This is a genomic window from Thalassobacillus devorans (assembly GCF_011761345.1).
Taxonomy (GTDB): domain Bacteria; phylum Bacillota; class Bacilli; order Bacillales; family Halobacillaceae; genus Thalassobacillus; species Thalassobacillus devorans.
In genome coordinates this window covers 55,304-112,974 of sequence record NZ_JAASRY010000007.1, presented here as the reverse complement: position 1 = coordinate 112,974, position 57,671 = coordinate 55,304, and the positions used below count along the sequence as shown (strand labels likewise).

The 57,671-nt window shown below is 44.2% G+C and carries 47 protein-coding genes, 1 tRNA gene, 1 pseudogene and 1 riboswitch (1 of these 50 cut by a window edge); of the genes and pseudogenes, 32 read left to right on the top strand and 17 right to left on the bottom strand.

Annotated elements, in window-relative coordinates; genetic code table 11:
- A protein-coding gene (locus tag FHS45_RS18400; protein ID WP_062439456.1) for a cysteine hydrolase family protein crosses the window boundary here: on the top strand, positions 1-246 show its 3' end. It extends 315 nt beyond the left edge of the window; the window shows 246 of its 561 coding nt (coding positions 316-561); its start codon lies off the left edge, out of view; its stop codon occupies positions 244-246.
- A 33-nt stretch (positions 247-279) separates the two neighbouring features.
- Here FHS45_RS18400 and FHS45_RS18395 read toward each other — a convergent pair whose 3' ends face one another.
- Positions 280-438 (bottom strand): hypothetical protein, encoded by a 159-nt coding sequence (locus FHS45_RS18395; RefSeq protein WP_157620135.1) that lies wholly within the window; start codon positions 436-438, stop codon positions 280-282.
- A 278-nt stretch (positions 439-716) separates the two neighbouring features.
- On the opposite strand from FHS45_RS18395, the gene FHS45_RS18390 reads away from it, so the two are divergent.
- The 5 genes and pseudogenes from FHS45_RS18390 (at position 717) to FHS45_RS18370 (ending at position 5,075) form a co-directional block, all read left to right on the top strand.
- Positions 717-950 carry a DUF3006 family protein gene (locus FHS45_RS18390; RefSeq protein WP_208416534.1) on the top strand — a complete coding sequence of 78 codons (234 nt, stop codon included), beginning with the start codon at positions 717-719 and terminating at the stop codon, positions 948-950.
- Positions 951-1,067: 117 nt separating this feature from the next.
- Positions 1,068-1,219: pseudogene (locus FHS45_RS18385) on the top strand (MBL fold metallo-hydrolase); the annotation flags it as partial.
- 282 nt (positions 1,220-1,501) lie between these two features.
- On the top strand, positions 1,502-3,661 hold the full coding sequence (locus FHS45_RS18380; protein WP_062439448.1) for an ATP-dependent helicase: 2,160 nt from the start codon (positions 1,502-1,504) through the stop codon (positions 3,659-3,661).
- Between the two features lie 72 nt (positions 3,662-3,733).
- Complete coding sequence (locus tag FHS45_RS18375; RefSeq protein WP_062439444.1) at positions 3,734-4,723, top strand: sodium:calcium antiporter; 990 nt, start codon at positions 3,734-3,736, stop codon at positions 4,721-4,723.
- A 115-nt stretch (positions 4,724-4,838) separates the two neighbouring features.
- The gene (locus tag FHS45_RS18370) at positions 4,839-5,075 is read left to right on the top strand and encodes a hypothetical protein (RefSeq protein WP_062439441.1); all 237 of its coding nucleotides are present in this window, start codon (positions 4,839-4,841) and stop codon (positions 5,073-5,075) included.
- 37 nt (positions 5,076-5,112) lie between these two features.
- On the opposite strand, the gene mgtE is transcribed toward FHS45_RS18370, so the two are convergent.
- Together mgtE and ftsW are read right to left on the bottom strand one after the other, a co-directional pair.
- The gene (gene mgtE / locus FHS45_RS18365; protein WP_062440607.1) at positions 5,113-6,441 is read right to left on the bottom strand and encodes a magnesium transporter; all 1,329 of its coding nucleotides are present in this window, start codon (positions 6,439-6,441) and stop codon (positions 5,113-5,115) included.
- Between the two features lie 61 nt (positions 6,442-6,502).
- Entirely contained in the window at positions 6,503-7,690 is a 1,188-nt protein-coding gene (gene ftsW / locus FHS45_RS18360; RefSeq protein WP_082411894.1) for a putative lipid II flippase FtsW, read from the bottom strand.
- Positions 7,691-7,830: 140 nt separating this feature from the next.
- On the opposite strand from ftsW, the gene FHS45_RS18355 reads away from it, so the two are divergent.
- Complete coding sequence (locus FHS45_RS18355) at positions 7,831-9,000, top strand: FtsW/RodA/SpoVE family cell cycle protein (protein WP_062439437.1); 1,170 nt, start codon at positions 7,831-7,833, stop codon at positions 8,998-9,000.
- Positions 9,001-9,104: 104 nt separating this feature from the next.
- Here FHS45_RS18355 and FHS45_RS18350 read toward each other — a convergent pair whose 3' ends face one another.
- From FHS45_RS18350 to FHS45_RS18340, 3 genes are read right to left on the bottom strand one after another with little or no spacing between them, the layout of a single operon-like run.
- Positions 9,105-9,881, bottom strand: coding sequence for an ABC transporter permease (locus FHS45_RS18350; protein ID WP_229717949.1), 777 nt, complete (start codon positions 9,879-9,881; stop codon positions 9,105-9,107).
- On the bottom strand, positions 9,878-10,786 hold the full coding sequence (locus tag FHS45_RS18345) for an ABC transporter ATP-binding protein (RefSeq protein WP_062439432.1): 909 nt from the start codon (positions 10,784-10,786) through the stop codon (positions 9,878-9,880). Before FHS45_RS18345 ends, FHS45_RS18350 begins: the two co-directional genes overlap by 4 nt.
- The gene (locus FHS45_RS18340; RefSeq protein WP_062439427.1) at positions 10,786-10,989 is read right to left on the bottom strand and encodes a PLD nuclease N-terminal domain-containing protein; all 204 of its coding nucleotides are present in this window, start codon (positions 10,987-10,989) and stop codon (positions 10,786-10,788) included. Before FHS45_RS18340 ends, FHS45_RS18345 begins: the two co-directional genes overlap by 1 nt.
- A gap of 569 nt (positions 10,990-11,558) precedes the next feature.
- Between FHS45_RS18340 and trpE the strand changes: the two genes are divergently transcribed.
- The 7 genes from trpE to FHS45_RS18305 are packed head-to-tail and all read left to right on the top strand — an operon-like array spanning position 11,559 to position 18,087.
- On the top strand, positions 11,559-13,067 hold the full coding sequence (gene trpE, locus FHS45_RS18335) for an anthranilate synthase component I (protein ID WP_062439423.1): 1,509 nt from the start codon (positions 11,559-11,561) through the stop codon (positions 13,065-13,067).
- A complete protein-coding gene (gene trpD, locus FHS45_RS18330; RefSeq protein WP_062439420.1) occupies positions 13,064-14,083 on the top strand; it encodes an anthranilate phosphoribosyltransferase in 1,020 nt (339 codons plus the stop codon). The genes trpE and trpD overlap by 4 nt, the downstream gene beginning before the upstream one ends.
- The gene (gene trpC, locus FHS45_RS18325) at positions 14,076-14,837 is read left to right on the top strand and encodes an indole-3-glycerol phosphate synthase TrpC (protein WP_062439417.1); all 762 of its coding nucleotides are present in this window, start codon (positions 14,076-14,078) and stop codon (positions 14,835-14,837) included. The genes trpD and trpC overlap by 8 nt, the downstream gene beginning before the upstream one ends.
- Positions 14,834-15,511, top strand: coding sequence for a phosphoribosylanthranilate isomerase (locus tag FHS45_RS18320; RefSeq protein WP_062439414.1), 678 nt, complete (start codon positions 14,834-14,836; stop codon positions 15,509-15,511). The genes trpC and FHS45_RS18320 overlap by 4 nt, the downstream gene beginning before the upstream one ends.
- Entirely contained in the window at positions 15,471-16,664 is a 1,194-nt protein-coding gene (trpB, locus tag FHS45_RS18315) for a tryptophan synthase subunit beta (protein ID WP_062439411.1), read from the top strand. The genes FHS45_RS18320 and trpB overlap by 41 nt, the downstream gene beginning before the upstream one ends.
- A gap of 1 nt (position 16,665) precedes the next feature.
- Positions 16,666-17,469, top strand: coding sequence for a tryptophan synthase subunit alpha (trpA, locus tag FHS45_RS18310; protein WP_062439407.1), 804 nt, complete (start codon positions 16,666-16,668; stop codon positions 17,467-17,469).
- 33 nt (positions 17,470-17,502) lie between these two features.
- Positions 17,503-18,087, top strand: coding sequence for an anthranilate synthase component II (locus FHS45_RS18305; protein ID WP_062439403.1), 585 nt, complete (start codon positions 17,503-17,505; stop codon positions 18,085-18,087).
- Positions 18,088-18,299: 212 nt separating this feature from the next.
- Here the strand turns inward: FHS45_RS18305 and FHS45_RS18300 are convergent, their stop codons facing one another.
- On the bottom strand, positions 18,300-18,641 hold the full coding sequence (locus tag FHS45_RS18300; protein WP_062439400.1) for a YflT domain-containing protein: 342 nt from the start codon (positions 18,639-18,641) through the stop codon (positions 18,300-18,302).
- Positions 18,642-18,776: 135 nt separating this feature from the next.
- Here FHS45_RS18300 and FHS45_RS18295 point away from each other — a divergent pair, with 135 nt between their 5' ends.
- The 5 genes from FHS45_RS18295 to FHS45_RS18275 all read left to right on the top strand — a co-directional run bounded on the left by FHS45_RS18295 (position 18,777) and on the right by FHS45_RS18275 (position 26,596).
- A complete protein-coding gene (locus FHS45_RS18295) occupies positions 18,777-20,624 on the top strand; it encodes a GAF domain-containing sensor histidine kinase (RefSeq protein WP_062439397.1) in 1,848 nt (615 codons plus the stop codon).
- Entirely contained in the window at positions 20,599-21,246 is a 648-nt protein-coding gene (locus FHS45_RS18290) for a response regulator (RefSeq protein ID WP_062439392.1), read from the top strand. The genes FHS45_RS18295 and FHS45_RS18290 overlap by 26 nt, the downstream gene beginning before the upstream one ends.
- A gap of 190 nt (positions 21,247-21,436) precedes the next feature.
- Positions 21,437-23,911: a S8 family serine peptidase gene (locus tag FHS45_RS18285; protein WP_062439391.1), complete on the top strand. Its 2,475-nt coding sequence runs from the start codon at positions 21,437-21,439 to the stop codon at positions 23,909-23,911.
- A gap of 29 nt (positions 23,912-23,940) precedes the next feature.
- Complete coding sequence (locus tag FHS45_RS18280; protein WP_062439390.1) at positions 23,941-26,409, top strand: S8 family serine peptidase; 2,469 nt, start codon at positions 23,941-23,943, stop codon at positions 26,407-26,409.
- A gap of 114 nt (positions 26,410-26,523) precedes the next feature.
- A tRNA-Ala gene (locus FHS45_RS18275) sits at positions 26,524-26,596 on the top strand.
- A gap of 161 nt (positions 26,597-26,757) precedes the next feature.
- On the opposite strand, the gene FHS45_RS18270 is transcribed toward FHS45_RS18275, so the two are convergent.
- Entirely contained in the window at positions 26,758-27,246 is a 489-nt protein-coding gene (locus FHS45_RS18270; protein ID WP_062439389.1) for a hypothetical protein, read from the bottom strand.
- Between the two features lie 305 nt (positions 27,247-27,551).
- Between FHS45_RS18270 and FHS45_RS18265 the strand changes: the two genes are divergently transcribed.
- The 5 genes from FHS45_RS18265 (at position 27,552) to lpdA (ending at position 34,318) form a co-directional block, all read left to right on the top strand.
- The gene (locus FHS45_RS18265; RefSeq protein WP_062439388.1) at positions 27,552-29,360 is read left to right on the top strand and encodes a sigma-54-dependent Fis family transcriptional regulator; all 1,809 of its coding nucleotides are present in this window, start codon (positions 27,552-27,554) and stop codon (positions 29,358-29,360) included.
- Between the two features lie 196 nt (positions 29,361-29,556).
- Positions 29,557-30,567 carry a thiamine pyrophosphate-dependent dehydrogenase E1 component subunit alpha gene (locus tag FHS45_RS18260; RefSeq protein WP_062439385.1) on the top strand — a complete coding sequence of 337 codons (1,011 nt, stop codon included), beginning with the start codon at positions 29,557-29,559 and terminating at the stop codon, positions 30,565-30,567.
- A 3-nt stretch (positions 30,568-30,570) separates the two neighbouring features.
- Positions 30,571-31,605, top strand: a complete 1,035-nt coding sequence (locus FHS45_RS18255) for an alpha-ketoacid dehydrogenase subunit beta (protein ID WP_062439383.1) — start codon at positions 30,571-30,573, stop codon at positions 31,603-31,605.
- 38 nt (positions 31,606-31,643) lie between these two features.
- Positions 31,644-32,912 (top strand): dihydrolipoamide acetyltransferase family protein, encoded by a 1,269-nt coding sequence (locus tag FHS45_RS18250; RefSeq protein WP_062439379.1) that lies wholly within the window; start codon positions 31,644-31,646, stop codon positions 32,910-32,912.
- A 17-nt stretch (positions 32,913-32,929) separates the two neighbouring features.
- Positions 32,930-34,318, top strand: a complete 1,389-nt coding sequence (gene lpdA / locus FHS45_RS18245) for a dihydrolipoyl dehydrogenase (protein WP_062439376.1) — start codon at positions 32,930-32,932, stop codon at positions 34,316-34,318.
- A 143-nt stretch (positions 34,319-34,461) separates the two neighbouring features.
- On the opposite strand, the gene FHS45_RS18240 is transcribed toward lpdA, so the two are convergent.
- Entirely contained in the window at positions 34,462-35,373 is a 912-nt protein-coding gene (locus FHS45_RS18240; protein WP_062439373.1) for a LysR family transcriptional regulator, read from the bottom strand.
- Positions 35,374-35,617: 244 nt separating this feature from the next.
- Here FHS45_RS18240 and FHS45_RS18235 point away from each other — a divergent pair, with 244 nt between their 5' ends.
- The 6 genes from FHS45_RS18235 (at position 35,618) to FHS45_RS18210 (ending at position 44,796) form a co-directional block, all read left to right on the top strand.
- The gene (locus FHS45_RS18235; protein ID WP_062439369.1) at positions 35,618-37,795 is read left to right on the top strand and encodes a malate synthase G; all 2,178 of its coding nucleotides are present in this window, start codon (positions 35,618-35,620) and stop codon (positions 37,793-37,795) included.
- 74 nt (positions 37,796-37,869) lie between these two features.
- A complete protein-coding gene (locus FHS45_RS18230) occupies positions 37,870-39,168 on the top strand; it encodes an FAD-binding oxidoreductase (RefSeq protein ID WP_062439365.1) in 1,299 nt (432 codons plus the stop codon).
- A complete protein-coding gene (locus tag FHS45_RS18225; RefSeq protein WP_062439360.1) occupies positions 39,169-40,545 on the top strand; it encodes a heterodisulfide reductase-related iron-sulfur binding cluster in 1,377 nt (458 codons plus the stop codon).
- Between the two features lie 60 nt (positions 40,546-40,605).
- Positions 40,606-42,018, top strand: a complete 1,413-nt coding sequence (locus FHS45_RS18220) for an FAD-binding oxidoreductase (RefSeq protein WP_062440602.1) — start codon at positions 40,606-40,608, stop codon at positions 42,016-42,018.
- Positions 42,019-42,045: 27 nt separating this feature from the next.
- The gene (locus FHS45_RS18215; RefSeq protein WP_062439356.1) at positions 42,046-42,822 is read left to right on the top strand and encodes a fumarylacetoacetate hydrolase family protein; all 777 of its coding nucleotides are present in this window, start codon (positions 42,046-42,048) and stop codon (positions 42,820-42,822) included.
- Positions 42,823-43,005: 183 nt separating this feature from the next.
- Positions 43,006-44,796, top strand: a complete 1,791-nt coding sequence (locus FHS45_RS18210; protein WP_062439352.1) for an L-lactate permease — start codon at positions 43,006-43,008, stop codon at positions 44,794-44,796.
- Between the two features lie 29 nt (positions 44,797-44,825).
- Here FHS45_RS18210 and FHS45_RS18205 read toward each other — a convergent pair whose 3' ends face one another.
- From FHS45_RS18205 to FHS45_RS18190, 4 genes are all read right to left on the bottom strand, one after another.
- Entirely contained in the window at positions 44,826-45,008 is a 183-nt protein-coding gene (locus FHS45_RS18205) for a hypothetical protein (protein WP_062439348.1), read from the bottom strand.
- 68 nt (positions 45,009-45,076) lie between these two features.
- Positions 45,077-46,879 (bottom strand): cation:proton antiporter, encoded by a 1,803-nt coding sequence (locus FHS45_RS18200; RefSeq protein WP_062439345.1) that lies wholly within the window; start codon positions 46,877-46,879, stop codon positions 45,077-45,079.
- Between the two features lie 129 nt (positions 46,880-47,008).
- Positions 47,009-48,142: a zinc-dependent alcohol dehydrogenase gene (locus FHS45_RS18195; protein ID WP_062439342.1), complete on the bottom strand. Its 1,134-nt coding sequence runs from the start codon at positions 48,140-48,142 to the stop codon at positions 47,009-47,011.
- Positions 48,143-48,400: 258 nt separating this feature from the next.
- Positions 48,401-49,342, bottom strand: coding sequence for an MBL fold metallo-hydrolase (locus tag FHS45_RS18190; protein WP_062440598.1), 942 nt, complete (start codon positions 49,340-49,342; stop codon positions 48,401-48,403).
- A gap of 221 nt (positions 49,343-49,563) precedes the next feature.
- Between FHS45_RS18190 and dacB the strand changes: the two genes are divergently transcribed.
- Both dacB and FHS45_RS18180 read left to right on the top strand, forming a co-directional pair.
- Positions 49,564-51,063 carry a D-alanyl-D-alanine carboxypeptidase/D-alanyl-D-alanine endopeptidase gene (dacB, locus tag FHS45_RS18185; RefSeq protein WP_082411892.1) on the top strand — a complete coding sequence of 500 codons (1,500 nt, stop codon included), beginning with the start codon at positions 49,564-49,566 and terminating at the stop codon, positions 51,061-51,063.
- A 175-nt stretch (positions 51,064-51,238) separates the two neighbouring features.
- Positions 51,239-51,355, top strand: a riboswitch (SAM riboswitch).
- A gap of 178 nt (positions 51,356-51,533) precedes the next feature.
- Positions 51,534-53,150, top strand: a complete 1,617-nt coding sequence (locus tag FHS45_RS18180; protein ID WP_062439338.1) for a sodium:solute symporter family protein — start codon at positions 51,534-51,536, stop codon at positions 53,148-53,150.
- Positions 53,151-53,192: 42 nt separating this feature from the next.
- Here the strand turns inward: FHS45_RS18180 and FHS45_RS18175 are convergent, their stop codons facing one another.
- The 4 genes from FHS45_RS18175 to FHS45_RS18160 form a co-directional block, all read right to left on the bottom strand.
- On the bottom strand, positions 53,193-54,632 hold the full coding sequence (locus tag FHS45_RS18175; protein ID WP_062439335.1) for a sodium/proline symporter: 1,440 nt from the start codon (positions 54,630-54,632) through the stop codon (positions 53,193-53,195).
- Positions 54,633-54,661: 29 nt separating this feature from the next.
- Positions 54,662-55,621 (bottom strand): ornithine cyclodeaminase family protein, encoded by a 960-nt coding sequence (locus tag FHS45_RS18170; RefSeq protein ID WP_062439331.1) that lies wholly within the window; start codon positions 55,619-55,621, stop codon positions 54,662-54,664.
- Positions 55,622-55,644: 23 nt separating this feature from the next.
- Positions 55,645-56,811 carry an NAD(P)/FAD-dependent oxidoreductase gene (locus FHS45_RS18165; RefSeq protein WP_062439327.1) on the bottom strand — a complete coding sequence of 389 codons (1,167 nt, stop codon included), beginning with the start codon at positions 56,809-56,811 and terminating at the stop codon, positions 55,645-55,647.
- 105 nt (positions 56,812-56,916) lie between these two features.
- Positions 56,917-57,492: a phospholipase D-like domain-containing protein gene (locus FHS45_RS18160; protein ID WP_062439324.1), complete on the bottom strand. Its 576-nt coding sequence runs from the start codon at positions 57,490-57,492 to the stop codon at positions 56,917-56,919.
- Between the last annotated feature and the right edge of the window lie 179 nt (positions 57,493-57,671).

Below are 57,671 nucleotides of genomic sequence, written 5' to 3'. Positions count from 1 at the left end.
GATATCCTCCTGACACAAATGGGAGTAGATCGGCTCATCCTGACAGGATTAACAGGAGATATGTGTGTATTGTTTACAGCTAACGGTGCCTACATGCGCGAGTATGACCTTTATATCCCTGAGGATCTGGTTGCGTCGGAAGATAAAAATGATAACAGTAATGCATTACAGATTATGAAGCGGTCATTATTTGCTGATATTACGCCAAGTGTTGAGTTCAATTTTGAAAAAGTCATCAACCAGTAAAAAATCCGTCTGTCATCAATGACAGGCGGATTTTTATTTTTTGTTATAGGTGGCAATACTCTGGATAACCAAATGTTCGGTTTGATTATCGTCCTTGATTTCAATTTCGCCTTCTTCTCCCGTGTCCGTATAGCCAATGACTCCGAAGCTGATCATGAAAATGACCAATAAGGCTAATAAAAACGTGCGCACTGTTGTTCCTCCTTCATAATGTCTATGTATATTCTATAATAAAACAGGGAATAAGACGACATTTATATTACGTTTTCTTTACAGAATGTAACAAATAAGTCTTTAGTCATAATCTATTTTGATTAATCTGAGTCCATACCCGTCATAAAACCCAATTAATTCGACAAAATCCATGAAATACCTGTTTTTAATTTTCTGACAAGGGTAGTGTTAACTAAGAGAAGAAATGATCCAGGCTAATATCTCCAACTAAACTACGAAGAGAGGGAGACATCCTAATGATTAATCAATACACCTTGGACCGTTTTGAAGGGCTGTACGCTGTACTTGTTGATAAAGGCAACGAGCATAATGAAATGATGGTGTTAAAAGAAAGACTGATTGCTTTTGCGAAAGAAGGAGATACATTAGCCATAGAATTTGACAGTATCGGTAATTTAAGGCATGTAGAAATTATTAAGTCCAGTAATGAGGAAGCGGATATTCCAGAAAAAGAGTTGGAAGGAATGTAAATGGCACTCATAATTATATTATTTTCAAGCACACCAATTGGGGGGGCTTTTTTTTACCGATATGCCAATGGCAATAATAACTCAGCATATTAGAAGAAAGGTTATAAATAATAATGGGAATTACGTAGCGCGGTGACAGACAACTTGCTACCACAGCCAAACAGCTACCAGTATATCCGTGAAACAAATATGGGAAAACAAAAATCAGAAACAAAAGAGCTCAGCGGAAAATGGAGATTGGTCCAAACCGTTGCGCGGTTCGGGAGTAGCATAGAAACCAGCCAACCTTCGGAGGCGGCTGGTTTCTATTTTTGTTGGGTTTATGAGACAAAATGGCTAAAAGAGAGAAAACATAAGGTTAAAGGAGAATTCATGAAAAGAAGAGAGATAATTTCAGGGACAAAAGAGACAATTTTAAAAATATGAGAGACAAATTTTAGAAAAAGAGAGAATTTTCATCCATAATTGAGACGATAGCTCCGAGGACAAGTGTCTGCTCCTGCAATTATGATATAATACAAACAAACGTTCTTGAAAAAGGTGGGAGAGGCATGGATGATTTACTGCAAGGATTGAATGAAGCGCAGCAGCAGGCCGTTACCTCTACTGAAGGATACATACGAGTCATCGCCGGGGCAGGATCAGGAAAAACAAAAGCGTTGACACACCGTTATGGCTTCATTGTTAATGCGTTAGGGATCGAGCCTTCCAACATGCTGTGTGTGACGTTCACCAATAAGGCGGCCCATGAAATGCGGAGACGGGTCAAACAATTGATTGGCGGAGAGCGGGATACCGGGTTTATCACCACATACCATGGGTTTTGTGTACGTGTGCTAAGGGAGGACATCCATCGGCTTTTCTATCCGAAAAATTTTGTCATTCTGGATGTGGAAGATCAAAAAACAATACTCCGGGAGATTTTCGAAGACTTGGGTTTGAAGCTGAATGATAAAATATTCAAGCGGCTGCTTGATAAGATAGGCATGCTGAAAGGAAACACCCATTATGTTCAGCAAATGGTTCAGCGGGGAGAGATGCCGGCAGAAGAGGCGGGGGATGACCTGGATGGTCGGATTATCCAAATGTATTTGAAAAAACAAAAACGGGTATTCGGCCTGGACTTTGATGACTTGATTAATTTTACATTTGTGTTATTCAGTCAATATTCCGAGGTATTGGAAAAGTGGCAGGACCGGTTGTTTTATATTCAAGTAGATGAATTTCAAGATAGTAATGCCAAACAATTCGAACTCGTGCGGATGCTGGCGGAAAAGCATGGGAACTTGTTCGTTGTTGGTGACCCGGATCAGACGATCTACGAATGGCGGGGGGCCGATCCCAAATATATTGTCGACTTCCAGGAGTACTTTCCTTCAGCTGAAACGGTTTACCTGAACCGGAACTATCGGTCGACGCCCGAAATATTATCGGTAGGCAATTCGCTGATCAAGCATAACTACTTCCGTGTCGATAAGGAAATGGTAACCGATAATGCAGGTGGCTTGAAGGTTATCCATTATCATGGCAAGGACGAGCAGGAAGAGGCGGCCTGGGTAGTGGATAAAATTAAAGAGCTGATTGACAAGAAGCAGGCCAGTTATAACAGCATCGCCATTTTATATCGTGCCAATTATTTATCCCGTTTCATCGAACAAACGCTTATCAAAGAAAGTATAGAGTATACCATTTTTGGCGGCTTCAAGTTTTTTGATCGGATGGAGGTCAAAGATGCCCTTGCTCATCTTAGGATGGTAGCATTTGAAGATGATTTGTCTTTTTCAAGAATCATCAATGTACCGAAACGTCAAATCGGAAAGAAGCGGATGCAGTTTCTCAGGGAACGGGCGGAAGCTGAAGACTTATCCTTATATGATGCATTGAAAAAATATGCTGATCATCCCCGGTTACACCGGACAGGAGCGCAATCTTTCATCGAAGCGATCGAATCGTTAAAAGTAAAAAGAAAAACATTGAACATCTCTGAGCTATTGCAGGAAGCTCTTCAGCAGACAGGCTACGAAGCTTATATCCGGGAAGACGGGGATCAGGACCGACTGGATAATCTCACCGAACTTCTTCATTCCATCGTGCAGTATGAACAGACACTGGGTGAAGATATTGAGCTGGAAGAATATTTGCAGATGCTGACTCTTTATACGGAACATGACCGTGAAGCACAAGCGGAAACTGTCAAAATGATGACCATCCATACGGCCAAGGGTCTGGAGTTCCCATATGTCTTTTTTATCGGAATGACTGAAGGAATCATCCCAAATGTCCGGACCTTAAGAGAACGGAAAGAGCGTGGCCTGGAAGAAGAACGGCGGCTTGCCTATGTAGCTATGACCCGGGCAGAGAAGGAACTGTATCTGACGGAATCAGAAGGTTTTCAGAGCGGCGGCCTGCAAAAGTATCCCTCCCGGTTTATTTTTGAAATCGAAGAAGCAGCATACCAGCGCATCGGTTTATTGGATGAAGAGTTGATCAAAGAAGCGAAGCGGTATATTCAGGCATATGCTCATCCTGACCAGGCATCAGTCAATGGCTTTCATAAAGGATCACGCGTCAGGCACCCTGTGTTTGGTGAAGGTAAAATCGAAAGTGTTGATGAGAAGAAAAATACGTATCTCATATTCTTTGATAAGCTGAAAGCGCCACGGCCAATCAGCAGGAATTTTAAGAATCTCGAATTTATGGATGATCAGTAAAGCGACAGTAATCATATGGTTGATATTTTGCGTACTGGGTATATACCCGTAGAATAAAAACGGAGGGTCATCATGATTTATGTCATTTTTATAATTGCAGCTGTCGCTACCATCTATTTAAGTGTTAAAATTTCCAACTACGTGGATGTCATTGATAAAAAATCAACATTGAAAGCAGCCTTTTTAGGGGTGCTGCTTGGTGGCGCCACTTCATTACCGGAGGTTACTACCAGTGTCACCTCTGTCATCATTGATAACCCGGATATTGCAGTCGGGAATGTAATGGGAAGCAACATGTTCAACTTATTGATACTGGCTGTCATGGATGCGATTTTCAGAAGGAAACGTATCTTTAACCATGCAACCAACGAAAACTTTTATACCATGGGATTATTTATGCTGCTGTCACTAACGGTAGTCGTCTCAATCCTTATCCCGATTCCTTTTTCTTTTTTCGGCATCGGATGGGAATCCATTGCCATGGTAGTTATGTATGTCATAGGCGCGAAGATCATTTCAAAAGCAGGGGACGGGCAGGAGGAATCTGAATCTGAGGGACAAGTGGAAGTTTATGGGGCCTATAAACATGTCACCTTGAAGCGTGCAGTCATCGGATTTATCATATCTGCCATTTTAGTATTGGCAGCGGGTTCAGCTTTGACTATCTCAGCAGATAAAATTGCAGTCATTACCGGGCTGGGCTCAAGTTTTGTCGGTACTTTTCTTGTCGCTGCTTCCACGTCATTACCTGAAGCGGTTTCTGTATTTGTAGCTTTGAAATTAAGGAATTATCCTTTAGCGATTGGTTCCATCCTGGGGAGCAACTTGTTTAATCTGATGATTTTGGTAGGAACCGATGTCTTGTACTGGCAAGAAGCCATCCTCCAAACAGTCAGCAATACCCATGCTATTACGACCCTGAGTGCGATGGCATTAGGGCTGTTAGCGATTTATCCAATCATCCGTGTCCAGGTGAAAAATAAACTAACGTATGTCCTTCCATCTTTATTGATGGTTATCACCTACTTCATTTCGAGTTATCTTATTTATGTAAATTCCTAAAAGCTAGAGAGGATTTTATAGAGCGAATAAAAGAGGGGAGTTTTTTTAGGGATTTTTATGGGTAAGGATGTAGTAAGTCTCAATATAAATTATTAAAGATGGAGGTTTGTTAAACATGGCAGAGTGCAATATTGATCATGGTCAAGACGATGTGAAGAAAAAACTGATTAGTCAGGAAGAATTCTTACCTGATGAACTTGCAGTGAAAATGCATATCTATTTAAAGGATATTCGTTCTCAAGAAGAGCTTAATGATATTTTCCATCTCTTGAAAAAATACGATACAGCTTCTGAAGAAGAACGTGAGGAAAGAAACGAAAAATTGAGAAAGTATGTAGCTGAAATCGAATAAATAATAAAAGGTCTGTCCCTAACAAGGGCAGACCTTTTTACATCATAAACTCGATTAGAAGTCTTGCTAGACTAAAGTAAATAAATAAGGATAGAATGTCATTGATAGTCGTAATCAGTGGTCCGGAAGCAACCGCCGGGTCGACATTGAATTTATGAAGCAGGAGCGGGATACTTGTTCCAGTCAAGGTACCGATAATAATGGTCAGCACCAATGATAACCCTACGACAGCCCCTAAAGCAATATTTCCTTGCCAAATATAGGCTACCACTAAAATAAGTGCACCACATATCAACCCCATGATGATTCCGACGAGCATTTCTCTTAATAGCAGCCTGGCGACTGTCTTTTTGTCAAGGTCATGGGAAACCAACCCCCGGACGACAATTGCTAATGATTGAGTCCCTGTGTTCCCAGTCATACCTGCAATCAATGGCATGAAGAAGGCAAGTGCAACCACAGCATCCAATGTCTCTTCAAAGGTACTGATGATACTCCCTGAGACCAGGCCAATGAATAATAATAAAATCAGCCATGGCAGTCGGCGGTAGGAAGCGGTCAATGAGTTGGTTTCGAAGGTAATATCTTTACCGGAAGCAGACAACTTTTCGATGTCTTCATTAGCTTCCTGGATGACGACATCAATGACATCGTCAACCGTGATAATCCCTTTCAGGTGGTTTTCGTCGTCTACAACCGGGACGGCAAGGAAGTCATAACGCTCGATTACCTGCGCTACTTCCTCCTGGTCCATTTCTGTCGGTACGGAAATAACCCGATGGGAAATCAAATCCTCCATCGTTTCATTCATATCCGCCAGAATCAAATCACGGTAAGAGACGACGCCAACCAGCTTTTTGTCCTCATCAATGACATACAGGTAATTGATGGTTTCGGCTATAGTGGCAAAAGTTTTCAATTTGTCGACTGTATCGCGTACGCTTGCGGATTTAGAAATCCATACAAAGCGGTTCGTCATCAGCCTTCCCGCTGTTTCCGGTGGATAGTGCATAATGTTCTGCACGTGCATGGATTCCTGGTCTTGCATGCGCGAAAGGTAATATTCTACCCGTTCTTTAGGAAATTGATCAAGCATATAAGCAAGATCGTCATTATCCATTTTGTTCAACACAGCAACAGATTTACTAGTACTCAATTGGTTGAGCATTTTCAGCTGATCTGGTTGTTCCAGTTCCTGGATCAGCTTTACCAGCTGTACTTCGTCCACAAGAGACAAAAATTTAGTTTTAAGCTTTTCAGGTAGTTGGAGATAGATTTGCCGTAAGTCATAAGGCTGGATATCATCCAGTGTTTCCATTAATTGTGGCTGATTGTTTTCTTTGACTAAATCTAAGATCTCTAACATTAGTTCACTGTCATACTCAATTTTTGCAGTCAACGTGTTCCCCCCTTTTACAACAGGTACGTCATCCGTTCCATACCGGACTGTGGTACGTCTTTTCACCTTTTACCCTGTTTGGAGGGGTAGTATTCCCAGCTTTCTTATACTTTAAGCGGTAATTTTGCTGCAAAGAAATGTTCATCATAATACCGAGGGAGATAAAGGTGATGACCATGGAAGTCCCTCCATAACTAATCAATGGCAGGGTGATCCCTGTAATTGGGAGCATCCCTGTTACTGCTCCAAGGTTGATCATCGCCTGAGAAATGATTTGAAAGGTGAACCCTAAGGCCAATAACCTCCCGAACGGATTTTCCGTTTTTTGAAATATATGGAATCCTTTAAACAAAAGCAACAAGTATAGGATCATAGTCATGGCTACCCCAAGGAACCCCAACTCCTCAGCTACGATCGCCATGATGAAATCCGTATGTGCTTCCGGCAAGTATCCAAGTTTTTGAACACTATTAGCAAGTCCGGTTCCGGTGACACCGCCAGTTCCAATTGACAGGTAGGAATTGACCAGTTGAAATCCACTTCCATCAGGATCAGCGAAAGGATTGACGAAGGAGGTCAGCCGCTCCAGCCTGTATGAAGCAGAAAATGCCAAAACAGCGACCCCTGCAGCAGCAGTACCTGCCAATGACCAAAAATGTACCTGTCTTATTCCTGATACAGACAATATCATTCCACAAGCAAGCAGAATTGACGTGCCAGTTCCGAGATCAGGCTGTATTAATATCAGTCCGAATCCTGCCCCAAGTATAATTAATGGAGGGAGTACCCCTTTTGTGAAGCTTTCTATATCTTTTTGTTTATTGGTATATACTTTGCTGAAATAAACGATGAACGCTATTTTTGCCAGTTCTGATGGCTGGAAAATCAACGGACCGGCTCCCAGCCATCGCTGCGAATAGTTTCTTTCAATACCGACACCAGGAATCAGGACTGCTATCAGCAAAAGGAATGTCAAAAAGACGATTGGTATGATCCATCGTCCATATAATTGGTAGGGGAAGATGCTGACGAAAAAAAATAACGTAAGCCCAATGATCAGCCACATCAATTGTTTAGTGAAAAAATACTGAGGGTTTCCATGTTTGATTTCTGCAAAGGCAAAACTGGAACTATAGACCATTAACAGTCCGAATATACTCAAGAGCAGTATGATGGCAAGCAGTCCGAAATCATAGCTCCGCAAAATCTGTTTCATATTGGGCCTCCTTGTGTGATTTTCATTGTTGAATCTAGTATAAATATGTTTCATCATCCCGGATATTGTATTAGAATCTATATGTATGGAAAACAGTTTTTTCTCTTCCATCATTTTGATAAACCTTGAGGATGATTTGAATGACATTTGAAGAGCGCTTTGACTGGCGCCTGTTTTTTATTATGTTAGCCTTGTTTACCATCAGTTGTGTCGCCATATATAGCGCAATACAGACGAATCAGTATTCTGATAACTATGTATTGAGACAGATCATGTGGTACATACTTGGCAGTTTTATCATAGCTGGAATGATGATGATCGAGCCGATTCAGTATAAAGGGTTGAGCTGGTATGTATATGGAGCCGGCATGTTGGTGCTGTTAGCTCTTGTCGTGGCGCCGGCAAGCATAGCCCCGGTAATCAATGGTCAAAAAAGCTGGTTCCTCCTGCCGGGGATAGGTTCCATTCAGCCCTCGGAGTTTATGAAAATATTTACGATTCTTGTTTTAAGCAGAGTAATCGTCAACCATAATAAGGAGAATCAATTCAAGACTACTAAGACTGATTTCGTTCTCCTGATGAAAATTATGGGGGTCACATTCGCTCCGATCATGCTTATTATGCAGCAGCCGGACTTCGGGACTGCGCTCGTTTATCTAGGAATCATGTCAGGCTTGATTATTGTTGCGGGTGTCACCTGGAAGCTGATTCTTCCGATTTATGGATTGATTGGCGCAGTGGGAGGGACGGTGTTTTATCTCGTCATCCAGGCTCCTGATGTACTGCGAAAGTATTTGGGAATCCAGGAGTATCAATTTGGAAGAATCTATGCCTGGCTCGAGCCGTATAAATACCAGTCCGGAGAAGGATATCATCTCATAAAGTCTTTACAGGCTATTGGGTCTGGCATGCTAACCGGTAAAGGATTCGGCGGGGGAGAAGTGTATATCCCTGAAAGTCATACCGACTTTATTTTTAGTGTGATTGGCGAAGAGTTCGGATTTGTCGGCGCCTGTCTGGTGATTCTGGTTTTCTTTTTATTGATTTACCATTTGATCCAGCTGGCTATTCGGGCAAATTATTCCTACAGTGCCTATGTTTGTGTTGGCGTTGTCAGTATGATTACTTTCCACGTGTTCCAAAATATTGGGATGACCGTTCAGCTTCTTCCAATCACAGGTATTCCGCTCCCATTCATCAGTTATGGCGGCAGCTCGCTGCTCGCGAACCTCATGGCAATCGGGCTCGCTTTTGCTGTCCATTACCATCAGCGTGAATTCATGTTTGGCGACAACAATTTACAAGATTAAAGAAGAAAGGGAGAGTGCGGGAGTTTGCACCCTCCCTTTTGTTAAATTTTGGAGGGCTCCGGGGTGTTTACGTAAACACCCCGGAGCCCTCCAAATACTGGGAATCAGGCCATTTCTTTCGTGCGGAAAGTGTAGATGGCTGCTGCCAGTAAGCCAATGCTAATTCCGATCGTGATTAGGGCAGTAGCCCAAAGGTCTCCAGATATGGTTCCTTCGCTTAACATCATTCTAATATAAGGGCTCAGTTTAGCAGGGCTCCAATCCAGAATATGATCCAGTACGGTCGTCATTATACTGGTAAGGATGACTAGCACTATTGTCATAAACCCGACCAGTCCAGGAACTTTGAATAAGCTATTCATGAATACAGAGATACTGATGACAAACAACAGCCATAACCCATAGAAAAACCATGTGGCTAAAAGGTTTGAAAAGGAAATGTTACCAAACAGTAAATTGACATAATACCAGCTTGCCAATAACCCGGCAAACAAAGAGACCAGCACCAGCACACTGGTAGCCGCCCATTTTGCAGATACATACGTGCTGTATTTCACCGGTTTCACCAGTACCAGTTCTGCGACACCGCTTTTTCTTTCGCCTGCTATAAGTCCCATCGACATTAAGGCAATCACCAGTACGCCAAGCTGACTGAACTGGGCCAGGCTCATCATCAGGACATCATGAGGCGGAGGTGTCGGTATTTCAAAAGATGCTCCCTCAGGTAGGCCGCCAACGGATTCAATGATCTGTGGAAGATAATAAGTCGACAATGGATCAGATAACCCCAGCAGGATAAAGACAAGAGGCACCCAGATCCATTTGAAATTCCGGCCCGATTCAAGCATTTCACGTTTAAAAACAGTCAAGAACTGCATCATGAATCCACCACCTTCATGAATAAATCTTCCAATGAGGCCCGTCCTACTTCAAACCGTTCCAGCGGCCAGCGTTCCGCTTGAATCAATTGCAGAAGCTCGTCTCTTGCCTGTTTTGTGTCCGTTACGAAAATGTGATGAACCCCTCTGGCGACCTCTGTACGAATGACGGATGGAAGAGCTGTAATTAAATCTTCATCAGGTATAAAACCTTCCTGTAAGACCACATTGATTTTATCTACACGGTGTTTTTCCCTTACCTTTTCCATTGGTCCTGACTCGACTATTTCACCATTATGCATCATCAGGAGCTCGTCGCTGACTTCTTCTGCGTCATTTAATATATGAGTAGAAAAAAGCAAGGTGGTTTCCTGCTTCAACTCTTCCATCAAAGTAAGTACTTCCCTGCGCCCAATCGGATCAAGCGCAGATACTGGCTCATCCAGCATCAACAACTTCGGCTGGTGAATCATAGCCTGGGCGATGCCGAGCCGCTGCTTCATACCACCAGAATACTTTCCTATCCGCTTATTTTTTGCATCAGCAATGCCGACACGGGCAAGTAATTCGTCCGCCCGTGAAGCCGCTGTTTTCTTATCAAGGTTGGCAAGCCTGGCTACATATACTAGAAACTCTTTGCCTGACATCCAGGAATGGAATACGGGGTGCTGGGGCAGGTAGCCGATGTGATAGCGGATATCCGTCTGGTAATCCAGTCCTTCAAAAGAAATACTTCCTCCGTTTGAGCGGATTAAACCGGACAACATCCGTAACGTCGTCGTTTTGCCCGCTCCATTGGGACCAAGTAATGCGACACATGTTCCCTTGTTGATTGAAAAATCGATTCCACGGATAACAGGGCTGCCATCATAATTCTTCTTTAAATTTTTGACTGTCAGCAGCGCCATTACTCTTGTCTCCTTCCGATCACAAAATACAAGATCGGTCCTATCATATTAAGAAGCAGGATGATGAACAGCCACATGATTTTTGGACCGTTTGTCCGCTCGATCCGGAACCAGTCAATCAGCGCCACCACTTGTAAAATCAGCTGGATGACAATCAACGGTGCGATAAGTGCCCAGTTGACACTTTCAAATAACTCTGCCATATGGATCCCCCCTAAAATTCCTATACATCTAATCTTACGTATGATTATAGGAAAAAGCTTCAAATTTTTATAGAAATATTGATAAAAAAATACCCCAGCATTCCCAACTACAGCTTATCCCAAAAAAATGACCGAAAAGTCGAAGACTTGGTTTCGAGATAATTGTGAGAGTTTAGGGGCGTTGGGTGAGCGGTGAGATCCCGCAAGGCGAAGCCTGAGGAAGCTCACCACATGCCCACGGAAAGCGATCCGTTTCCCCAGTCACCATAATTACAATCAAAAAGTCTCGAAACTGAGTCTTCAGCATTTGAGAGCTTTAACAGAATGTATATTTAAATTGTCAGAACTTTTGGTTGACATACAGCGTAGTATTCTATAAACTAACAAACAAGTTAGAGTTGAGAGATGAGAATGAGTGAGCTGAGTTGAGGTAATTGGATGAGTTGAGCCGAGCGAGTAGAGGGACATCAGGGAGAGCCTGAACCGTTGCCTGTACCGAACCTTCTTTTATCATCCACTTTTCACCCTCAAACTCTCATTCTCCATAACATTTATGGAGAGGTGAGGACATGACCACACGCGAAGCTTTTCTAAAAGCTGCACGCACATATCAGACAATCCCTGTAACGGAATCATTTTATACGGATACTTTGACTCCGATTCATATGTTCCAGGCATTGAAAGACGAAGCTGTCTATATGCTGGAAAGTCAGGATCCAGAATCCCCTTGGTCCAATTTTTCCTTCATCGGTATTGAACCTATGCTGGAAGTCGAACAGGATGGGGAGATATTTCATATTAAAGATTTACAAAAAGCACAGGTGATGGAAGCTCCTGATTTAAAGGAAGCCTTCGATCGCTCATTGGAGTATCTGAAGGTGAAGGAACCAGAGGTCGCTGTCCCGTTTCGTGGTGGCGCTGTCGGTTATATCGCTTATGATGCTATTTCGGATATAGAGCCTGTTCCCGAGGCGATCGAGGACGATATCCCGATTTCGAATTATCACCTCCTGTTTTGTCAGACGCTGATTGCTTATAACCATAAAACGAAAGAAGCCACAATTATGCAGTTTGCCCGGCTGGAAGATGATGATAAACCAGAGGATAAATTCCTTCAGGCGAGAAACCGTATCAAAGAACTAAGTGATCAGCTGATGACCAACGGGTTTGTACATGACCTGATGCTGACGAACGATGAGGAATCTCACGAAGAAATCCAATTGAAAAGCAACTATTCGCATGAATCATTTCTTGAAGATGTAGAAAAAGTGAAAAATTATATCCATGCAGGAGATATTTTTCAAGCGGTCCTTTCCCAACGGTTCGAAGCTGAAACCACACTTGGTGGGTTTCAGCTGTACCGGGTATTAAGGAAAGTAAATCCATCCCCTTATATGTTTTATTTGAAATTCGGTGAGTTAGAAGTGATCGGCAGTTCCCCGGAGCGATTGTTAGAAGTCCGGGACGGGGAATTAGAAATTCACCCGATTGCCGGAACTAGAAAGCGGGGGATGACTGAGGAAGAAGATGAAGCCCTGGCTAATGAACTCCTTGCAGATGAAAAAGAACGGGCCGAGCACCGGATGCTTGTCGATCTAGCACGGAATGATATAGGAAGAGTAGCGGAATACGGTTCCGTGAAGGTGCCGGAGTTCATGGTCATCGGACGTTTTTCCAAGGTGATGCATATCATCAGTAAAGTGACCGGAAAGCTTCGCAGCGGTATCCATCCGATAGAGGCTTTGTACTCAGCATTCCCGGCCGGGACATTATCCGGTGCGCCGAAAGTCCGGGCGATGCAGATATTAAGGGAGCTGGAACCAACGCCAAGGCACCTTTATGGAGGAGGTATTCTTTACCTTGGGTATGACGGGAACATCGATTCCTGCATCACTATAAGGACAATGACCCTTTATAAAGGAAAAGCTTATATCCAGGCGGGGGCAGGAGTTGTAGCAGACTCGGACCCACAAAGCGAATATGAGGAAACATTAAATAAAGCTAGTGCATTAAAGAAGACAATCGAATTAGCTGAGAAAACATTTGAGAAGAGCAGAGAAGGAGTGGAGCAGAGATGAAAGAATTATTGAAACGTGTCGTTGAAGGAGAAAAGCTTGGTGAACAGGACGCCTTTGATTTGATGAACCAGATCATGCAGGGGAAAGTCTCTACAGGGCAATTGATGAGTGTATTGAGCGTGCTGCGTTATCGTGGGGAAACAATCGAGGAGATGACGGGCTTTGCCAGAGCGATGCGAAGCAATATGCTGAAAATGGATCTCGAAGATGACGCGGTCATTGATACTTGCGGGACTGGCGGGGATGGCAGTTCGACATTCAACATTTCCACTGCCGTCGCGATTGTCCTGGCTGCGATGGGTGTAAAGGTTGCAAAGCATGGCAACCGCAAAGTTTCCTCTAAAAGTGGCAGCGCCGATGTGCTTGAGTTATTAGGAATGCCGTTAGAGGTCACCCCGGAGGAAGGCAAGCGAGCGCTGAACGAAAAGCGGATGACGTTTTTATATGCACCAACTTACCATCAGGCGATGAAACACGCCGTACCAGCAAGACAGGAACTTGGATTCCGGACTGTATTCAACTTGCTTGGACCGATATCCAATCCCGCGCAGACGAAACGTCAGCTGATTGGTATCTATGATACGAATTACGGAGAAAAACTGGCAGGTACGTTAAAGGCACTTGGGTCCAAACACGTACTATTGGTGACTGGCCGTGACGGCCTGGACGAAATAACCATTACCGGGGAAACGGATATCGTGGAATTGAAAGATGGAGAGATTACGAGGTTTACAGTGAGCCCGGAAGAGGTTGGGCTATCAAGAGGCAAGCTGGAGGATATCCAAATTTCCCATCCGACAGAAAGTGCCGCTATCATTGAAGATATCGTCTATAACAATGCGAATGACAGCGCCCGGGATATCGTACTGATGAACGCGGCAGCTGGATTATATATTGCCGGGCAGGCGGATAGCATCCAGGCAGGGGTAGCGCAGGTGAAAAAAGCGCTTGAGGAAGATGTTGTAAGGGAATACTTTGAAGCAATCACACATACAAAGGAGCAGAAATATGCTTGATACAATTCTCGCCATCAAACAACAAGAGATAGAAAAAATCTTATTACCAGATGAACAGAAGACGACACGCCGTTCCTTGCGTGATGCGTTAAGAAATTCCCCTCACCTTGCCGGTTTGATTGCAGAAGTGAAGAAGGCATCGCCATCGAAAGGAATTATCCGTGATGATTTCAATCCCGTCGTCATCGCACGGGAATATGAGAAAGCGGGAGCACAGGCGGTATCTGTATTGACTGATCAGCATTTCTTCCAGGGGCACCGTGACTTTTTAAATGACATTAAAAAGGTAGTGGAGCTGCCGGTATTGCGTAAAGATTTCATCATCGATCCTATCCAGGTCGAAGAAAGCGACCGTATCGGAGCGGATGCGATTCTCTTGATCGGAGAAGCATTGGAACCAAAGCAGCTTCATGAGCTCTATGAGCAAGCCGAGTCACTCGGGATGGAAGCACTTGTGGAAGTTCATTCAGGCGAGACGATGGAAGGAATTTTAGAAGTTTTCACACCGAAAATTATCGGTATCAATAACAGGAATCTTAAAACCTTTGAAACTACATTGCAACAGACGAAGAAAATTGCCCCAATGGTTCCAGAAGAGAGTCTGCTAGTTTCGGAAAGCGGCATCTTCACCTATGAGGATATCGAACAGGTCGTATCGGCAGGAGCGGAAGGCATCCTGGTTGGTGAAGCGTTGATGCGTCAGGATAACCTCAATCAAGCGGTGACCCGTTTGATGGGAGGCGTCCGCTCATGACCGAACCGTTAGTGAAACTATGCGGGAACCGCTCGAAGCAGGACTTAGCCTATAGTGCAGACTCGCAGGCGACTCATCTTGGTTTCATCTTTGTACAAGGGACGAAACGATATGTCCGTCCTGAGCTTGTCGGACGCTGGCTTTATGAAATCAAGCCGCATCAAAAACTGGTTGGGGTTTTTGTCGAACCGACACTAGAAGAGCTGGAAATAGTTTTACACTATGTCCCACTCGACATCATCCAGTTACATGGAAATGAAACGGTTTCTGAAGTTCTGCAAATCAAAGAACATTTTGCTGTACCGGTTTATAAAGTCATCCACCACGCTGATTTTGGCGTAGATTATATGCACTTATTCAAAGGAGCTGTCGATGGCTTTGTAGTAGATTCCAAAGTGAAAGGTGCCTACGGTGGAACCGGCGTGCGGTTTGATTGGAAAGCCATCCCGTCATATATGAAAGAAGCAGAGCACCAGGGAGTTCCGTGTCTGATTGCCGGTGGTATTACAGATGAAAACGCAGCAGAAGTATTAAACTACCACCCGGGAGGAATCGACCTTTCCAGTGGGACTGAAACGGACAATAAAAAAGATCGAAATAAAATTCAAGCGCTGATGAGAGAGGTGGAAAACTATGGAACAAGTATATCCGGATCAACAAGGGCGGTACGGTGATTTTGGCGGAAAATATGTACCGGAAACCTTGATGGCTCCCTTACAGGAGCTCGAAGAGGCGCTTGATGAAGCGATGGCTGACAGAGAGTTTATCGCAGAATATCACGGTGTTTTAGAAAAGTATGCAGGAAGACCGACGGCACTCACTTACGCGGATAAAGTGACCGAGATACTTGGTGGAGCCAAGATTTATTTAAAGCGGGAGGATTTACTCCATACTGGAGCCCATAAACTCAATAACGCCATTGGTCAGGCATTGCTTGCGAAAAGGATGGGTAAACAAAAAATCATTGCTGAAACGGGAGCAGGACAACACGGTGTAGCGTCTGCGACGGTCGCTGCTAAATTCGGATTGGAATGTAAAGTGTTCATGGGGGAAGAAGATATCCGCCGCCAGGAACCGAATGTTTTCCGGATGAAAATGCTTGGAGCAGAAGTGATTCCTGTCTCCAGCGGACGAGGTACCTTGAAGGATGCAACCAACGAGGCGATACGTTACTGGGTTGCCAACTGTGAAGATACCTTTTATTTGATTGGCTCTGTCGTTGGGCCGCACCCTTACCCACGGATGGTCCGAGATTTCCAGCGGATTATCGGTGACGAATCCAAGCGTCAGTTTCTTGAAGGGGAGCCAACATTGCCGGATTATATTTATGCGTGTGTCGGCGGCGGGAGCAACGCCATCGGCATGTTCCACCCTTTCCTGGAAGATGATGTCGAGCTTGTCGGCGTCGAAGCGGCTGGGAAAGGCGTAGATACGGAAGAGCATGCCGCCACATTGACGAAGGGTGATCGCGGGGTTATTCATGGTTCGTTGACGTTCCTGTTGCAGGATGAACACGGACAAATTACCGAGCCTTACTCGATTTCGGCAGGACTCGACTACCCAGGCATCGGCCCGGAGCATGCGTACTTATTTGACTCCAAACAGGTACGCTATGAAGCGGTTACCGATGAGGAAGCGATGGACGCATTGAAGCTGCTGACCGAGACGGAAGGCATCATTCCTGCTGTGGAAAGCGCCCATGCTTTAGCCCAGGCTTTTAAAGAAGCAAAGGACATGTCAGCAGATAAAACGATTCTCATCAATCTATCGGGACGTGGAGATAAAGACCTGGCTACGATTATGAATCATTTCAAGGGGGAGGAATAACATGCTGACACAAACTTCATTCCAAGGGAAATTGAACAAGACAGAAGACTTGTTCATCCCATTCATTGAAGCAGGAGATCCTACCCCTGAGGTGACGATTGACCTCGCCTTGAAACTCCAGGAGGCTGGTGCTGATATTTTGGAATTAGGAATTCCTTATTCCGATCCACTGGCCGATGGGCCGACGATCCAGCGGGCTGCAAAACGTGCCCTGGACAATGGCATGTCTTTGCAGCAGGCAATCGAATTGATACCTGACATGCGTGCAAATGGGCTGGAGATCCCGGTTGTCGTATTCACGTATTATAATCCAGTCCTCCGTATTGGAGAAGAAAAGTTTTTCAAACTATTGGAGGAACATGGAGCAGAAGGAGTATTGATTCCAGACTTGCCGCATGAAGAAAGCGAGTCTGTCAGAGAACTGGCGTTAAAACACGATATTGAATATATTTCATTAGTTGCTCCTAACTCAGAGGAACGGATTCAAAAGATAGCATCTGAAGCGCGCGGATTCCTTTATTGCGTATCAACGCTTGGGGTTACCGGTGGCGAAAATCAGTTGTCGTCAGAAGTCACTGACTTTATCCAAAAAGTGAAGGAGCACAGCCCTGTTCCCGTTGCAGTTGGCTTTGGCATTTCGACGAATGAAGATGTCCAAATGATCCGGCAGCATGCGGATGGTGTCATTATCGGGAGCAAAATCATTCGGCTGGTGGAAGCAGAAGTAGAAAATTTAAAAGATGATAGCAAACGCCATGAAGCCTTGAACCGTTTTTATGAGAATGTACGTGAACTAGTTGAGTAGCAGAGGAGGAAGAGCAGAGAGGAGCTGAGCAATATGATTTATATGATTGACCATTATGATTCCTTTACCTATAACATTGTGCAATATCTCGGCGAGCTTGGGGAAGAAATTCTTGTACGTCGTAATGATAAGGTAAGCCTGGAAGAGATAAAAAATCTTCAGCCTGATTTGATTTTTCTTTCACCGGGACCATGTTCACCGAGCGATGCCCCTATGACATTAGAAGTCATCAATGAGTTTAAAGGTGAATTTCCCATTTTCGGTGTCTGCCTTGGGCATCAGGCCATCGCCCAGGCATTCGGCGCGGAAGTGGTACAGACGGAAAAGTTGATGCATGGCAAATCATCCTACATTCATCACGAGGAAAAAGGAATTTACGAGGGGCTGATATCCCCGATGGAAGCCATGCGCTACCATTCTTTGATTGTCGATATGGAAAGTCTGCCAAAAACCTTTGATTTAACTGCTGTAACAGTAGACGGAGAAATCATGGGTATCCGGCATAAAGAGTATCCGATCGAAGGCGTCCAATTTCATCCGGAATCGATAGGGACACTAGAAGGGAAGCAATTGATGCAAAATATGCTGAACCAGTATATCAAAGTTCCTGTTAAATAACCTTTTCTTTATAACTAAAGTACTAATGGTTTACTCCATTTAGCTAATAGCTACTTTTATGATTGTTTGTAATAATAGAAACAAGTTATCGCTCATTGGAGCGAGTAACAACGGATTGGTCAGTGAATGTTCATTCGACCAGTCCGTTTTTCTTTGGGTAAACTACAAGTGGAAAGGTGCCCGCAAAATAAAAAAGACCTGGAATTCAGGTCTTAGAATTTAACATCCTCCTCATTTGTTACAACTAATAAAGTTTTTCCTTTTTCTAATTCTTTATGAAGATCCTTGGCCTTAGATTGTTCAAAACCAATTTCTTTCATCTTAGAAATTAATTTGTCATCTTTTCCGCGGAAGACATTTTTTGTGGCTGTTCCAAGACCCGTTTCACTAACACCAATCTTATTAGCATCAGTTTGTCTCTTAGTTCTTCTGACATGATCATTGTCATGTGAAAGAATGTAGATATTATCCTCATCTACCCCATGACTTTTAATCCTGTCGATAGATTCACCCATTTGTTCGTCATCACTAAAAATTTGATAGTTTGGTTGCATTAGTATCGCCTCCTTAGAGTAATCGTTTCCCTGCATGAAAACGGCCTAAACGGCTGTAACACGCTTTTAATAATTTGCTATACATCCATAAATCAGCTAATATTTTATTGACAGAATATTATAAAAGGTGATCGCATGAAGAAACTGACCCCAAACCAAAAAGAATATAATGCAAAAATTTACATGACCCTTATTTCGATATTCGGTTGGCTGCTGATTTTAAGAAGCCTTTTTGATCTTCACCTTATCGATAATGGGCATATTCTATTATTGCTTGGTGTATTTTTATGGTTGGCTGAGTTTTATCCGATCCCCGTATGGAGGGGCAATTCGTCCTTGCATTTCCCTATTATATATGTCATGTATTTGGTGTTTGGACTGGCATATACACTGACAATATTCGCTAGTATCGTCTTTATGATTTACCTGATCCGCCGATACCCACTGCGCATCGTCTTTTTTAACCCCTCCCAATTGATTTTAAGCTTTTATCTTGCCATTCAATTGACAGAACTATTTATGCCAGCATTTCCTACCCATTTCACTAGTGGAGTTCTTCATTTTGGAATTATAGTTATTTACTATTACTTTTTTAACAATCTATTTGTCGATATTGTTCTACTGCTGCGTCCTCAGGTATATACGTTGTCAGCATGGAAACAAAAAATGGCCACTGAATTTATGAGTGCTAGTATTTCTTTAACTTATGGCATCATTTTTTATCTGGTTGGTACTCAAAACCGAGGGGAGATTGATATATTTTCATATTTTTTCTTTTTTTCTCCATTAGTAGGGCTTGCCTTGCTCAGTTCGATGATCGCTCGACTTAAAAAAGAAAAAAGTCGCCTTCATTCCCTGTTCTCCATATCTACAAAGTTGAATCATATGCTTCCTTCTGATAAGTGGATGGGTAACCTGGCTGATAATTTGAAAGAGTTTATTGATTCGGATGTGGCTATTTTATGGATAAGAGAAAACGGAGAGTGGAAACGAAGCTTTGAGGATGGAAGAGTACAGAAGGATGTCCGTCTCCCGAAAGAGACAAAAGAAAAATTCCTCACCATCAATGATCCAGTTCTCTATCATAATGCAAAAAGGGATTCGGGTGTGGCGGGAAAGTGTTTTTCACAAGAGCTTCATGCACTATTATATACTCCTTTACTTTTGGAGGAGGAAATGGTGGGAATGTTCGTTGTAGCCAGGAGCAGGACGAAGAGCTTTACGAAAGATGATGTCACCTCGCTTTCAACGATTGCTAACCAACTGGCGGTTGTGATTAAGACAAGGAATCTATTTCAGGAGCAGGAGCGGCTGTTGATTGTTGAAGAAAGAAACCGGATCGCCCGTGATATTCATGACGGTGTGGCACAAACTCTTGCTGGAGCTTTAATGAAATTAGAAACGGCAGATAAGAAGTTTGATACAAATAAAGATGATACACGAGCATTATTAGATGAAAGCATCCAGAAAATGAGACATTCTCTAAAAGAGCTTAGGGATTCGATATATGCTTTACGCCCTTACCCGACTGCCCGTGTCGGGCTATCCTCGGCAATCATGCAGAAGATTGAAGCTGTTGATGACGATCAGGAATTAGAAATAAATTTTGAAATCAGAGGGGACGAACAGGAGCTGACTCCATTTGTAGAAAAGGTCATGTTCGATATCTTCAAGGAGAGCCTGCAAAACAGCATCAAGCATGGACAAAGCAGCAAGATCGATGTGCTGCTCAGTTATCAGAAAGAACATGTGCTTATAAGAGTAAAAGATAATGGGGTCGGTTTTTCCCTTTATCAAGCAATCATCAAGGCGCAGAACAGCCCCCATTTCGGGATTTTGAATATGAATGAAGCGGCTGAAAAAATTAATGCTTCCATTCAGATTGATAGTAAAGAAGGAGAAGGGACAGAAATTACACTACTTGTTCCAAAAATGGAAGTGGGAGGAGAGGAATCGAATGATAAAAGTTATGCTGGTGGATGATCATGCTGTCTTGAGGGATGGGTTGAAAAATATTTTAGGGATGGCAGATGATATTAAGGTAGTCGGAGAAGCAGTTTCTGGTATACAAGCACTGGAAATCGTTGAAGAAACTGCTCCCGATGTGATTCTAATGGATATCAATATTCCTGACTTGAATGGGATTGAAGTCACCCGGATGATAAAAAAGGATTTCCCGCAAATCAAGGTACTGGTGTTGACGATGTACAATCATGATGAGTATTTTATGTCAGCCATTAAGGAAGGAGCGGAGGGTTATCTATTGAAGGACTCTCCATCCGAACAAGTGATTGAAGCAATTCATAATGTGTTTAACGGTGAATCTGTGGTTCACCCATCAATGACTAAAAAACTGTTTGCCATTCACCAGCAAAAAGGGGAAAGTAATAACGATAGTCAGCTGACAGAACGCGAAAAAGAAGTCCTTTTATGTCTGGTAGAAGGCTTAAGTAACAAAGAGATAGGAAAACGTCTGTTTATAAGTGATAAGACTGTGAAAATCCACGTCAGTAAAATTTTCAAGAAACTTAATGTGAAAAGTCGTTCGCAAGTTGTCATTTATGCGGTACAGAATCAATTGGTACCATTACCACCTGGCACCTAAGCTCTTCTTGGAAGGGCTATTTTTTTTGCCTCCTAAATGGTAAGCATTTCTTTGATAGTACCAAAGTAGTAAATAGATTTAGTACTTTGGAAGAACTTTTTTTACAACTCTTAGTGAATAGTTGCTGGAATCGTAAAATGGGATAATTAAATTAATATTTCAATTATTCTAAATTAAGGGGAGGGTGTATATGAGAGTCAAATTACTAAGCACAACAATGGTATTGGCTTTGGGCCTGCTGATAGGAATATTATCCAATACCAGCAGCGGTTCAGCAGCAATTTCAGGACCTATCATCGATGATATTCTATTGGAGGAATTAGCAAATCAGGAGGGTACTGTTGAAGCAATCATCACATTTGAAGGGGAGAATGCTTTAACAGATGCACAACTTAATTTATTGGAGGATGCCGGTATAACAAAAGGGATAATATTTGAAAGTCTGCCTATGACCGGAGCTTTAGTTACCAAAGATCAGATAGAACAATTGAAGTCGGAGAGTGAAATTCGTTCTATTTATTTCAATCAAAAAGTGGAATATGAAAATGGTGATGCCACAGCACTAACCGGTGTTGACCGCGTCCGTACTTCCGATTCCTTCCGTGAAAATAATGGCGGCCTTCCTGTATCAGGAAGCGGCGTGGGTGTTGTCATCAATGACAGTGGGGTGGATGGTACACATAAAGATCATGAATATCCGAATCATCTGGTGCAGAATGTTGATGCATCGTTAAACCTCCATGCCGTGAGTGAATTCCTGCCAATTACCTACCTTGAAGACGTTCCGAATACAGATACAGATTCCGGGCATGGGACCCATGTCGCTGGCATTGTCGGAGGCAACGGTGAAATGTCAGGCGGTAAATATGAAGGAGTGGCTCCTGGTGCTGATTTAATCGGATATGGTTCTGGTGCTGCAGTAACGATTCTGGATACGATAGGCGGCTTTGATTATGCGTTGACCCACCAACAGGAATATGACATACGTGTTATTACGAATTCCTGGGGGAGCACAAGTGACGCAGGAACTGAGTTTGACCCTCATGATCCGATAAACGTTGCGACTAAAAGATTGTACGACCGTGGAATTGTAACTGTATTTTCAGCGGGAAACTCAGGACCTGGAGAAGCCACAATATCAGGAAATTACAAGAAAGCACCATGGGTCATTACAGTTGCAGCTGGAACAAAGGATGGAAAGCTGACGGACTTTTCTTCCCGAGGGGTTAAAGAAAAAAGCAGTGAAGTCGTCGTCGATGGAGAAACATGGACATGGGAAGATCGACCGACTATTACGGCACCTGGCGAAGGGATAATTTCTACAAGAGTTGTTTCACCTTTATCCTCACTTGGAGCCGCAGATGATGTGGAAAACATCGATCCTTCCCATCTCCCGTATTATACGACTATGAGTGGAACGTCAATGGCAGCTCCTCATATCGCTGGTATCATCGCTTTACTATTAGAGGCTGACCCAACGTTATCCCCATTGGAAGTAAAACAGGTAATTCAGGATACAGCAACCAATATGCCAGGTTATGAACCTTGGGAAGTCGGTGCGGGCTATGTCAATGCTTATGCAGTAGTAGATGCGGCATTTTCCGACAAAAGTTATGGGAGCACGGTTAATATGAATCGCACTTTCCATGCTGAGGTTAACACCACTGTAGATTATGACCCATTTACGATTGAGTATGACCCACTAAACCTGTCCGATAACTCCTATGTTTTTGAAGTGGAGGAAAGAGCGGATGAGGTCACTGCTCGCATCAATGCCAAGGGATTATTAGAAGAAACGGGGAATACAGTGAATTTGCTTTTGGAAGCTCCCGATGGAACAACTTACAGCTCAGGGGTTTCCGTACTATTTCCGCTTTACACGGACCGCACAGTTCAGGTAACTGACCCGATCCCTGGTACTTGGAAGGTCAGGTTAGAAGGATTGCAAGGGACACTTTCCCTCCCAGAAAAGATAAAAGGGGAATTAGCTATTAAATCAGCTGCAGGCTACTCAGGATTAAATGATATCAATGGACATTCTGGAGAAGCGGCTATAAAAATGGCAGTCAGTGAACGATTGATCGACAGCTTTAATGACAATACTTACAAGCCGGACCAGCCATTAGAACGTATCGAATTAGCTAAGTTTCTAGTGATGGGGGCAGGAGTAGTACAGTCGCTCCCAGCAGAGGGAGATTTCAACTTCCGGGATGTAAAAGCAGATAATCAACCATTCGCAGAAGCAGTGACAGCAACAGGGGCTGCATTGCTGGATAAACTGCAGGTTTATAACGGGGTAATGCTCCCAGGTGACAATGGAAAGTTCTCAGGAAAGCAAGCAGTCAGCCGTGCTGAACTGGCTTATTCTCTAGTCCAAAGCCTCGGCCTCCAGGAAGAAGCTGAGCAAAGGGAAGAAGGGCCTTTGACAGTCATGTATAACGGAGAGCGGATTCCAGTGGTAGATGAAGCGGATGTACCCGCAGAGTTGAAAGGCTATGTCCAGTTGGCACTTGATTTGAATATGTTAAATGCTTATTTTTCTGTCAACCAAGGAGACTATGACTTAGAGCCGGCAGTTGAAGCAGCTTTCAAGCCGGATGAGACTGTTACAAGAGCTGACTATGCGGTGGCAATCACTCGTTATTTTCAGGCTTATTTAAAATAAAATATTCTCTATGAGAGAGGAGCAATTGGATGAAACGACTGATCAGCTTAATTTGTACAGGTATACTTTTGTTTTCTTTATTTGCTGGAGGAAGTTTGGTACATGCAACAGAAAACAGCGTGACGATTGATCCTGAGTTGACAAAAGTCTTACAAAATGAAGAAGGACCCTATCAAGTTATCGTTACTTTTCATGGTGACGAAGGAATAACCAATCACCAGCTGAGCTTGATAGAATCAATAGGCATCGATACAGGAATTGCCATGCAGTCACTGCCAATCATGGGAGTGATAGCAACTAAAAGCCAGATCAAATACCTGGAAGAAAATAGTGAAATACGGTCTATTTATTTGAACAAAAAACTAGAGTACTTTAATGCTGATGCCACTGAAATTACTGGAGTAGATAAAGTACGGACAGATTCGGACATGACAGCAGAAAATGGCGGCATGCCTGTTTCTGGGAAAAGTGTCGGAGTAGTCGTCAATGACAGTGGTGTTGATGGCACACATAAAGACCATGAACTCGGCCGTAACCTCGTTCAGAATGTAGCAGGTTCAACCAATCTGAACAGTCTTTCGCCAGGGCTTCTCCCTGTCAGCTATACCGAGAATGTACCGAACACAGACACCAACTCTGGTCATGGTACACATGTGGCAGGAACTGTTGGTGGGACCGGAGCGATGTCCGGAGGCTTGTATGAAGGCGCGGCCCCGGGAGCTGACCTTATCGGGTATGGATCTGGAGCGGCATTGTTTGTATTGGACACGATTGGTGGATTCGACTATGCCATTACACATCAAAACGAATACAACATACGTATTATCACAAATTCCTGGGGATCTTCCGGTGACTTTGACCCGGAAAATCCAGTGAACATTGCCAGTAAGAAGACATATGATCGAGGCATTACCGTATTATTTGCCGCTGGTAATGAAGGTCCTGGTGAAAATACACATAATCCTTACGCTAAAGCACCATGGGTAATCTCTGTTGGTGCCGGTGAAAAAGATGGCAAGCTTGCTGACTTTTCTTCCCGTGGTACGAAAGATGTCGGTGGAACTTTCGAAATGGATGGGAAGTCATGGACGTGGAAAGACGAACCAACCATTACTGCTCCGGGGGTAGACATTATTTCAACTCGTGTTCTTGCTCCCGTCAGTTCATTGGCCATCGATTCTGATTTAGAAGAAATCGATACGGCCCATGTCCCTTATTATACAATGATGAGCGGTACGTCAATGGCAACTCCTCATGTTGCAGGTGTAGTCGCCCTGATGCTGGAAGCAGATCCAACGCTATCACCTGATGATGTAAAGGAAACTATTGAGCAGACGGCTACGAATATGCCTGGTTATGAAACATGGGAAGCCGGTGCAGGTTATCTGAATGCTTATGCGGCTGTTGACAGTATCCTGTTCAATAAAAATTACGGAGCTACAGTCAATGCAGAAAGATCATTCCACAGTGATGTAGAAAGCACAACGGAAAGAGCTCCTTTTACTATTGATTACAACCCATTAACCTATGTATCCGATAATCAGTACGAATTCGAAGTTGAGGAAGGACTGAGCGGGTTGACTGCCCAAGTAAATGGCAAAGGACTTATTGGTGAAACAGGCAATCCGGTAAACCTTGTACTGATTGCCCCGGATGGAACAGAATATAGTTCTGGCATCAGCCTATTGTTCACGCTTTATTCAGACCGGACCGTCACTGTTAATTCCCCTCAATCAGGAACCTGGAAAGCAGAACTCAGAGGTTTGAGGGGAGATGAATTGAACCCAACGGATGGTCTTGGGTTACCGGAAGAAGTAGAAGGAACGTTAGCTTATACTAAAGTAGATGGCTACACAGGACTTGATGATATTGCAGGACATCAGGCGGCTGGGGCGATTCAAATAGGTGTTAAGGAACGATTATTTGACGGTTATGCTGATGGAGAATTCAAGCCTGATCAGAAGCTGGTACGCAGCGATCTTGCGGAATATCTCGTGATGGGTGCAGAAATTCGCCAGTCATTGCCTACTGATGGACCAAGCTTTTCAGATGTAGATGATGATGACCTCCCATTTGTGGAAGCAGTAACTGCAAATGGAGCAGCATTTCTAGATCTAAAACACGAGCATGATGGAGTAATAATGCCAAAAACTACTGGCTTTGCACCAGATGATGCAGTTACGCGAGAAGAGTTAGCATATTCCTTAGTGCAAGGTTTAGGTTTGCAAGAGGAGGCCCAATCTTTTTCAGACAACGTAACGGTTGAATATAAAGGGGAAAGAATAGAAGTAGTAGATGCTGATGAAATTGCTGATTCATTGAAAGGGTATGTACAGTATGCACTTGACTTAAACATCATCAATGCAAACTTTGAAGTGAGACAAGGTTCATATGATTTAGAACCGACTGTCGAGGCATACTTTTCACCGACTGAAGAAATTACGCGTGGTGATTTCGCAGTAGCGATGACCCGTTACTTTAACGCTTATCATCAGTAAACATTTAATTTACACAACCTCTGCTGAAAAATTGGCAGGGGTTGTAATTTTCCTCTTGAAATAGGTAGAGACTTCGTTATATAATACTCATTGTCGAGTTAATAATTGAATTACGGGGCATTAGCTCAGCTGGGAGAGCGCTTCGCTGGCAGCGAAGAGGTCAGCGGTTCGAGCCCGCTATGCTCCACTTATAAACCCTTGTTTAATTACAAGGGTTTTTCTATTACTATTTATTTTCCGCCTAAAAAACCAACCAGATTTCACTGGTTGGTTTTTTGCTTAAGAAAGCAGCACGTGGGTATAGTTAATGTAATCGATTTGATATTAAAATTACATAACTTTCCCTTATTATTTACGCTTTCCTCCCTGGACAACCTGCTTTCGTTCAAAATCTCTGATGGTTGAGTCATTGCGAAAAGGAATGAATTCCTTGTTAAACTCCTCCTTGCCGGGGGACTCTGCATATGTTTCATTTTGATGCGTTTTATCAACCCTTGGAGCTTCCTCTTTTGAATGGTCCTGCATCCCTGCTATCCATGTTTCGAATTGGTAAGTGCCCCGGTCGATAATGACGCAAAGGTCCTCTAGTGTCTGGGTTAATGCTGCTAAGCAATCGAGGCCATTCTTCAGCAAAATCCCTTTCCGTTTTGCCTTCTCGACAGAATGTTCCAGACGGTAAGAATGATCTTTATAATCGAATTCTATATAACAACTGCTGCGATCCCAATTAAAATGGTAGTCACCGATCTTTAGACGTTTCATCACTTCTACTAATCTTTTTTCACTTGTATCCTGGTCTTTATAGGGCAGCCATTTGAAAAGACTATTCTTCAACATACTTACACCCTTTCATAATGTCTTAAGTTTTTATGCATACTGCTTAATTTCGACAAACCGACAAAAAATCCCTTTTATATTCGTTTTACATTTATCGATCTTTTTTTACAAAAATCGGGAAATAAACTCACCTTCAAGTTGCTAAACCCTTTATGCACAGTATTTTAATAGTTTGAGAATTTTGTAGGAATTTTCAGAATATAAGCAGTTACAAGGAGGAAACAGAGGAATTTTAATCGAATATTAGAAGTAGAATGCTCTCTTGTTGACTAGTTTTAATACCATTCAAAGAGGTGAAGTATCCCGTGGTGGAACAAATCACAAAAGGAGATTGGAGACGTTTTGTTCAGGAAGGCGTATTGGATAATTCACGTATTAACGAGCGGATTCGAGCATCATGGAACCATTGCAGACGACTTGGGGTCGATCCTTACAATGGGAAAGGCACCCAAATGTTGTCATATGATGCGTTACAGAAGCGGAGAAGAGAAAATAGCTGGTTAATAGAATTGGCAGAACCGTTTATTAAAAAGCTTGCAACTATGTACCATGATTCTAATGTGATTTTGCTCCTTGTCGATCGTGAGGGCTATGTATTGAGGATGGCAGGCGAGGAACTAGTGAAAGCCACGGCAAGTCAGATAAATTTTACAGAGGGTGTGAAATGGACGGAAGAACAAGTAGGAACGAATGCAATAGGAACAGCGTTGGCAATTGGAGAACCAATCGCCATCAATGGTATGGAACATTTTTCAGTAGCATCGCAAACATGGGGATGTTCCGCTGCGCCGATTAAAGATGAAAATGGCGATGTGATTGGTGCATTGGACATCTCAAGTCCTTTTATCCCCGATTACTATCAACATGTGCTTGCCACAGTTGTTGCTGCTGCATATGCGATTGAAAGCATGTGGCAGCATAGGATGAAGGAGGAAGAGCTTGAGTTAATCAATTTAGGGTTGAAAGAAGAAAGAGGCAGTGACCGTTCCTTCATACTTTATAATCGTAACCACCAGCTGGTTTACGCCTCCTCTGCTATTACAAATATTCCTGCTGCCATTTCTGAATTACCGACAAACCACAATAAGTCTCCTGTATATGGAAAAGATTCAAGTGAAATCATCGGGCATCAAATCACTTTAACAAATCAAAAAAAATCACCTGCATTCCAAGGCTGGAACTCTTCGTTCCAATTTCAGGGTGTAGCCGGGAAGAGCAGTACTTTTCAAAAGGTATTGGAGCGTGCGAAAAAGGCTGCTGAAAAAGATGTCACTATCCATATTACTGGGGATACAGGGACAGGAAAAGAAGTAATGGCTAAATCACTTCATGTTTGCAGTAAACCAGATAGGCCGTTTGTGGCAGTCAATTGTGGGGCCATACCAGAAAACCTGTTGGAAAGCGAATTGTTTGGTTATACAGGAGGAGCATTCACAGGCGCTCAAAGGAATGGTTATGAGGGAAAAATAGTCCAGGCCAATGGCGGAACCTTATTTTTAGATGAAATTGGTGACATCTCGGTAAAGACTCAGGTAGCTCTGCTTCGAACGCTGCAAGAAAAAAAGGTAGTGCCTATTGGCGGGAAAAAGCCAATACCTGTCTCATTTCGTCTCATTACAGCAACCAATAAGTCACTTGGAGGTCTAGTTAAGAAGGGGCAATTCAGGGAAGATCTTTATTATCGAATCTATGTCTATCCTCTTCATATGCCGCCGCTTAAAAACAGGCTGTCGGACATTCCAGAGTTAGTAGATTATTATTTTCAGAAAAGAAATTGGCAATTCACCTGGAGAATAGAAGCTATTCGTGCTTTGCAAAGCTACCATTGGCCAGGGAATATCCGGGAGCTTTTTAATGTATTGGAAGGGATTTATACAGAATATGGTGAGCAATCACCAGAACCTTCAGACGTTGAAGCCTATATTCGGCAAATAACTCCACATGAAAGAGATGTAAGTTTTTCTGGTGATTTATCCACACGTGAGCAGATGGAAAAAGAGTATATTGAAAAAGCATTGAAACAGCATGGAGGAAAAGCTTCGGCCGCTGCCCGGCAGCTTGGTATTCCCCGCAGCACTTTTTATCGGAAATTGAAGAAATACGAATTGGGGTAATGGAACATTTTGAGACAGAATGAGACAGTTTCCCACTTTGTCCCGTTTTCCCGTCGAAATTTAATAGGTAAATGTTTAAAAACGCTTATTATGTAAGCGTTTTCTTTTTTGGCATGAAACTTGCAACAGTTAAAAGTAGAACGCTCCATAGGCAAATTCCGTTAGAGCGTTACAAAAATCAAGGAGGGCGACGTGTATGAGAGTGTCGGAAGTCCAGCAAGAAGCACTGACAGCTGAAAAAGCCAAATGGATGTATCAGAAGATGGTAGAGATTCGTCGGTTTGAAGATCAGGTCCATGAAACATTCAGTACAGGAACCATACCCGGATTCGTGCATCTATATGCTGGGGAAGAGGCGGTTGCGGTCGGCGTTTGTTCCCATTTAGATGACAAGGACTACATTACGAGTACACACCGTGGACATGGACATTGTATTGCTAAAGGGTGCGACTTGAAAGGCATGATGGCAGAAATCTATGGAAAAGCCACGGGCTTATGTAAAGGAAAGGGCGGCTCCATGCACATTGCCGATGTCAGTAAAGGAATGCTTGGAGCAAATGGAATTGTAGGCGGTGGTTTCCCGCTGGCGACTGGCGCAGGGTTATCAGCAAAGTTGAGAAAAACCGGTGGGGTTGCGGTTTGCTTCTTTGGTGATGGTGCCAACAACCACGGAACTTTCCATGAAGGAATCAACCAGGCAGCAATCTGGAACCTTCCTGTCATTTTTGTAGCGGAAAACAATGGATATGGAGAATCGACACCTTTTGAATATGCCTCCAGCTGTAAATCAATTGCTGATCGGGCAGCCGGATATAATATTCCGGGAGAAACGGTGGACGGAAAAGATACGATGGCCGTATATGAAGCGGCACAGCGAGCAGTAGAACGCGCACGTAATGGAGAAGGGCCTAGTCTGATCGAGTGTGTCACCTATCGAAACTATGGACATTTTGAAGGCGATGCGCAGACCTATAAAACCTCAGAGGAACGAGAGCAGCACCTTAATGAATTAGATGCAATTATTCGTTTTCGGGAATATCTATTATCGAATAATCATGCATCAGAGGATGATCTCCACTCCATTGATGAAAATGTCCGGGAGGCCGTCGCAGATGCAGTGGAGTTTGCGGAAAAAAGTCCAATGCCGGAAGCCGATCAGCTGACCACGGATGTGTACGTGAACTATAAACCAGGCGGGGAGGAATAAACCATGGCTAGACAAATTTCATTTGCTGATGCGATTAATGAAGCGATAAAGGAAACGATGAGAAATGATGAAAATGTTATTTTGCTGGGAGAAGATGTAGCCGGTGGAGCGGACCTCGATCATCTCGGAGATGAAGATGCCTGGGGCGGAGTAATGGGGGTCACTAAAGGCTTAGTCCAGGAATTTGGACGGGATCGGATTCTTGATACGCCAATTGCTGAAGCAGGCTATGTTGGAGCAGCTGTAAGTGCTGCTGCCACTGGTATGCGACCAATTGCTGAATTAATGTTTAATGATTTCATCGGCAGCTGTCTGGATGAAGTGATGAACCAGGGTGCGAAATTAAGATACATGTTTGGCGGCCATGCAAAAATTCCACTAGTAATCCGGACAATGCACGGGGCAGGATTCCGTGCAGCAGCCCAGCACTCCCAGACCCTTTATGGCATGTTTACCGCCATTCCAGGTGTCAAGGTTGTAGTGCCTTCCACCCCGGCTGATGCAAAAGGACTGCTGATTTCTGCTATTGAGGATGACGATATGGTGGTCTTTTTTGAAGATAAAACACTTTACAATGTAAAAGGAGAAGTACCAGAAGGACATTATACTATCCCGATCGGAAAGGCGGACATCAAGCGGGCGGGAGATGACTTAACGATTGTGGCAATCGGAAAGCAAGTGAACACAGCGCTTGCTGCGGCTGAACAGCTTGCCCAAAAAGGAATCGAAGCCGAAGTTGTTGATCCTAGAAGTCTATCTCCATTGGATGAGAATACAATATTGAAATCCGTTCAGAAGACAAGCCGGCTGGTCATCGTCGATGAAGCCAACCCACGCTGCAATGCAGCAACCGATATTTCAGCACTGGTAGCAGATAAAGGGTTTGATTACCTCGATGCACCGATCAAGATGGTTACTGCACCGCACAGCCCGGTACCGTTCTCGCCAGCTTTAGAAGACTTGTATTTGCCAACACCTGAAAAAATATTAGCCGTAGTTTCTGAATTGATAGATGATGAATCAGTCGTAACTATCTAACTAGTTTTTAATCTGATGAAAGAAGGAGTGGGAATGCCATGGCGGAGAAAGTGGTGATGCCGAAATTCGGAATGAGCATGCAGGAGGGCACCATTGCTGAATGGTTGAAAAAGGAAAACGAACCAGTGAAGAAAGGGGAACCCCTGGTTACCATCAGCTCAGAGAAAATAACCAATGAATTAGAGGCTCCGGCGAATGGAGTAATCTTGAAAATTATGGCGAAAGAAGATGAAACGTTAAAAGTGGGCAATACATTAGCCTATATTGGAGAAGCAGGTGAAAATATCGACACTTCTTCTAATGAGGAAGACAAGCCTTCAACATCTTCTAAAGAAACATCAGCTGCAAGTGAGGTAGCAGCCACTGCTGTCATGACAGAGGAAAAACGGGCACCAGATACGGGTAAGAGAATTAAAATATCACCAGCTGCTAAAAAAATGGCGAAATCCAATGGAATTCCAATGGAAGAATTAGTCGGGACAGGCCCACAAGGACGGATTACCAAGCAGGACGTACAGAATTATTTAGACCAAAATTCAGCTGATGAGGCAGAAAAGGAAAGTCTGGCAGCTGCACCGGATTCTTCACATGAACAACCTTCACAGGACCATGCAAATTCCAAAGTAGCTCCAGCTAAAGGAATGAGGAAAGTAATTGCAGATCGCATGCATCAAAGCCTGAAGGAGAGCGCCCAGCTGACTCTGATGAAAAAGGCAGATATCACCGAGTTACAGGAAATTCAAAAACAAGCGAAACAGGAATTTCAAAAAACAGATGCCGACATTTCTCTAACATTAACAGCGTTTATTGCCAGGGCAGCAGTAATGGCCTTAGGTAAACATAAATCAGCTAACAGTGCTTATATCAATGATGAAATCCATACGTACGAAACGATTAATCTGGGGATGGCAACATCTTTGGATGATGGCCTGGTTGTTCCGGTCGTTTTCCAGGCTGAAAATAAAACCATCCTGGAATTGGCAGAGAATATTTACTCGCTTAGTAAAAAAGCAAGAGAAAACAGGCTTTCAAGCGATGAAATGAAGGGATCCACATTTACAATAACCAATTTAGGGGCTTCCGGAATTGAATACTTCACTCCGATCTTGAATCCGCCGGAAGCCGGGATTTTAGGAGTAGGAACCTATCAGAAGTCGGTCGTATTCCAGGGCGGGGAATTAGCAGAACGGACCCTTTTACCACTTAGCTTGACATTTGATCATCGAGCTCTTGATGGAGATCCTGCCAGTTCTTTTTTAAATGAAATCGTCTATTATCTTGAGCATCCATATCAAATGCTATTGTGAGAAAGGGAGAAATCAACATGCTTAATACGGATGTTCTCATTATTGGAGCCGGGCCAGGCGGATACGTGGCAGCGTTACGGGCAGCACAGCTTGGAATGAAGGTCACACTAGTGGAAAAAGAGAAGCTGGGAGGCACCTGCTTGAATGTGGGATGTATTCCCTCTAAAGCATTGATCCAGGCAAGCCACTATGCAGCAATATCGCACAAAGCTGCAGCTGCAGGTGTGCATTATCCAGAAGCGAAAGTGAACTTCGCCGAATTACAAACCTGGAAAAATAATATTGTCAGGCAGCTGACCGACGGGGTTGCCGGATTGCTTCACCATCGAAATGTAAATGTAATACAAGGAGAGGCGGCTTTCCTTGACCCACACTCTGTAGCCATTTCAGGCCCTGAAGAAATGGTGGTGACTTTTGATTCGTGTATCATAGCTACAGGTTCCAAACCTGTAAATGTACCTGGATTTCCTTTTGGAGAGCGTATTCTTTCTTCTGAAGGAGTTTTATCATTAAATGAAAAGCCCTCCTCCCTCGCTGTCATTGGAGGAGGGTACATCGGAATTGAACTGGGAACCATGTTTGCAAACTTCGGAACAAAGGTGACGATCCTTGAGGGATTACCCTCAATACTTTCAGGATTTTCACCAGAAATGAGCACACTCGTTCAGGAGGAGCTGAATGGAAGAGAAAATGTCGCCATTCACACCGAGGCAAAAGTATCTACAGTGGAAAACTCAAATGATGGCGTTGTGGTCAACTTTAATGTCGGCGATAAATCCAAAGAAATTTCAGCGGATTATGCACTGGTCACGGTTGGAAGAAAACCGAATACAGAAGCCTTAGGATTAGAAAAAGCGGGAATTATAGTGACAGAGAAAGGTTTCATACCAATAGACTCCACCTGTCGTACCAATCAGCATCATATTTTTGCTATTGGAGATGTGACCTCAGGTCAGGCTCTTGCTCACCGTGCTTCTCTGCAAGGGAAGATTGCTGCAGAAACTATCATTGGAGACATGGTGGATTTATCCGATTATGTCATTCCAGCGGTGGTGTTTTCGGATCCGCCACTTGCTGTCGTCGGCCCTTCGAAAGAGGAATTAACTACATCCGGAGTCACAGTAAATGTACACCATTTCCCTTTCAGCCATAATGGCAGGTCGTTAACCATGAATAGCGGTAAAGGTTTTGTGAAGCTGTTAGTTGACTCACTTGACCAGACAATCCTGTCGGCAGAAGTAGCAGGAGAAGGGGCGCCGGAGTTAATAAATGAGCTTGCTGTTGCTATTCAGTCCGGTCTTACTGCAGAAGATGTTTCCCTTGTTGTCCATGCCCATCCGACTCTGGGAGAAAGTATCATGGAAGCGGCTGACAAAGCGATAGGTTTTCCTGTCCATAGTTTATGAGATAAGTAGAAACCTAACAAGGCGCAGCGTTTGCAGCGCCTTGTTAGGTTTAAATCTTTGTGATTGCCCCCTCGTAACCTTCCTCATTGATAGGGAAGGAGCCATATCCGGTAACTCTGGCCCGCTTTCCGCAGAATAAAATTTTAATTTACAGCAGAAACCAGTTCTTTTTTTACTAATAATTGATCAGCGGTTTCTATAAATTCTCTTACTGCAAATGGCAGGTATTTATTTTTCTTCCAAATCATCCCGAGTTCGAGGCTGGCGTTCGAATCGATCAGGGGGACGGAAACCAGGGAGCGATCCATTATTTCTGCAGCTATTTTTCCAGGCAGCAAAGCTACTCCCAATTTTGCTTCTACCATCTCAATCATAAAGTCACGCTGGGAACTATGGCAGACGACATTTGGGGTAAAACCTTTCTTCGCACATTCATCTAAAATCCGATCGTGCAGCGTGAAGTCCTGACGGTACATAATGAAGGGTTCGTTTTCTAAGGAAGCCAGATCTATGCGTGTCTCCGATGCTAATGGGTGATCTTTGTGGACGACTAGTGTCAATGGATCGTTGATAACCTCAATCACGTCAAACAAATCTTCATTTTTACTAGGTAAATTGCAGACTAAACCGATGTCTAATGAGCCATCTTCCACTCCTTGTTTAATCATTTTTGATCCGACCTCGTTCAACAGGATTTCTACCTGGGGGTATTTTTCTTTATAGCACGTAATTACGCTGGAAAAGAAGGCGGCACCGATGATCGGAGGGATTCCGATTTTTACCTCACCTTTTTTCAAATCGATAACGTCATTTAGTTCCGAGTTAAGATTGTGGAAAGCATCCAGCACATTTTTTGCGTTAACCAGAACAGCTTTCCCTGCGTCAGTCAATACCAATTGTTTCGCCCGGTAGAAAAGAGGCACGCCCAATTCCTCTTCCAGCTGTTTGATGGCTTTACTGAGAGACGGCTGCGAAACATGCAAGGTGGAAGCTGCTTTCGTGAAGCTTAATTGTTTGGCTACCTCGGAAAAGTATTCCAGATGACGAATATCCACATTGATCACTCCAGTTATATATTTTTATACCCTGTAATAAAACAGTGATTTATTATTTTTTATTGTACTATAACTAAAAGGCATAATGTAAATTCCAAATATGTATTTTTGATATGTGCGCTTTTATTATAAGATAAAAGGTAACGAATGGATAGAAAATTCGGAATTTTAAATCGTTGTTCCTAGGTTTTGGGTGTATATCCTGCTATCTGTTCCAACCATTCATTTTAAGGAGGAATTTACAGTGAAAGAATACGTTCAAATCGGTAATCTTCAAGTAGCTCCTGAACTTTATGATTTTATTAACGAAGAAGCAATCCCTGAAAGCGGGATCACAAGTGATAACTTTTGGAGCGGATTAGAAGCTATCATTTATAATTTAGCGCCTGAGAATAAATCATTACTGAATAAACGGGAAGAAATTCAAAAGAAAATTGACAGCTGGCATAAAGAAAATAAATCCTTTGATGCAGGCCATTACAAAGCCTTTTTAAAAGAAATGGACTACTTGGAGCCGGAGGTCGAGGACTTTGAAGTCACGACACAAAATGTTGACGATGAAATTACAGTCCAGGCTGGACCACAGCTGGTCGTACCTGTAAATAATGCGCGTTATGCGATCAATGCTGCCAATGCTCGCTGGGGAAGCCTGTATGATGCTTTATACGGCACTGACGCGATCAGTGAAGATGAGGGAGCAGAAATCAAAGGAGACTACAATCCGGTCCGTGGGGACAAGGTCATTGCCTATTCCAAAGAATTTTTAGATGAAACCTTCCCATTGAAAGGGACTTCTCATAAACAGGTAACCGTGTACAAAGTAAATGACGGCAAGCTTACTGTTGAATTGGAAGATGGCAGTAATGCAGGGCTGGAAGAACCATCCCAGTTCGCCGGATATGTTGGAATGGTGGAAGAGCCAGAGGCAGTGCTGTTGAAGAATAATGGCATCCACCTTGAAGTCCAGGTAGACCGTAAACATCCAATCGGAAGGTCTGACAAAGCTGGTGTGAAAGATGTGCTGGTGGAATCCGCCATGACCACAATCATGGACTTTGAAGATTCTGTAACAGCGGTTGATGCCGAGGATAAAGTGCTTGTCTATCGAAATTACCTTGGACTCTTGAAAGGAGATTTAAGTGTCTCTTTCCAAAAAGGCAAAAGAGAGATTACCCGTAAGCTGAACCCGGACCGCTCCTATACGACACCGGATGGCGGGGGATTGACACTGTCCGGCCGTTCCTTGATGTTTGCGCGGAACGTCGGGCACCTAATGACCAATAATGCCGTATTGGATCAAAATGGAGAAGAAGTACCGGAAGGCATCCTGGATACTGTGATTACGGGACTTATCGCCAAACATGATGTGCTCGGTAATGGAACTTACCAAAATTCACGTAAAGGATCTGTTTATATCGTTAAACCGAAGATGCATGGATCTGAGGAAGTGGCATTTGCCGAAGAACTATTCAGTCGAACGGAAGAGCTGCTCGGCTATGAACGAAATACATTAAAGATAGGCGTTATGGATGAGGAACGTCGCACGACATTAAACTTGAAAAACTGTATCAACAAAGTTAAAGACAGAATCGCCTTTATTAATACTGGGTTTTTAGACCGTACTGGCGACGAGATCCATACATCTATGGAAGCAGGACCAATGATTCGAAAAGGGGAGATGAAAGGGTCTGTCTGGCTTAACGGATATGAGAAGTCCAATGTCAGTGTCGGTCTTGACACAGGCTTCCGCGGGACAGCACAGATTGGAAAAGGGATGTGGGCAATGCCAGATCTGATGGCTGCCATGCTGGAACAAAAAGATGGCCAGCTTAAAGCAGGGGCCAGTACAGCCTGGGTACCTTCACCGACAGCAGCAACTTTGCATGCTCTTCATTATCATAAAGTCGATGTCTCGGAAGTGCAGAACGAACTTGCTAAAACTCCTGGTAATTATGAAGATGATATCCTGCAAATTCCAGTTGCTGAAAATCCGAACTGGAGCCAGGAAGAAATCCAGGAGGAATTGGATAATAACGCGCAGGGAATCCTCGGATACGTCGTCCGCTGGGTTGAACATGGCGTGGGATGTTCTAAGGTGCCGGATATCAACAATATCGATTTGATGGAGGACCGGGCGACCTTGAGAATTTCCAGTCAGCATATAGCAAACTGGCTGCATCACGGCATCTGCACAGAAGAGAAAGTGATGGAAACGTTGAAGCGAATGGCTAAGATCGTCGATGAACAGAATGCAGGAGATACAGATTATCGTCCAATGTCGGCTGGTTATGAAGAGTCTGTCGCTTTCCAGGCTGCTTGTGATCTGGTATTTAAGGGATGTGAACAGCCGAGCGGCTATACAGAGCCGATTCTTCACAGTCGTCGTATCGAAGCAAAAGCCAAGGAGCCGGCAAAAAAGTAAACGAACTGAACAAGAGCCATTAACGATCCGTTAGTGGCTCCTTTTATAAAAATTTATTAAAGGAGGGGGATGGGATGGAAATTAGGGATATTCCCCAATCGACAGCTTCACCTGTACTGAAAGATGAGAAGTTCGGAAACAGCGGTGCTGAATTAGCAGAGCCAACAAGCGAAGAAGAAATCGCGAACGTTCTTCGCAGAGCGAATGAGGAAGGTAAGAAGGTGGCTATAGTTTCCGGAGGTACGAAGCGGGGATATGGCGGTTTGAAAAATGATTACGATATCCTGCTTTCGCTGTCTCAATATAAAGGAATCGTCGAGCATACAGCTGGTGATATGACAGTTACCGTTCGTCCGGGTACAACCATTAAAGAACTCCAGCAGTTTCTTAGTGATTTTGGCCAGATGGTTTCTTTAGATCCAGCATGGCCGGAACAAGCAACAATTGGAGGTATCATCGCCGCAAATGAAAGCGGTCCCAAACGAATGAAGTATGGTTCAGCAAGAGATCAGGTCATCGGTTTAAGGGTGGCTTATCCTGATGGCACGATCATACGCACGGGTGGGAAGGTCGTAAAAAATGTTGCCGGCTATGATATGAATAAGCTATTTATTGGTGCTATGGGCACACTTGGAGTGATTACGGAAATCACCATGAAGCTGCGCCCTGTCCCAAAAGCAGAAAGCCTGGTGAAGCTGTTTGTACCTAAGGAGCAGCTGCAGGCTCTAAAAGAATTCATCGTTAAAATCCAGGATTCGATGATCGAACCTGCTTCGCTTGAAGTGCTTAACCCGGCTCTTTCCGAAAAGCTATTTAACCGGGAAGTATATACGTTACTGGTTTCTTTTGAAGATGTGGAAAACTCAGTCCGGTACCAGGAACAGTGGATGGAAGATCATGTCCCAGCTGGATTGAGTGTAGCAATTTTCGGCCGGGATAAGGCAAAGGAATTCTGGAAGGATTTTGCCAACCTGGCTCCGAACAGCCTGACCGATCAAGAATCAGGCAGTACAAAAGCTGTGTTGAAAATAGGCACGAAGAATATGGATGTCCTGGCCATGATGGCAGTGGAGGAAACCATGTCGGATATCGGTCAGTTGGATATAGAGATACATGGCGGGTTAGGGCACGGGATCACTACCGTCATTATTACAGGGGAAGAATATCCAGTGCAGCAAACTATTCAACACTTCCGAGCGGAAGCAGAAAGTAAAAAAGGTTATGCTGTTGTGAAGCATTTGCCTGTTAAGCTTCGGAAGGAAATCGATGTATGGGGAAAGAAACCGGCCTACTTTTTCTTACTTGAAGGTATCAAAAAGACAAACGATCCAAACAATACGTTGAATTACCAGCGCTTCTTAGGAGGGATATAAATGGCTAAGAGTTTAGCGGCACAGCTGGAAGAAGCAGCTCCGCCATGTGCGGAAGCCAGTCCGAGTAATTATTTACTGAAGGACCATCCTGATGAAAACAAATGGGCCGATTGTGTCCACTGCGGCATGTGTCTGGAGTCATGCCCTACATATTTAGAAACCGGGAAAGAGCAACATTCCCCACGGGGACGCGTACACCTGATCAAGTCGGTTGCGGAAGGGCAGATCAGTGTCACTGAACAATTTGCTGATCCTGTCTTCCAGTGTCTGGACTGCCGTGCCTGTACGACTGCATGTCCAGCAGATGTCGATGTGGGAGGGCTGATAGAAGAAGCGCGCGGCCAGGTGCGTCAGGCGCTGCCGCTGAAGGGATGGAAAGGTGCGGTCAGCGGATTTTTCCTGAAAGGGCTTTTTCCTCATCCGAACCGGATGCAGACGGTCGGCAGCTTTCTTAAACTCTATCAAAAGAGCGGCCTGCAGTCGGCCGTGCGTAAAACGGGGGCACTTAAGATTATGCCTTCCCATTTGGCTGATATGGAGGCAATCATGCCTGAGATAAAGCAGCCCGTACAAAAGAAATTCAAAGATTATAAGTTTATTCCTGCTGAAGGACAGACAAAAGCAAGAGTTGCCATGCTGACCGGGTGTATCATGGATGTCATGTTCAGTGATATCAATGAATCTACCATCAATGTGTTGACCCATAATGGCAATGATGTCGAGATTCCCAAGAAGCAGACCTGCTGCGGGGCGCTGCATGTCCATGCTGGAGACCGGGATATGGGGAGGAAACTCGCAAAGCAGAATATTGAAGCATTCGAGGATGCTGAAAAAGTAGTCGTCAACGCCGCAGGCTGTGGATGTGCACTAAAAGAATATCCGGAATTATTTAAGGACGACCCGGTATGGAAAGAAAAAGCGGAAGTTTTTTCAGAGAAAGTCCAGGACATTTCCAAATACCTTTATGATACAGGTTATGAGAAACCAAAAAGTGAGATAAATAAAAAAATCACCTATCATGATGCCTGTCACTTAGCTCATGGGCAAGGGGTCAGACATGAACCACGCCAACTGCTGAATGATATCCCAGGCGTAGAATATACCGAAATGGCCAATTCCGATACATGCTGCGGCAGTGCCGGAATCTATAACATTACCAATCCCGAAATGGCTGGTGCTGTGTTAGATAGAAAAATGGAACATGTCCCAGAAGAAGTAGAGATGATTTCAATGGGGAACCCAGGCTGCATGCTGCAAATGGCAATGGGGGTACAAAAACACGGGCGGAGAAGTGAGATTGTCCATACGGTGCAGCTGCTTGATTGGGCTTATCAAAAAGATAAAGAGGCCATGAAATCCACAACGGGCAAGGGGTGAGTGAGTTTGTTCAAATCTAGAAGGAAGAAGAAAACACGTAGAGATGAGCACATCGAACAAATGGCCGCTATTGTAGGGCAAAGCGAGATCCTTTTTGAAAAGGAGGACCTGCTTTCTTATGACTGTGATGGGTTCACCGTACACAAGGCGATGCCAAAAGCAGTAGTTTTCCCGAAAAACACGGAGGAAGTAGCTGCACTTGTAAAATATTGCGCGGCACATGACCTTCCGTTTTTGGCTCGTGGAGCTGGCACAGGACTGAGTGGTGGAGCGATTCCGCTAAATGGAGAAGTGATTATCAGCCTTGGGAAAATGAAGCACCTCCTCCATGTCGACTTTGAAAATCGTCAGGCGGTCGTACAGCCTGGTTTCGTCAATTTAAAATTAACGAATTCAATTTCAAGTAAAGGCTATTATTATGCCCCCGATCCATCCAGCCAGTATGTTTGTACCATCGGAGGGAATGTCGCGGAGAATGCTGGTGGTGCCCATTGTCTGAAGTACGGGGTGACAACCAATCATATTTTAGGTCTGGAAGTCGTCCTTCCAAATGGAGAAATCATCGAAATCAGTGAAGATGGCATCCCGGACAGCCCTGGATACGACTTGATGGGGCTGTTGACGGGATCGGAAGGGACGCTCGGTATCGTTACGAAAATCACGGTGAGAATTTTGAAGAACCCGGAAGGTAAACAGACGGTGCTTGCCTATTTCGATAATGTGGAGGATGGAAGCCGGGCTGTTTCCGGCATCATATCAGCGGGCATTGTGCCGGCAGCGCTGGAAATGATGGATAAAACCGCTATCGAGGGAGTAGAAGCCGGTACCTTTCCTGTCGGTCACCCGAAAGATATTGAAGCCCTGCTTTTGATTGAAGTAGATGGTATAGAGGCAGGAATCGACGAACAAATCGAACAGATCCTTAAGGTATGTAAATCGAGGAACGTTCGTGAAGTAAAAGTAGCGGAGAGTGAAGAAGAAAGAGGAAAATGGTGGGCAAACCGGAAGACGGGATTTGGAGCGATGGGGGCGATTTCACCGGATTATCTCGTTCAGGATGGAGTTATTCCACGGAGCAGACTGCCTGAAGTGTTGCAGCGCATCACAGAAATCAGCGAAGAATCCGGTCTTCGGATTGCGAATATTTTTCATGCTGGTGATGGCAACCTTCACCCGCTGATACTGTTTGATTCCCGTATCCCTGGTGAAACCGAAAAAGCATTGGAAGCAGGTACTGCCTGTTTGAAAGCATGTGCCGATGTTGGTGGGTCGATAACCGGTGAACATGGGGTAGGTATTGAGAAAAAAGAAGAAATGCGTTTTATTTTTACGGATGAAGAACTGGATGCCCAAACGAAAATCAGAGACGTATTCAATCCTGATGACTTGCTCAATAAAGGGAAGCTGTTCCCGACACCAAGTCGTTGTATGGATATCAAAACGATCGTAAAAGACACGGTAGCAGTAAAATAACACAGGGAATAGACAGGAGGAAGGACAATGAAATTCGCACGACTCATACACATGGGGAAAACGCTCACTGGAGTGGCTGCTGATGGAGCTATCCAGGTAATTAGCGGTGATATGTATACAGAATGGGAATACACGGGAGAAGTCTTGGCAGAAGAAGAAGTTCAATTATTGGCACCAGTAATACCAGAAAAAATTCTCGGAATTGGGGCCAACTATGTCAGTAGCGAGGAAGAACTGCCGGAGCAGATACCTGACTTACCTGTTTTCTTTTTCAAGCCTTCTTCATCTGTTATCGGACCAGATGAAAATATCCAGATTCCAGAGGGAATTGAAGAAGTGAAGTTCGAATCAGAATTGGCTGTTATCATCGGAAAGGAAATGAAAAATGTACCGAAAGAAGAAGTGTTGGACTATGTATTCGGCTACACGATTGGCAATGATGTTACGGCTCCGCAATTTTTCCATGAGGCCGGGCATTGGACATTGGGTAAATCATTCGATACGTTCACGCCGCTAGGTCCTTATATCGAAACAGAGCTTGACCCATATGAGGTGTATGTGAAAGCAGAGGTCAACGGAGAGGAAAAGCAAAACAGTCCCACAAGCCTTATGATTGTTCCTTTGGCTGAAATGGTTTCTTATCTATCGAAAGTAATGACCTTGAAGCCAGGTGACTGCATCTTGACTGGCAGCCCTTTAGGAGCTTACCTCATCAAATCTGATGATGTTATAGTTTGCAAAATAGATGAAATCGGCATGTTAAGCAATAAAATGGTAAAGAGTTCTATATCGGTCGGAAACTGAATGGATGAATTTGTCAGGGGTTTAGCTGTGAAGTTGGTTTAATACGAGTAGCGAAGCCCCTGGCTTTTAGTTTATATGTTCTTTTCGTCCCACGTACATATCTTAAAGAAGGGAGGGCACTGGTGTAAGAGAAGTTAGTCTTTTTTAAAAAACGAGTGATAATAAAATAACGGAGGGTGAGTAATGAATACTGGAACCTTAGCACTTTTGTCGTTGTTACCGATTATTGCAGTTGGTATCTTCCTTGTAGGACTCCGGTGGCCGGCGAGCAAAGCCATGCCGATTTCCTACATAGTCGCAGTTCTGTTGGCATTGTTTGTCTGGCAAGTTCCTGGAGCAACGGTTGCTGCAGCTTCTGTCAATGGCCTGGTTGTCGCTGGAACACTCCTTTATATCATATTTGGTGCAATTCTTTTATTAAATACGTTACAGGAGAGCGGAGGAATCAAAACCATCCGTCAGGGATTTATCGACATTTCACCGGATAGACGTGTACAGGTCATCATCATTGCCTGGTTGTTCGGTTCTTTTATTGAAGGATCAGCTGGCTTCGGAACACCGGCAGCTGTAGCGGTCCCTTTACTTGTCGGTCTCGGTTTTCCGGCCATGGCCGCTGTCGTTGCAGGGATGGTTATCCAAAGTACGCCAGTTTCGTTCGGGGCAGTCGGTACACCGATTCTGGTCGGGGTCCAGTCAGGTCTGGCAGCGGATGCGACGATAACGGATAACTTCCTGACGTTAGTTACCATGGTTGGGGGCAGGGTAGCCATCATTCACGCCATTACAGGTACCTTGATCCCTTTATTCGTTGTGGCCTTGATGACAAGATTTTTTGGGAAAAACAAATCGTTCAGCGAAGGGCTTGCAATTTGGAAGTTCGCCTTGTTCGCTGCTTTTGCCATGACAATACCGTACGTAATTGTAGCGAATCTCCTTGGCCCGGAATTTCCATCCATGATTGGGGGACTGGTAGGGCTGGCTATTGTCGTATCAGCAGCTAAAAAAGGTTTCTTAATGCCCCCGAAAGAAGAGCATTGGGACTTTGAGGAAAAGGAACGTTGGGACCCATCATGGACTGGAAGTATTGAAATCAAAGATATCGCTCATAAAAGTGGCAGCATGTCGATGGTTCGTGCCTGGACGCCATACTTGTTGATTGGGCTGTTTCTTGTAATAACAAGATTGAAAGCGCTTCCTTTTGTGGATTGGCTCCAGGCGTGGAATGTAACAATGCCGAACATATTCGGAACAGAAATTACAGCCAGTTTTCAGCCGCTCTATTTGCCAGGCACCATCTTTGTACTTGTCTCGATCATTACGTATTTTATCCATCAAATGAACAGCACCTCCTATAAAAGTGCATGGAAACATTCAGGCAAGACGATGATTCCAGCTTCAGCCGCCCTTGTTTTTACCGTGCCAATGGTTCAGGTATTCTTGAACTCAGGTGGTGGCACGGCCGGTTATGAAAGCATGCCAATGGAACTCGCTACAGGAGTCGCAACGTTGACAGGAGATTTATGGCCGCTGTTTGCTACATTTGTTGGCGGATTGGGTGCCTTTATTGCCGGGAGTAACACTGTCAGCAACATGATGTTTTCCTTGTTCCAATTTAACGTTGGTTCCCAGATTGGTGTCGATGCACCTTGGATTGTGGCACTCCAGGCAGTCGGAGGAGCTGCTGGCAATATGATTTGTGTTCATAACGTCGTAGCAGCATGTGCCGTCGTTGGTTTAGTAGGGAAAGAAGGAGATATCATACGAAAAACAATATTCCCGTTCTTGTATTATGCTACATTTGCCGGCGGTCTTGGCTACAAGATTGTTTGGACCGCGGAAAAAGGAATCTTCAATATCGGTTCGATTATCGTAGCTATTATCAGCACGATTGCCGTCTATATCATCGCCACGAACCGCAATAGAATGGCAACCCTTTCCATTCAAAGTCAAAAATCTTGGAAATCAGCTAAATAAACAAAAATAAGCTTGTAGACGCCGATTGTCTACAAGCTTATTCTTTGAATTTCGAATTGGTATTGGCTTTCCGTATTCCCATTTTCGTTAAAATCATCTTCATTCTCATTATATTGGAAGTCAGCGAAAATTAAGTAGGCGAGAATTAGAGCGGCGACAATAAGTAAAACAGCAATTGCGGCAGCCAAATATCCAAATATCTTTTTCAACATAACTTCTACCCCCATGCCTGCTATAAGGCTACCAGACCAGGTAATGCCTGTGAATATTTGAAAAAAGATTAAGTTTCTTGCCGTGTTACTAAACTCAACACCTTATCACCGGGCTGGCCTTCCAGTTTATTTTCCGAGGTAAAGAATTGAACGCTTCCTTCATTTTTTAATATGGCTATCATGACAGAATCATCTGGAAGTTGAGCCTCGTAGTCTTTCAGTGTGAAGGATTCCGAAAGCTCTTCGGCCTGGAAAACAAAGCCGTGTTCTATTCGCTTCGTCAATGCCTCCCAGCTCATGCCTTCTTCGAATAAAATATTTCCATGGGTTGTATGAGCCAGGTCATTGAGGTGACCTTCTTCGTCTGATTTCAGGCTTAATTGGTAGACATTGCTGCGACCGAATTCTGCCATGAAGTTTGTGCTTACGAGCGCGTTATAAGAATCAAGCTCTGTTGCCGCTACCAGCTTATCATATGGGGTAAGGTCTAAACGGTATTCGGTTTTTTCTGAGAGAATTTCCCCATAATAAACCTTTTTAAAATCGTTTTGCTTCGCCAATTGGACACGCTCCCACGAAGCTTCTGTTAACAATACTGGAACTTCAAGATCACGAAAGGCAGATGCCAGTTTTATTGTAAAATGGTTGCTGCCGACAATTAATACCCCAGGGGTGGCATTAGCGGCAATGCCCAGCTTCTGTGCCAGCCAGGTGATAGAAAAACCATGGACTACAACAGTGGAAAAGACCAATCCAAAGGTAAGTGGCACTAATATGGAGGCATCCTCGAACCCTTCAGCGACAAGCACACTGGCAAAATAACCAGAAACCGTCAATGCAACGATTCCACGAGGAGCAATCCATCCGACTAATATTCTTTCTTTGAGAGAAAGTTCTGTCCGAATCGTCGATAATAAGATGGAAAGCGGGCGGACAATGAACAGCATCAGGATGACATACCAAAGGATTTCCATTTCCATCATGGAAAGCAAGGTGTCTAGTGACAGGGAAGCAGTCAGCATGATGAATATCGCTGAGATTAATAAGACGGATATGTTTTCCTTGAAATGGCGCATGTCATTAATTGAAGAAATGTTCATATTGGCCATCGTCACCCCCATGGCCGTTACGGAAAGCAGGCCTGTTTCATGCATGATTTCATTTGGGATGGTGAAACAGAGAATGACCACAACGAATACAATTGGCGACTTCAGAAATTCAGGGATGTAGCCATGTTTGAACATCCAGGCAATACACCAGCCTAACAGCCATCCTAGAAGAACAGCGAATCCTGACACAAGGAAAAACAATAACAGTTCGGTAACCGACACTTTTTCTAATACGAGAAAACGAATAATCTCATAAGAGAATACAGCAAGAAGTGCACCGAGGGGATCAACAATAATTCCTTCCCATTTCAGTATCGAAGCCGGCCGGGGTTTTAGTTTCGCCTGCCTCAGCATCGGCAGTACGACGGTCGGCCCTGTCACAATTAACAGACCGCCGATTACAAAAGAAACAGCCCAAGATAATCCGGCTACATAATGAGCCGTGAAGGAACCAAGAATCCACCCCAGGAAAGCTCCCAGCGTAACGATTCTTACTACGGAACGTTCAAGCCCTTTGATCTCCCGGAATGAGAGCTTTAAGCTCCCCTCGAATAAAATAATAGCAACTGCGATTGAAATGATTGGGTCATACACACCTGCAAAGGTTTCCTCCGGGTTCATAAAGCCAAAGATAGGTCCGGCTAACAATCCGACGACCGACATGACGACGATGGAAGGCCATTGGAACCGCCATGCGACCCATTGAGAACCGATACCGAGTAAACCAATCATCATAAATAGAAATAAATTTGAATCAAGCATAGCCACGTCTCCTTCAAAAGCACTGGTAGATTTATCTTTTACTATCCAGGCCCAGTACATGCGCGACTATGGTAATTTTTAATTAAAAACCGGCCATATTCCCATGGCCGCTTGATTCAAGATATTCGTTTATGGCTTCAGTACTACTTTGATGTTTCCGTCTTCTTTTTTATCAAAAATATCATAAGCTTTGGCTGCCTCGTCAATCGGCATGCGATGAGTGATGATATCAGTCGGATCGAATTCGTTGTTTTCGACCATATCGTATAGTTTCGGCATTAAGTGGATAACGGGAGCCTGTCCCATTTTCAGGGAAACATTACGGCTGAAGAAGTCACCGATCGGGAATCCGTTCGCTTCCGTGCCATAGACACCAGTCAATTGGACAGTACCAAACTTACGGACAGCCTGAGAAGCTGTTACGATCGGACTGATTGTTCCAAATTGGTTGTCATGTTCGGAACCGAAATCTTCATTTGGAGGCACGGTCCCATCCATTCCTACACAATCGATGACAACATCCGCTCCGCCTTTTGTTTCTTCATGCAATAGTGATCCGATATCCGGATTTTCTTTGAAATCGAACGTTTCTACCTGATTGGTTTTCTTTGCATGCTCCAGACGGTGGTCGACCTGATCGACCGTAATGACTCGCTCAGCCCCTTTGAGACGGGCGAATTTCTGAGCCATCAAACCAATTGGTCCACTTCCTAATATGACGACAGTGTCACCTTCTTTCACACCGCTATGTTCCACACTCCAGTAAGCGGTAGGGATGACATCAGATAAAAACAATACGCTTTCGTCATCCAGGTTGCTGTTTTCTGGAACCTTGAACGAAGTAAAATCAGCATAAGGCACTCTTAAGTACTCTGCCTGGCCTCCGGGGAAGTTACCGAACATTTCTGTAAACCCGAATAAGCCGCCTATTTCACCGTGTGGGTTGGAATTGTCGCATTGGCTTTCCATCTGGTTCTTACAGAAAAAGCATTCGCCGCACCCGATGTTGAATGGGATGACAACGCGGTCACCTTTTTTCAGGTTCTTCACCTCAGGTCCAACTTCTTCTACAATACCCATAGGTTCATGACCCACAATGTAATCCTGTTCCGGCTCGATTCCGCCTTTATATAAATGAAGGTCAGAGCCGCATATGCCACTGGCTGTAATTTTTACGATCATATCATCCGGCTGTTGGATGGATGGAGCTTCAATATCTTTCACTTGCATGTTTTCTTTTCCTTGAAAAGTTACTGCTTTCATTCCTTCACATCCTTTCCGTGTTGTAATGGGCTATAACCATTTTATAGAAATTCTAAACTCTGCGACTTTAGGATGATAGGGTTTAGAGAAGGGCAACTTCCTTCATAATAAAAGAACGGCCAGAGTTAATATCTGGCCGCTCTAGCGTGAATATCTTATTATTTATCTTACTTTAAGAAAGTTAAATTTTGTTAAAGGATTAAAGTATAAGAAAAACTTAGGCTTTCGCCATAAGGAATTGGCGATAAACCAAGTTTTCTAATGTTTATTCAGGTAATCAACGATCCCCATGGCACATACTTCGAAATCCACCTGCAGCACCTGGTAGACAGGATGGCTTTCCGGTATGTGATACGTTTGTAAGTAATCCGAAACCATTGCATGAAGCCGTTTTTTGACACCGGCTTGGCCTTCGTTATTAGCTAAGGCCTCTTCGCCTGCTGTTACAAACTGTGGGAGCCATGCTTCTACCTGCTGGAATACTTCTTCTGGTTCAGCAGACTCACCGAAATGGCCGAAGTAGATCCGGTCGACATCCATCTTACGGAATCTGTCGATGGAAGCACGCATAGCATCGGGGTCGAACTGATTCGGAGACGTAGAAGGCAAGTAGAAGGTCAATCCCTTATCCTGGGTTTGGTGATACCTTACGCCAACTGTATCTCCAGTGAAAATGCCGTTGCTTTTGGAGTCATGGATGCTGAAATGGTGTTTGGCGTGACCAGGTGAATCATAGAAGGTCAAGGTACAGTCCGGACTGATATTCAGGGTTTCTCCATCCCCTTTTACAAGCAGGCGATCTTCTGGAATCGGAACAATGGGATCAAACAATTCATCGAACGTGTCCCCATAGACGGCACGGGCGCCGGCAATCAATCGGGATGGATCAGCGAGATGGCGCTTTCCACGAGGATGGACGACTACTTCGGCATTAGGACATTCTTTCAATAAAAGTCCTGCACCGCCTGCATGGTCCAGGTGAATATGGGTCACAATGATATAACGGATAGCTTCAGGGTTGATATCCAACTCTTTCAAGCCCTCCAGTACATAGGCGATGGAAGGACTGGGTCCTGTTTCAATCAGGGTCATTTGATCTTCATTAAGTACATAGGTGCCTGTTCTGCCGGGCATCCCCAAATCATAACCATCAATCAACTGGATGCGGTTTCCTAATTCGATTGGAGCTTTTGTTTTCATTTGGCTCACCTCATAAAGAATTTCTGTCACTTCTTTACTACATTCACTTTTTAAACAAAAAATCCTTCTTTCTGACAGTCTTTTCAATGGGAAAAAATCTAACCAGTCAAAAGTCATAAATACACCAGACCAATTAGCTGTTTTTTTAATAATTGTTAAAATTTTCAGTACTCTTTGCTACGGTGGAAGTATTACTTTATTCAAGGAGGAAGATACATAAGATGCTGCCTGCAAAAGCGAAACAAATGGTTGTTATGTTGCTATGTTCTTTATTACTGTTTGCTCCTTATCAAACTTATGATAAGGAGCAAGTTACCGCCTCTTCTGAAAATGAGGCCTTAACCGATCAGCTGAATATGATTATGGCAGATGAAAAATTAGAAGGGGCACTGGCAGGCGTCAGTATCCGCTCTGCCGAAACAGGAGAGGTGATTTACGAACATGACGCTGGTAAGCGGCTGAAGCCGGCTTCAAATATGAAGCTGTTGACCGCGGCTGCTGCATTAGAGGTTCTTGGCCCTGAATACACTTTCCCGACTGAAGTTCTTGCGGAGGGAGAAATAAAAGGAAATAAATTGCATGGCGATCTATATTTGAAAGGGAAAGGCGACCCTACATTGATGGAAGAGGATTTTGAAGATTTGGTAAACGCCTTAAAGGAAAACGGTATCAAGGAAGTGAAAGGGAATGTGATAGCGGATGACAGCTGGTATGATGATGTCCGGTTGTCCGAAGATATTTCCTGGAACGATGAAACAAACTATTATGCCGCTCAGGTTTCTGCCCTGACAGCCGCTCCTAATGCAGACTACGATGCAGGCACCGTCATCGTGGAAGCACATCCAGCTGATACAGCCGGGGAGCCTGCGGAGGTCAAAGTTGTACCGGAGAACGATTATGTAGAAATTATTAACAAGGCAAAAACAGTACCAATGGATCAAGAGAAGGATATTTCTATTGAACGTAAGCATGGCACCAACCAGATTATTGTAGAAGGTGAGATTCCTGTTGAAGGGTTCCGTTCACGCTCCTGGGTTGCTGTCGATGAACCTTCCGGATTAGCATTGAATCTGTTCGGAAGTGCGTTAGATAAGGAAGACATAAAGGTAAAAGGGGAATTAGCCGGGGAGGGATCAGCTCCTGAGTCTGCTGAATTACTTGCTTCCAAACAGTCCATGTCATTGGAAGAGCTCTTGGTTCCCTTTATGAAACTAAGCAACAATGGACATGCGGAAACTTTAATAAAAGAAATGGGGAAAGTCGTTCACGGTGAAGGCAGCTGGGAAAAAGGGCTGGAAGTTGTGGAAGATTTCCTGATGGATATAGGGGTGGAAGCTGATACGCTACGACTACGGGATGGTTCCGGTATGTCACATGTCAACATGGTACCTGCCCATGAAATTTCTGAACTATTATATCAAGTAAGAGGAAAAGAGTGGTATCCTGCATATTTAGCTTCCCTTCCTGTGGCCGGAAATAGTGATCGATTTGTCGGGGGAACACTCCGTTACCGGATGAATGATACACCGGCAGAAGACAATGTTAAAGCAAAAACCGGATCTTTGACCGGAGTTACTTCACTGTCCGGTTATGTGACCAGCAAGGATGGGGAAGAGCTGATTTTCGCTGTAGTATTGAATAATTACCTTGGATCGGTTCAGGATATTGAAGATGAAATTGCTATCACACTGGCAGAATACGAATTTAGTAGTGAAGAATAAAAGGAAAAAACGGACTCTCAGCGTGGAGTCCGCTTTTTTATGGCGATTAGGCAATTAGAATTATTTTCACTAATGTAAAGGTTTTCATTGTGAGAATAGATAAAAAAGTCAGAAAATATATTGACATTCTCCCTGGCATCTTGTAGGGTAAGATTTAACTTAATTACGGAAAACATCCTTATCGCGAGCAGGGGAGGAAATTGGTCCCGTGAACCTGCAGCAACCTGTTATTTTCTCGAAGAAAATAATAAGGTGCTACGTCCAACAGACGCTGTTGTCTGAAAGATGAGGAAGAGAAAAGCCTCTTCCTCTGGGAGAGGCTTTTCTTTTTATTATCTGAAAGGTCTTCCTTAAAAAGGGTTTTCTAAATGACAGGGGGATTTTTATTAATTTTAAACTCATTAAACAGATAAATCTAATCAGATTTTAGGCAGCTAAGAAGTTTAACATATTTTTAAGGAGGCAGAAGAATGACAACAGTAGGATATTGGTTCATCGGTTTTGCATTAGCCTATACGTTCTTTTTGATTTTCATGAGCCAGCTCGGAATGAGGCGGGCGAAAGATGGTAACGGATTTTTCGTAGGAGGGCGTGGGTTCAATACTCTGTTTGTTACCGTTTGTATTACCGGATTGTTCTCCGGATCGTCATACATAGCGATTCTGGAGCTCAGCTATCTGACTGGGGTATCTGCGATCTGGTATGGCGTAGCAGAAACACTGCATGTCTTGATCATTGCCCTTGTTTTAATTGCTCCATTCCGTAAGCGTGCTTTGGTGACGATTTCGGGACTGCTGGGTGACAGGTACGGTGAAAAGGTTCGTGGACTTGCCGGAGCAATCACGGCTTTCACATTCCCGATGTGGTCGGTGGCGACTGCACTGGCATTTGCATCCGCATTGTCCGTGTTTACAGGAATTTCACTGGTATTGTCCGTCGCTTTAACTGCTTTGTTACTATTTGTTTATCTTCAATTCGGCGGTATGTGGTCCGTCGGATTTACACAATTGAGTAACGTCGTAGTGTTTTTCATTATGCTGGCGATCGGGACTTACGCATTTTTTATCAATCCAGGGATTGACGGCATCCAGACGCTGTTCCAGGAAAGACCAGAGTACGCATCATGGAACGCAGCCGGCCTGCAGACGATCCTGGCTTGGTTCGGAACCTTCCTTTTCAATGTCATTCTTGCTCAGGCAGCATTCCAGATGGCATTGTCCTGTAAAACGCCGGAACAAGGACGCCGCGGTTTAATCTACGCTTCGCTGCTCGGCATCCCATTGATCATCGGTGCTGTACTATTCGGAATGGCGGCCGCTCAAGTAGTACCTGGGGAAACACGCGGACTGGTGGCAGTTCCTCTGTACTTGATGGAAACCCTGCCGGCACCGTTAGTCGGACTGTTTTTCTTAGGTTTCTGGGCAGCTGCACTCAGTTGGGGAGCACCTTGTCAATTCTCAGGTGCAACAAGCCTTGGCCGTGATGTAGGAAAAGCTTTGAATCCCAAGGCCAATGAATTACAGCTGATCAAATATACCAAATGGTCCTTGCTGTTGTTGACTGGGTTAATGATTGTATTTGCATTGCTTCGTTCCGAACAATCCGCGTGGTGGAACGTCGTGGCATGGGTAACGAGAAACTCTGCGACATTTGCCCCGGTTGTTGCGGCGATTTTCTGGCCGGTCGTAACAAAACGTGCAGCTTTAATATCCTTGTTTACTGGTTCGGCATCCGGTCTCCTGTGGTATCATCTCAGTGGATGGGCGATTAATGACTTTTTCATGAATACACACCCGGTATGGATAGGAATGGGCATCAATATTATCACGATTGTAACAGTCAGCCTGATCGACAATGCCGGAAACTGGGTTTGGAAAGCGTCCTTCCGCAGTGCAGGGTTCTATTCCCTGGTCGCTGCTGTCGGACTGGCCATCGTCTTCTTCAGCTCATTTGACTTCCTGCTTGCCAGAGGGCTGGCCGGCATGGTTGGTCTGTTGATCGTTTGTGGGTTGTTTATCACCTGTATGAATTTTATAAAAGAAAAGAAAGAGACTGTTCCCGTAACGAAACAATGGAAAACGGGATGATAACGAAAAGAGAACGCGGATAGCTGATCCGCGTTCTCTTTTCTATGCCTGCTGTGATTTTTTGTTCGGGAAAAGCAAGCTGAATACGATACCGAAAAATGCTGCAATAAAGAAGGTCGTGAAGCGGGACGTAATGATGGAGTCCAGGGGTGTGCTGATCCATAATACGGTGAAAACGAATCCGGAAACGATGGTGGCAATTACCCCGACGCCAGAGTAACGTTTCCAGACAAATGTCAGGATGATAGCAGGAGAGAGGGTGCCCCCAACGCCGGCCCATGCCCAGCCAACTATTAAATAGAGCAGCGTATCTGAGACGAGAGCGATCGTCATACCGATTAATCCACAAACAATGATGATGACACGGGAGGCAGTCAGTAACTGTTTTTCAGAAAGATCCAGCCTTAATGCTTTATGCAGGATGTCTTCACTAATGGAACTTGTGACTACCATCAATTGGGAGTCAGCTGTCGTGATGATGGCTGCAAGGATACCGGACAGTAAAATACCTGCAACCCAGGCCGGCATGAGGTCCATAATCATTACCGGAAGGACTGTTTCCGTATCGGCAAAGGAACCCTGACTGTAAATGGTGATGGCCGTGACGCCGATCATGAAAGCTCCCCCGTAGGCTAGAAATGTCCAAAGAATGGCGACATTGCGGCCGGTCTTCACATCTTTTTCACTTCTTAGAGCCATGAATCTGGCACTTAACTGAGGCTGGCCGCCAAGGAATCCAAAAAACCAGGAAAAGTTGTTGAAGAACAATAGTCCGATGGCAAATCCGGCAGCACCACCGAACCAGGCATCGTGCGTGGACCCTGCATCAGCTAAAGCTGTTGGAATAGATAAGTCATTCGTATTGATATACAAAAGGGCTACAATTGGAAGTGCGACAAGTGTAATCAGCATCATGATGCTTTGAATCATATCCGTCCAGACAACAGAGATAAACCCTCCGGTAAAAGCGAGACCAATTACAACGATGGTAGCCAGAATAACCCCTAACGTTTCATTCAAACCAAAGGTGGTGAACAACATTTTTCCGGCCCCGGCAACCTGAGCGCTTAAATAGAACATGAGAAAACTGCTTATCAATATGGTAGCAAACCAGCGGATCAGATTCGCCTGCCCGCCGAAGCGGGCCGCCAGGTAATCCGGAAGGGTGAGTACGTTATATTTATCCCGCTCTTGCATGAATTTTTTAGCCAGGAACAACCATGAAAAAATAATTCCGAGTGCAATACCTGCTGCTACCCAGATACCGGATAAACCCGTGGCAAATACAAAACCCGTGTACCCAAGTAACAGCCAGGCCGATTCGCCTGTGGCACGCTCGGAAAATGCCAACGCCCACCCAGGCAGTTTTTTCCCTCCTAAAAGAAAGGCAGAATGGTCTAACTTCGTCCTGCTGAAATAATAACCAATTCCCAGAATGACAAGACAGTACAGGATGAATTCGACAATAATGATATTATTCATCTAATCTCTCCTTTAGTAAGTATGGCATCTCATAACGTTAGCGAGGTGCCAAGATTTTTCTGTTGTGCCTTTTGGTAGATGTGGTAGGCTGACAACGCATCAAATAAACCCATTCCTGTTGATTTAAACAGGATGGTTTGCTCACGATTGATCGATTGGACGCCCGTGACGACTTTTGAAAAAGGAATAACTTGAGAAGGATGGAGCCACTTTTGTTCTATTGGCTGGACAATATCACCGGACTCCTGGATGGCATCAGTACTATCTACATATACATTGTCGATCAGCCGGTAAACGGCATGCGGGAATTCGCGCATATCCGGTCGGAAAGAGCCGATACCAATCAGCAGTTTACCTTTTAATAACGCTTCATCATCCGGAAGAACCGGGTGACTTGATGTGGTGGCAGTAATAACCACTTCACTTTTTTCCACCGCATCTGCTGCTGAGTGGTGGATGCTGATTTTAATATGTTCACCTAATTCCTTTTGCAATTGATCGACAAAATCTATCATCCGGGCTTTGGACCGGTTGAACAGGTGAATATGCTTGATATCTCGTTCCGCACAAGCAGCCAGTGCCTGGTAGAAACCTTGCGTACCAGTCCCGATTAAAGCCAGGTTGGCAACGTCCGGGCTGCTCAGGTGTCTCACTGCTGAAGCCCCAATCGCTCCCGTCCGAAGGCCAGTTAAAACCGTTCCATTTAACATAGCGATGGGAGTGCCGGTTGTGGCATCATTCAACGTAACCAGTCCTTGAATTGCCGGAGTATGAACGTTTTTTGGATGGACAGCCACGAGCTTAGTGCCAATCACTTCTCTCGTTACGCACGGCATCAATAAAAAATCATTTGCACCATGAGGTACGCGCATTCTTGTTGGCATGTGATACTGTTTCGCTTCATATGTTTGATAGGCAAGATCGATACTGTCTGTCACTTCACTCATCGATACCGCCTGTTTAATCGATTGTTCATTGAGATAGAGCATGTAACTAGAACCTCCCAGCTTTACTAAACCACAGCATTTTCAATAACAAGATCATTCTCCTCAAACCGTTCGAATCGAAGGGGATTAAGGTCCAGTGTCTGGTAGCCGCCAGTCACCAATAGTTCCGCAAGGCATTTTCCTACTGCCGGTGCCTGCTGCATGCCATGTCCACTGAAACCACAAGCAAGATAATAGCCGGCTAGTCCAGGGTGCGGACCGATAATTGCGTTCTGGTCGCTGGTGTTATGACTATATAGGCCAGCCCATCCACCTGTGATTTTTGCCCGCTCGAAGTTTTTGATACGCTGGGCCAGAACCGGCCATAATTGCTCTTCAAAGAATGCCCTTGTCCAACGAAAATCGTAGCCAGGTTTCACTTTTTCAGAATATCCGGAGATGATTTCTTTTCCTTCATGTCGGAAATAGACTCCGGTCGGATCGATAGTAAGTGGTAATTCTTTTGTTAGGGGATCAGCTATATCAAATTGGATAACTTGCCGTTTTAATGGCACAATCGGGAGCGGCAGGTTTAATTTATTGCTGAGCACAGAAGCCCATGGGCCAGCACAATTAATAACACGGGGAGCATAATATGTCTCGCCATTATCGAGCTGTACACCAGTGACTCCATTTCGATCTGTTAAAATCCGGTCAACCCCTTCATATACATAATGAGCTCCCAGCTGTTTGGCCTTTTTAATATAACCCTGCATGACCGAGTAGGGGTCGAGGTAACCATCTTCCGCGCAATACAACCCTCCTGCAAGGTCATCCGTGTTTAGTTCCGGTATAATATCTTTTAGTTCATCGGGTAAAAGGAACTGGGAGGGCACGCCGTATCGCTGCTGCTTTTTCATCTGATTCTCCAATTGCTTACGAGATTCCTGATGTCCCAGGAAAAGGTAGCCTCTTTGCTTGAAGTCGATTTCCGCGCACTCGCCATCAACTGCCATATCCCTAGGGAAACTAAGATATCTTTTCAAACTATAGCGGCTGATCTGGATATTAATATCGGTGGTGAACAACTGCCTTATCCCCCCCGCGCTGCGCGGCGTTGAGGAAAATTCATAGAGTCTATCTTTCTCAAAAACAGTCACTTCACCAGTGAAGCCGTCCTGAAGCAAGTGATAGGCGATGCTTGAACCCATCACGCTGCCTCCAATAATAATGATGTCGCTTCGTTTAGCCATAAAATTCACCTCTTTTCAGCTTGTACTATGAAAATATTCGAGAAGAGAGGTTTTCATGAATAAAGGAGGGGAAGAGGAGCTCGTGAAGGAACTCCAAAAGTTAAATCAGGCGAACTTTTTCCTGGATAGAGAATGATAGCTTTTATAATTCCGGCTGTCTTTCCATTTCGCGTTAAAAACCTTCGTCCATTCCTGTGCCATTTTCCTATCCCGTATGATGACGATTACTTCATCATTCCTGTTTTCGGCTGAATAGGTGAAGTTGTAAGAACCGCTTGAAATCACCTGCTGGTCAGCGATCATTACTTTCAGGTGCATGATCCCTTCATGGTTATTTACTTTGACCGGGACCCCGCATTGCAAAAGTTTTTGGACATTGGCAGTCTGCTTATTAAGTGTCTTCGACTGACTGTCGTCTGTCAGCACCCGAACGTGGACTCCTCGTTTTGAAGCCTTGCAAATATGAGTGACAAAGTCTTCCTCTGTCAAAATGAATACCGCAACGTCCAGTGTGTGATTGGTGGCATCGATGATCCGCAGTAATTCTTCCTTCGGTGATCGGCTGCTTTTCGAAAAAATATAATCGATACTTTTATCGGTTTTCTTAAGATATTTAAGATAAACCGCATAACACGTGGCTCCGGCCACAAAGGTTAAACCTGCGGCAGTGATCACTTCCATTTATATCCCACCCTCTCTCCTTACATATATGAAGAAAATGGGTTGTCCCATACGCTAACCCGGCTTCTGGATGAAATTTTTAAAAAATCCGCACTAGCCCACCCTTAATTAGGTACCTGTCATAGGCTAAAGCGTAGGCATTCGACTTGCTGTTAAAATCAAGGAGGCGAATAGTAAGT

Bases quoted from the DNA above. Each gene is read 5' to 3' on its own strand.
- FHS45_RS18390 (WP_208416534.1), top strand. From the start codon at position 717: ATGATTAATCAATACACCTTGGACCGTTTTGAAGGGCTGTACGCTGTA.
- FHS45_RS18380 (WP_062439448.1), top strand. From the start codon at position 1,502: ATGGATGATTTACTGCAAGGATTGAATGAAGCGCAGCAGCAGGCCGTT.
- FHS45_RS18375 (WP_062439444.1), top strand. From the start codon at position 3,734: ATGATTTATGTCATTTTTATAATTGCAGCTGTCGCTACCATCTATTTA.
- FHS45_RS18370 (WP_062439441.1), top strand. From the start codon at position 4,839: ATGGCAGAGTGCAATATTGATCATGGTCAAGACGATGTGAAGAAAAAA.
- mgtE (WP_062440607.1), bottom strand. From the start codon at position 6,441: ATGTTAGAGATCTTAGATTTAGTCAAAGAAAACAATCAGCCACAATTA.
- ftsW (WP_082411894.1), bottom strand. From the start codon at position 7,690: ATGAAACAGATTTTGCGGAGCTATGATTTCGGACTGCTTGCCATCATA.
- FHS45_RS18355 (WP_062439437.1), top strand. From the start codon at position 7,831: ATGACATTTGAAGAGCGCTTTGACTGGCGCCTGTTTTTTATTATGTTA.
- FHS45_RS18350 (WP_229717949.1), bottom strand. From the start codon at position 9,881: ATGATGCAGTTCTTGACTGTTTTTAAACGTGAAATGCTTGAATCGGGC.
- FHS45_RS18345 (WP_062439432.1), bottom strand. From the start codon at position 10,786: ATGGCGCTGCTGACAGTCAAAAATTTAAAGAAGAATTATGATGGCAGC.
- FHS45_RS18340 (WP_062439427.1), bottom strand. From the start codon at position 10,989: ATGGCAGAGTTATTTGAAAGTGTCAACTGGGCACTTATCGCACCGTTG.
- trpE (WP_062439423.1), top strand. From the start codon at position 11,559: ATGACCACACGCGAAGCTTTTCTAAAAGCTGCACGCACATATCAGACA.
- trpD (WP_062439420.1), top strand. From the start codon at position 13,064: ATGAAAGAATTATTGAAACGTGTCGTTGAAGGAGAAAAGCTTGGTGAA.
- trpC (WP_062439417.1), top strand. From the start codon at position 14,076: ATGCTTGATACAATTCTCGCCATCAAACAACAAGAGATAGAAAAAATC.
- FHS45_RS18320 (WP_062439414.1), top strand. From the start codon at position 14,834: ATGACCGAACCGTTAGTGAAACTATGCGGGAACCGCTCGAAGCAGGAC.
- trpB (WP_062439411.1), top strand. From the start codon at position 15,471: ATGGAACAAGTATATCCGGATCAACAAGGGCGGTACGGTGATTTTGGC.
- trpA (WP_062439407.1), top strand. From the start codon at position 16,666: ATGCTGACACAAACTTCATTCCAAGGGAAATTGAACAAGACAGAAGAC.
- FHS45_RS18305 (WP_062439403.1), top strand. From the start codon at position 17,503: ATGATTTATATGATTGACCATTATGATTCCTTTACCTATAACATTGTG.
- FHS45_RS18300 (WP_062439400.1), bottom strand. From the start codon at position 18,641: ATGCAACCAAACTATCAAATTTTTAGTGATGACGAACAAATGGGTGAA.
- FHS45_RS18295 (WP_062439397.1), top strand. From the start codon at position 18,777: ATGAAGAAACTGACCCCAAACCAAAAAGAATATAATGCAAAAATTTAC.
- FHS45_RS18290 (WP_062439392.1), top strand. From the start codon at position 20,599: ATGATAAAAGTTATGCTGGTGGATGATCATGCTGTCTTGAGGGATGGG.
- FHS45_RS18285 (WP_062439391.1), top strand. From the start codon at position 21,437: ATGAGAGTCAAATTACTAAGCACAACAATGGTATTGGCTTTGGGCCTG.
- FHS45_RS18280 (WP_062439390.1), top strand. From the start codon at position 23,941: ATGAAACGACTGATCAGCTTAATTTGTACAGGTATACTTTTGTTTTCT.
- FHS45_RS18270 (WP_062439389.1), bottom strand. From the start codon at position 27,246: ATGTTGAAGAATAGTCTTTTCAAATGGCTGCCCTATAAAGACCAGGAT.
- FHS45_RS18260 (WP_062439385.1), top strand. From the start codon at position 29,557: ATGAGAGTGTCGGAAGTCCAGCAAGAAGCACTGACAGCTGAAAAAGCC.
- FHS45_RS18255 (WP_062439383.1), top strand. From the start codon at position 30,571: ATGGCTAGACAAATTTCATTTGCTGATGCGATTAATGAAGCGATAAAG.
- FHS45_RS18250 (WP_062439379.1), top strand. From the start codon at position 31,644: ATGGCGGAGAAAGTGGTGATGCCGAAATTCGGAATGAGCATGCAGGAG.
- lpdA (WP_062439376.1), top strand. From the start codon at position 32,930: ATGCTTAATACGGATGTTCTCATTATTGGAGCCGGGCCAGGCGGATAC.
- FHS45_RS18230 (WP_062439365.1), top strand. From the start codon at position 37,870: ATGGAAATTAGGGATATTCCCCAATCGACAGCTTCACCTGTACTGAAA.
- FHS45_RS18225 (WP_062439360.1), top strand. From the start codon at position 39,169: ATGGCTAAGAGTTTAGCGGCACAGCTGGAAGAAGCAGCTCCGCCATGT.
- FHS45_RS18220 (WP_062440602.1), top strand. From the start codon at position 40,606: ATGGCCGCTATTGTAGGGCAAAGCGAGATCCTTTTTGAAAAGGAGGAC.
- FHS45_RS18215 (WP_062439356.1), top strand. From the start codon at position 42,046: ATGAAATTCGCACGACTCATACACATGGGGAAAACGCTCACTGGAGTG.
- FHS45_RS18210 (WP_062439352.1), top strand. From the start codon at position 43,006: ATGAATACTGGAACCTTAGCACTTTTGTCGTTGTTACCGATTATTGCA.
- FHS45_RS18205 (WP_062439348.1), bottom strand. From the start codon at position 45,008: ATGTTGAAAAAGATATTTGGATATTTGGCTGCCGCAATTGCTGTTTTA.
- FHS45_RS18200 (WP_062439345.1), bottom strand. From the start codon at position 46,879: ATGCTTGATTCAAATTTATTTCTATTTATGATGATTGGTTTACTCGGT.
- FHS45_RS18195 (WP_062439342.1), bottom strand. From the start codon at position 48,142: ATGAAAGCAGTAACTTTTCAAGGAAAAGAAAACATGCAAGTGAAAGAT.
- FHS45_RS18190 (WP_062440598.1), bottom strand. From the start codon at position 49,342: ATGAAAACAAAAGCTCCAATCGAATTAGGAAACCGCATCCAGTTGATT.
- dacB (WP_082411892.1), top strand. From the start codon at position 49,564: ATGCTGCCTGCAAAAGCGAAACAAATGGTTGTTATGTTGCTATGTTCT.
- FHS45_RS18180 (WP_062439338.1), top strand. From the start codon at position 51,534: ATGACAACAGTAGGATATTGGTTCATCGGTTTTGCATTAGCCTATACG.
- FHS45_RS18175 (WP_062439335.1), bottom strand. From the start codon at position 54,632: ATGAATAATATCATTATTGTCGAATTCATCCTGTACTGTCTTGTCATT.
- FHS45_RS18170 (WP_062439331.1), bottom strand. From the start codon at position 55,621: ATGCTCTATCTCAATGAACAATCGATTAAACAGGCGGTATCGATGAGT.
- FHS45_RS18165 (WP_062439327.1), bottom strand. From the start codon at position 56,811: ATGGCTAAACGAAGCGACATCATTATTATTGGAGGCAGCGTGATGGGT.
- FHS45_RS18160 (WP_062439324.1), bottom strand. From the start codon at position 57,492: ATGGAAGTGATCACTGCCGCAGGTTTAACCTTTGTGGCCGGAGCCACG.